Here is a 55,926-nt window from a genome sequence, read left to right on the forward strand (position 1 = left end):
CCCCGGCCCTGGCGAACCTCAACCTCCCGCAGATGCGCGATAATCTCCTCGGCCTTGTAAGTCTTGCGGCCCATTTCTGAACTCCTCAGTTGGAGCCAGGACCTAACTCAAAGACCGGGCCACTTTGCGGGGAGCAGTCCAAGTCCTTGTTGGATGGCGTTCGCAGTCGGAAGCGCTTCCTGCAGCGCAGCTTCAAGCCCTTCATGCTCCATGCGATGGTAGAAACGGCGCCAGTGCCATCCGACCTTTTCGGACAATTCGTAGTTTCGTGCATAAGCCTGTCCGCCTTGCCGGATTTTGGTCTCGAACTGCTGCTTGCTACGGACGGGGAAGTGATAAACCACGATCTCGTTTTGCTCCGGCTTTACGGGCTGTTCGAAACGGGCAGAGTGGTTGCCCTGCTCAATCCCAAGTAATCCCTTACTGCGGACGATTGCCTTGCCTGGCAGGTTCAGATTGAAATAGAGGTCGGGCAAAGGGTCGTGCAGCGGGTCCTCCAGCGGAACACGCTCTGTCAGGCTGGCAGTCCTGTAGCGAAGCCGTTCGACCCAATGTGCTCCTGTTTCAGGAGTGTCGAAAGGAAAAACCATGTTTCGCCGCGCACAAAGCTGGACCGGACTCGTTGTGACTTCGAGCGCTTCTTTCAGAGACTTTTCCGGGTGAATCCAGAATTCGTCGGCATCGTTGTTGATTATCCAGTCCGCGCCATGTCTCTCGCCTGCCAAGAGTGCCATGCGCGTTACCCACTTATACTGTGAATAGTCATCCCCGGGTTCGTCGATGACGGTGATTTCATTCAACTGATCGTACTCGCTCAAGATATCCCGCGTGCCATCATCCGACTTGTTGTCGGTTATGATGAGGTGATCGATTCCGGACGCCAAATGGAAGTTGATATTTTCCCGGATGATATCGATCTCGTTCTTTACGAGGAGCGTCATTATCAACTTCATACTGAACTCTCAGTGTCTATGGCATCCGTAGGTGGAGCGGCTGTGCTCATCGTGTGCTGCGATCATATCTTTCCGGTGGCATGGTCCCACCGGGTCCAAAAAGTTTGACCTGATTTGGCGTAACTGTGAGGAGTAAGGATGCGGGTGCTTGTGACTGGGGGGCGGCTATATCGGATCACATGTGTGAGGGTGTACTCTTCGGATCATTCCTATCGATGGTTCCCGCGCCGAATGGTTATTTTGAAAAACCGTCGACGAGCGCCCGCGCATCGGCGCCGAGTTCCGGATCGCCGAGGGCGAAGGCGATTGTGGCGCGCAGATAGCCCAGCTTGCTGCCGCAATCATAGGACTGGCCTTCATATTCCACCGCGTGGAAGGCCTGGTCAGTCATCAGGCGGGCCATCGCATCGGTCAGCTGGATCTCGCCGCCTGCCCCGGCAGCCTGGTCGGCCAGATAGCCGAAGATCGAGCCCTGCAGGATATAGCGGCCGGTAATGGCGAGATTGGACGGTGCGCTGTCTACCGGCGGCTTCTCCACCATGCCGCGCATGAGGATACGGTTGCCGTCGCGCGTTTCCGGATCGATGACGCCGTATTTGTCGACTTCGCCCTGGGGAACCTGTTCGACCGCGATCACATTGCCGCCGGTTTCGTTATAGACCTCGGTCATCTGGGCGAGGCAGCTCGGCTCGGCCTTCACCAGCACATCCGGCAGCAGCACCGCGAACGGGTCGTCGCCGATAATGTCGCGGGCACACCAGATCGCGTGACCCAGTCCGAGGGGCGCCTGCTGGCGTACGAAACTCATCGAGCCGGGCAGGGGACGCGTACGCTCGACTTCGTCGAGAATGGCGGTCTTGCCCTTCTCCTTGAGAGTGGCTTCGAGTTCGTAGGCCGTATCGAAATAATCCTCGATCGCGGCCTTGTTTCGTCCGGTGACGAAGACGAAGTGCTCGATACCGGCCGCTATGGCCTCGTCGACCACATACTGGATCGCAGGACGGTCGAAGACCGGCAGCATTTCCTTGGGGATCGACTTCGTGGCGGGCAGGACCCGCGTCCCCAGACCGGCGACAGGCAATACAGCCTTGCGAATCTTCTTCATGTAACCCTCGTTTGGCGTGCGCGATCACGCCTAGCTGATCCGCCCGTCACCGTCCAGCGCAGGCATTCACTTCGCGTAAGCTCATCCGTCCTATATACCGGGGACCAAACAGTGATTGGGAAACCAGATGGGCAAGAAATACTTCGGAACGGACGGCGTTCGCGGGCTCACGAATTCCTTTCCGATGACGGCCGAGACAGCGCTGCGGCTCGGCATGGCGGCAGGCAAGCATTTCGTGCGGCATTCCGGGCGTCATTCCGTGGTGATCGGCAAGGATACGCGCCTGTCCGGTTACATGATCGAGTCAGCCCTTGTCGCCGGTTTCACCTCGGTCGGCATGGATGTCTTCCAGTTCGGACCCCTGCCGACGCCAGCCGTCGCCCTGATGACCCGCTCGCTCCGGGCCGATCTCGGCGTCATGATCACGGCCTCCCACAATCCCTATCACGACAATGGCATCAAGCTCTTCGGCCCCGATGGCCGCAAGCTGGACGACAAGACAGAGCTGAAAATCGAGGCTCGCATGGACGGCAGCCTCTCTGACAATCTCGCGGCTCCTGCCGATCTGGGCCGTGCCAAACGGATCGACGATGCCCAGGCGCGTTATGTCGAGATCGTGAAATCGACCTTTCCGCGCACTCAGCGTCTATCCAATCTTCGCATCGTCATCGATTGCGCCAATGGCGCCGCCTACAAGGTCGCGCCGACCGTCCTGTGGGAGCTGGGCGCCGACGTGATCCCCATCGGCGTCGAGCCGAACGGCTTCAACGTCAATGAGGAATGCGGCTCTACCGCACCGGCCCGGCTCAGCAAGGAAGTTGTGAAATATCGCGCCGATATCGGCATTGCGCTGGATGGCGACGGCGACCGCCTCGTCCTGTGCGACGAAAAGGGTCGCGTCATCGACGGCGACCAGATCCTCGGCCTGCTGGCGCGACACTGGCACGAGACCGGCGAACTCAAACAACCCGCTATCGTCGCCACCGTGATGTCCAATCTCGGTCTGGAAACCTATCTCAACGGACTCGGAATCGGACTGGAGCGAACCAAGGTTGGTGATCGTTATGTGTCGGAACGCATGAACGAAACCGGCATCAATCTTGGCGGCGAGGCGTCCGGTCATATCGTGACTCCGGATTTCGCGCCGACGGGTGATGGCCTGATCGCCGCGCTCCAGGTGCTGCGGGTTCTCGGTGAGAGCGGAAAGAGGGCAAGCCAGCTTCTCAAGGTCTTCGATCCGGCACCGCAATTGCTCGAGAATGTGCGCGTGAAGGGCGGGGCCAAGCCGCTCGAGACCGATCGCGTCAAGGATGCCATTGCGGATGGCGAGGAACGTCTGGGCACTGCCGGCCGCCTGGTCGTGCGCGCCTCAGGCACTGAGCCGCTAATCCGGGTCATGGCCGAGGGCGAGCAGGCGCTGATCCGCGGTGTAGTGAAGGATATCCGGACCGCGATTGAAGCGGCAGTGGCCTGACCCGTCATGGCGTCGTCGCGCGATACGCTGCACGAAATCCAGCATTTGCGGGCGATTGCGGTCCTGCTGGTCATCATCGCCCACCTGCATCAGGCGAATGTCCGCTTCTTCCAGGAGTCGATCCTGGGCGACTTCGCCTTCATCGGGTTTGCCGGGGTCGATATCTTCTTTGTGGTGTCCGGCTTCATCATCCACCATTTGTACGGTGAACGCTCTGGGCTGGATGTTCGCTTCCTGCTGAGCCGCGTAAACCGGATATTTCCGCTCTACTGGGTGTTCACAGCGATCGCCCTGCTGGGCTATCTCGTCATGGGTGACAGTCTTGAATCTGATGCGAGCGACCGGAACATTGTGGGATCTCTGGCGCTGATCCCTCTGGGTCACCCGCCTCTTCTATCCGTTGGCTGGACGCTGACGCACGAGCTCTATTTCTATCTGATCTACGGGCTGGTTCTCACCCTGCCGCCCCGCTTCCGGGCAATCGCGGCCGTTGCCTGGGCCGTTATGACTATCGCTGTCATGGCGATGCCGGAGGCTCCGGCCAATCCCTGGATCGCGCTGGCTGCCAGCCCGTTCAATCTCCTGTTCCTGGCGGGCGTCCTTCTGGCACAGTTCTCCAACAGACTGAGACAGATGAGGTGGGCCTCCTTCTTAGCGGTGGTGATTGCGACCGGATTCGCTGTCTTCACCGCGGCACAGGGCGGTTTCGACTCATTCGTGCCCGTATCTAGCCGGGTCTTGGCCTATGGCCCGTTCGCGATTGCCATCGTGTGGGTTTTCATCACTTGGAAGCCGGCCTTGCCGCGCCTGATGGAAGAGATCGGCGACGCGTCATACTCGATCTATCTCAGCCATATATTGGTGATCAGCGTCATGGCGCGGGCCGGGGCCGCGTTACTTGGAGGTGGGGTGGTATCAGGGGCAATGTTCTATCTGGGAACATTACTCGCCTGCCTTGTATTCGGAATGCTGTCCTTCCGCTTCTTGGAACGAAGGTTGTTATCCGGTGGGAAGCATCTCATAGGGCGCCTGCTGGCGGCCCGCCAGGAAGATGCACCCAACTAGAATCCAACCTTGCGCTTGCCTCCTGCCTCGGCGATACCGGCTCTGTCCAGCTTGGGAGTGAGAGACTATGCGCGTCGCAATGATCGGAACCGGCTATGTCGGATTGGTGTCTGGAGCCTGTTTTGCTGATTTCGGCCATGAGGTCGTCTGCGTCGACAAAGATGCCAGCAAGGTCGAAACGCTGAATTCGGGCGGTATTCCGATATACGAGCCGGGTCTCGATATGCTTGTTGAGCGAAATGTGGCTGAAGGCCGTCTCAGCTTCACCCAGGATTTGTCCGACGCCGTTCGCAGCGCCGATGCCGTCTTCATCGCGGTCGGAACGCCCTCGCGCCGAGGCGACGGTTTTGCTGATCTGAGCTATGTATATGCTGCGGCAAAGGAAATTGCCGAAGTCATGGAGGGCTATACGGTCGTCGTGACCAAGTCGACAGTGCCGGTCGGCACGGGCGACGAAGTCGAGCGCATCATCAGCGAAACGCGACCGGATGCGGACTTCGCCGTGGTCTCCAATCCGGAATTCCTGCGCGAAGGCGCGGCAATCGAGGACTTCAAGCGCCCCGACCGCGTCGTGGTTGGAACGGATGACGAGCGTGCCCGCACCCTCATGCACGACCTTTATCGTCCGCTCTTCCTCAACGAGACTCCGATCGTCTTCACCTCGCGCCGGACGTCCGAACTCATCAAATACGCCGCCAACGCTTTCCTCGCGATGAAGATCACCTTTATCAACGAGATGGCGGATCTGTGCGAGAAGGTCGGCGCGAACGTGCAGGAAGTCGCGCGCGGCGTCGGTCTGGACAATCGTATCGGCGGCAAATTCCTGCATGCCGGTCCCGGCTATGGCGGTTCCTGCTTCCCGAAGGACACGCTCGCCCTGACCCGCACCGCCCATGACGCGGGTGCTCCGCTGCAGCTGATCGAGACGGTGGTAGCAGTCAATGACAAGCGCAAGCGGGCCATGGCGGACAAGGTCGTCGAGGCTTGCGGCGGTGATGTGTCCGGCAAGACGATTGCCATCCTGGGCGTCACCTTCAAGCCGAACACCGACGACATGCGCGATGCGCCCAGCCTGGAGATCATCCCGGCCCTGCAGCAAGCGGGCGCCAAGGTACGCGCCTTCGATCCGGCCGGAACGGTCGAGGCGGAAAAACTGCTCTCCAACGTCGAATTCGTCTCCGGCCCGTATTTTTGCGCCGAAGGGGCGGACGCGCTGGTGATCATCACCGAGTGGAACGAATTCCGTGCGCTCGATCTGGAGCGTTTGAAGATGGCCATGAAGATGCCGAATCTGATCGACCTGCGCAATATCTACACCTTGGAAGAAGCCAGCGCGGCCGGCTTCGAATACACCAGCGTCGGTCGCCCGAACGGCTAGTACGTACGGCGGTAGCGAACAGTTCTGTCGTTTGCGTCTGAGGGGTTGCAACGCCTTGGCGATGCAATAAGACAGGCTTGGTAACAAGCAGGTGCCCCCCAATGACGACCAAACCCCACGCAGACCTCAAAGCCAATTCCTGGGAGTTCGAGAACGAACCGCTGATCAAGCCGACCGGTTTCCGTGAATATGATGCGCGCTGGTGGTTCGGGCATTCCGGATCGGACACGCCGTCCGAGCTGAATCTGTATGGCGTACAGACGCTGGGCATGGGGCTGGGGACCTTGATCCACGAACTCGGCGTCGCCCCGAAGATCGTGGTCGGCCATGATTTCCGCAGTTATTCGTTGAGCGTGAAACAGGCGCTCGAAGTCGGCCTCATGGCGGCCGGCGTCGAGGTACACGATATAGGTCTCGCCCTGTCCCCGGTGGCCTATTTCGCCCAGTTCGATCTCGATATTCCCTGCGTCGCCATGGTCACCGCCAGCCATAACTCCAATGGCTGGACGGGCGTGAAAATGGGGGCGCAGCGTCCGCTCACCTTCGGTCCGGACGAGATGAGCCGCCTCAAGGAAATCGTGCTTGGCGGCAAGGCCGTTGCCCGGTCCGGTGGAGGCTATGTTCGAGCCGGAGGCGTGGCAGAGCGCTATATCGCCGATGTCGCGAAAGGCGTATCTCTGGACCGGAAGCTGAAGGTCGTTGCCGCGTGCGGCAATGGTACTGCTGGCGCATTTGCGCCGCAGGCCCTGCGGGACATGGGTGCCGAGGTGATCGAGATGGACTGTACGCTCGATCACACTTTCCCGCGCTACAACCCCAACCCGGAAGACATGAAAATGCTGCACGCCATGCGCGACGCCGTGCTGGAGCATGGCGCCGATGTCGGCCTCGGTTTTGATGGCGATGGCGACCGCTGCGGCGTGATCGACAATGAGGGCGAGGAAATCTTCGCCGACAAGATCGGCCTTATGCTGGCGCGCGATCTGGCACCGCTCCACCCGGGGTCGACCTTCGTGGTGGATGTGAAGTCGACCGGCCTCTTCGCCATCGACCCGGTTCTCGCCGAGCATGGCTGCAAGACCGATTACTTCAAGACGGGGCACTCCTATATCAAGCGCCGCTCGAAGGAACTGGGTGCCCTCGCCGGGTTCGAGAAGTCCGGCCATTTCTTCCTGCAACCGCCGATCGGGCGCGGCTATGACGACGGTCTGGTCGCCGCGCGGGCCGTACTGCAGATGCTTGAGCGCAATCCCGACAAGTCGATGGCTGACCTGCGGCGCGACCTGCCGCTCTCCTTCCAGTCTCCGACCATGTCGCCGGCCTGTGCCGACGAGGAGAAATACGGTGTCGTCGATCGCATCGTCGCCGAATTCCAGGGCCTTGCCGATGCCGGCACCGATATCGCCGGCCGCAAGATCACCGATGTGAATACCGTCAATGGCGTGCGCTTCACGCTCGACGGTGGGGCCTGGGGTCTCGTCCGTGCGAGCTCGAACACGCCGAACCTCGTCGTCGTGGTCGAAAGCCCGACCTCGAATGACGATGTCGTGGCTATCTTCCGAGCAATTGAAGCCGTGCTGGACACATATCCCGAAGTGGGTGCATTCGATCAGAAATTGTGATGTCGTCGTATCGACGGAATCTCCCGTACTCTGATCGATATGCTAACCGGACAGCATTCTTGCGTCTCCTAGAGTTCAACGCGATATTCGGGCATGCCTTAAATGTCCTGCGTCTCTTGAACGATGTGCATGTCGAGGCTGGAATACTGCACTTTCGACAATTGATCCTGTTGAATGATCGCTGCAGCGTTTTAGGGCCGGGCTGAAACGAAAGAGCATAGACGCCGATAAAGTACGAACGGCTCGCGCTGCTCGTCTATGCTGAGGTTCCAAATTGAGGCGGTGTTCGTGTTCGACGCGCGGCGGCATGTCAGTGCTAAACAATGTCTGCGGGATCGCCGCGAACTAGGGGCGAGCCTGCTCGGCTCTGGGAAGGTCCGGCCTATGGTGGAGAGGTGAATGCGGGTACTTGTTGTCGGTGGCGCAGGGTATATCGGTTCGCATGTATGCAAGGCGCTGGCCGCTCGCGGTGATGAGCCCATCGTGTTCGATAACTTGTCCAGTGGACATGAGCGCGCTGTTCGGTGGGGACCACTCGAGCATGGCGACGTGAGGTGTGAGGCGGATATCGATGCGGCCTTAGCCAAGCATCGTCCGGCTGCCGTTGTGCATTTTGCTGCCAATATCGAAGTCGGCGAAGGCGAGCGTGATCCGCTCACGTTCTGGAACAACAATGTTGGAGGCGCGATTTCGCTCCTTGGAGCGATGGAGCGGGCGAGCTGCGAGCGCCTAGTTTTTTCCTCTACCTGTGCGGTTTATGGGCACCCAACCAGCTTGCCACTGGCGGAGGATGAACCGCAGAATCCGGTCAATGTCTACGGCAGATCCAAGCTCGTGGTAGAACGCATGTTGCGCGACATCTCGGCTGCTAAGGGATTACGATATGCTGCTTTGCGCTATTTCAACGCGGCGGGTGCCAGCCCGGATGGGGAAATCGGCGAAGAACACGATCCGGAGACGCATCTCATTCCGAATGCGCTCATGGCCGCCGCCGGTGTGGGCGGGCGTCTGAAAGTCTTCGGCGACGATTACGATACGCCTGATGGAACATGCATTCGCGATTATATTCACGTCATGGATCTAGCTCAGGCGCATTTGGCGGCGCTTGATCGAATAACTACTCACGAAGGCAGTTTTGCCTGCAATGTCGGAACGGGGCGCGGATATTCCGTTCGTGAGGTAATCGATGCGGTTGAGCAGGTGACCGGGCAGGTGGTGCCTCACGACATTTGTGCTCGTCGCCCTGGTGATCCGCCACGTCTTTATGCGGATGTGTCTAGAGCGAGAGATCTGCTTCAACTGCAGCCGGAATTTTCGGAATTAGATCGGATGGTGGGCGATGCGTGGGGCTTCTACAGGGCGAAGTGGACGAAGGCGTTCCGGCTGCCCGGAGGTTAATAGATCAGGCGGACGATCGACCGCCCGGCGACTAACGCTAATCGCGGAGCGGCCCTGCAATCATCACTCCGTTATGTGAGACACTCGATCCCGGTCGCCGAATTGGCGGACCTCGCCACGCAGAGCAGCATCCAGCTCGCTTTGGGGGTGCTTCGCGGCGAGTTGAAAGTGGGTGACGAGGCTCTCCAGATAGGTTCGCGCCTTGCGGGAGTCAGCTTCGGAGGGAGAAAATTCCCGCGAAACATAAGCTTGCATGCGAGCAATCTCGGAAAGCTCGGCCAGATCGAATTTGCTAATGGTTACGCTTCCCGTGTGCCGACGATGGAAGTTGAGTGATTCAGGAGAAAATGAGATTTGGCCTTGTCGCAGCACATTGACGTACACGCACCAGTCACCAGCGACCCGATACGATGAGATTTCTGCCATGCAGGTCTGCAGCGCGTGGGCGAGTGCGTCGCGCCGGAACAGGGCAGCACTGACATTCGGTATGGTGTTCTTGACGGACAGCCCTTCGCGAACTTCGTCGAGCCCGTCATTAGTATAATTTCGAGTCCATTTTTCCGACGATATATCAGATAGGTAGTCTTGGTAGCTCGTGGCAGTCACTGTTCCGTCAGGTGCGACTTGGTTCGATTGGGTATAGGATAGCACCACATCTTTGCTGGCTAGGCTCGCCGCTGCGGTCTCTAGGAAACGCGAATCCGCCCAATCGTCCGCCTCAGCAATCCATACAAACTCACCGCGAGCGAGTTCCACTCCCTTGCGCCATTGGGAAAAAACGCTTCCGGAGTTGATTTCGTTTCGCACGAGGCGCCAGTTAACCGGGGAGTCGCGCAAGACACGTTCGACGACAGCGACACTGTCATCGGTAGACGCATCATCCAGGACGATTATCTCCCGGGGACACAGAGTCTGATTGAGAATACTCGTCAGACGTTGCTCAAGGTGGTGGGCATAATTGTAATTGGGCACGACGACAGAAATGTCGGGCACTTCGGCATCGAGCATGTCCGTGAGAGCTCCGACATAACTCGCGAAGCCGAATGACTCCCGCATCTTGTCTCGACCCTTCAGGCCATCCTTTGTTCGGGTCTCGGGCGCGTCGATCCAGGTTGCAGCTGCTTCGATGAAGCACTCGGGAGACGCGGAGTCGATGGCTTTGACAAAGCCATGAGTCGCAAGGTCTTCTATACCGCCGGTTCCACGCACCATGATGGCCGGCGTCGCCGTGTTGAGGGCTTCCAGGACAGTCGATGGGAAGGGATCTTCCCGAGACGGCAACGCGTATAGGCTCGCCGCGCGGAAGAAATCACCCGTGTCGTCGATAAAGCCGGTAAAATGAACATTAGCGCGCTGCGCGCCCGCCTGCGAAAGGAGTGTATCGCAGGCGGACTCCATCGCCGGATCGATCTTACCGAGCCAGACGAAATGTAGATGCGGCCACCGGTTCCCTGCTGCGGCAGCCCACTGTACGAAGATGTCCACGCCTTTCCGGTGATCGCCGAACCCTACGCCGAGAACGATTTCCGAATTTGAGTCTAGGCCGAGGCGAGAGCAAATTTTCGCCTTCGCCCTATCTTTTTCCTCAATGTGCGCGATTGAGTCTGTCTTGTATAAGCCTTGCGGGCGAACGTCTGCGTTGCGCCAGTTTTCGATCCCGATGGCCTCAGCGGCCTTATCCCGCACTGTCGCGGCTGGAAAAACGACGCGGCGGGCACATCTGTCCAATTCGCGGAGATTGCTAGAAAGCTCCATCCTTTCAATCATCGACGGCATTTCATGGACGAGGCTGATCATCTCGATGCCGCACCGCGAGAGCGCCGGCGCTATCCAGCCCGATGCTGCGGAATTAACAATCGCACGACGGAAACCACTGGCCGCTAGCCGTTCGATCGCCTCATCTATTTCGGTCGCTGAAGAGGTGCGTGAGTCGAGCACATCAAGCCGCCCCTCCCGTTCGTACGCTGCTGCAAGTTCACCGTCTCCACCGCTGATGGCGCCGACTTCGATCCCGAAGCGAGTCCGTAGTGTCTTTAGCAGGTTGAGAGCGAGAAACTGTGCGCCATGCGGGTGCAGATCATGCGTAACGACTAAGATTTTTTTTTTGTTCGTCATCGACGAAGCAACCAATGCGCGCCGAGATGCTTCCAGCCAAGCATATCCGAACTTCCGATCGGGTTCGAGGTGCGCACCTTCCGCCCACTCGTTCCATGCGTTGATGAAAATCAGGCGTTCGTCGGGCGACGAAATCCTATCAATGGTGTCGCGCACAGCGTTGTCCAGCCAAGCCTTGTAGGCCGAAGGTGAGGAGTTCAAGAACACCGCCCCGTCTTTCGGCCGTCTCGGCGAATTGTCCCACGCCGGCGTAACACCGCGAAAAATTTTGTACCCGGGATCACTATAATCATTGCTTCTCGCTGCGAGCTTTCGCCAGTCATATATCGAGAGATTGGTGTCCGCAGAAGCATTCTGAACAAGTCCCAAGTCACTGACTTGGCCCGAGTTATTTGGTGGAAATTCGATCGCAGCATCGAAGCCGTATGACGATGGCGCTGCCGCCTCGAACGATTGGGTGTAAGCTAGATAAATTTCGCCGATACCGTTCTGACGCGCCCAGGTGCGCCAACGTTCAGCAGTGTCCCGTGGTGAAGGAAGGAGTGCCGGCCTATAGACGATGATGAGCGGCCGACCTTCGATTTTTACGTAGCGTGGGTCGCGCAGATACTGCGACAGGTACTCAATAAAAGCGATGTCGTCATCCGGAGAGTGCTTCTGTGAGATGAGCACATCATCCTCTCGACCATCCCAGCGCCGACTCCAGTTTTCATTCGCCCAACAAAGACAGAAGGGGAAATCGATCTCGAAATTTTCGAGATACTTTTGTAGGGGGCCTTCGAGAAGACGTTTTCCGCCGAACCAGTAGAAGTAGAAACAAAAGGCCTCGATGCCATGAAGCGCAGCGAGTTCAGCCTGGCGCGCCATAACAGTGTCGTCTGTCATGAGGTTGTAGTAACCCAGCTCACCGGGTTCGTGTGGTTGGTAGTGATTATCGAACAGAGGTGCAGCCGCCCTGACTTTCGTCCATTCGGTAAACCCTTTTCCCCACCACTCGTCGTTTTCCGGAATAGGGTGAAACTGCGGAAGGTAGAAGGCGATGGCACGGGCGAGACGGGAGTTCGAGGGCGCCGTCGCCGTCAGCGGGACGGTACCTTCAAGCGCCGGGTCTGAGGGGGGGGCAAAAGGTTTTTCCTCGTCCGATCCGGCGTCGGGCATGCGTGCTTGAGCTTCCCGGTTCGCTTTCCAAGCCTTGAATGCGCCACTCCAAGAGAACAGCAGCGGTGCTGACGCGAAAAGCGAGTTCGCAAGCTGCTCCCGAGAATCCGGCCCCATTGGTAGGCTATGCCAGGCAAGGCGTGCCGTTTTGCGCGAGACTTCCCGCACTCCACTGATCGGGTTCCGAACAATAGACACTGCGGCGCGCAGGGGCGCTGTCAGGCGCCAGGATATACTGCGGCGCAACGCATTGATCTCGGCACGAGCCAGAAGGAATGACCGATTTTGTTCATTTCTGGCTTGTTCCAGCGTCGTAATGTCGGCCTGGAGACACTTAATCTTCTGCGCACGATCGTCTGCGACGCTGACGGCTTTTTCGTATTCGCTTTTCGTGACTTCAAGCTGGTTCGCCAGCGCTTCTGTTTCCGATTGAGCGGTGTCTCGCTCTCGTTTCAACGCTTCAGTGGTCGCCCTGGCCGCCTCGGTTACGTGTGCGATACGCTGCCGTATTGTGGAGAGCTCATCAGAGATTTGGACGTTCGCCTGATCTCGATCAGCCTGCAGGTCGTCTCCGAGTTGGGCTATCTTGTCCAGCAATGCATCGCGTTTGGACGCAGTTTCTTCAATTTCCTTTTTAAATTTCTCAATATCTTCGTTTCGCTTCTCATTTGCGGACCGTAGCTCTGAGTTCGCGATGCGAAGTGCTTCCTCCAAGTTTGATTTTTCATCTACTAAGGTGCCGATTTCGGCACCGTTTCTACGTTGCAGGTCTTCAAGTTCAAGCTTGTACTTGGCGAGCGCTTCCCGTGCATTCTTCTCCAGATGAACTGCCGCGGTCTTCTCAGACTCTGACGTCCTGAGCGCATCGCGAACCTCATCAAGTTTCTCCGATACAGACTTGATCTCTTCCCTGGAGGTCTGCCATTGGCATTCCAGTTGATCAGAATAATCGAGTAATGGCGCAATCTGAGAATACTGACTTTCAAGCGCGTCCCAGGAATCAGCGTCGACTGAAATTACCGAATTGGCATTAAGTTGCGCCCACTCTGATACGAGACGATTTAGTTCGAGAACTAAATCGGAGGCGATGCCAGAGCATTCGAGTTCCTTCCGTCCAACAATGTTGTGGCGCAGGCTCTGCGAAAGGAATTTATCGCGGTATTCGACAATTGATCTGCTATTCTCATCCGGTAGTGGCAGATTTAATCCCTCCGCCATCCGGTGCAACTCCCTGACTGGATCCTCCAAAACCCTGTCGAAGCTGACGAATACCCTCTTCCTATCGTTCGTATGGCGCAGCGCATCTATTACATGCTTCGCCCACAACATTACCCCTTTGGTCATAGGGAAACCATCTCGAGCGTTAAGCGATGCGGCGGCAGCTAGCGGATTTCGAACCGTGATCAAATAGCGGTCATCCAGATCGAGATCCTCAAATATGCAGCGCCAAATAGGAAGGATGATCGCAGTGCGGGGGTCTTTAAAACCGAAAACGGTTCCGTCGCTGGCGTTGCAGTCCGCAAGCTTGCTGGACAGCAGATTTACCCCCTCGCTGCGTTCGGCCGAGAATGCTGGGCCGCGGAACGCGTCAGCGTCGAGCGGAGCTAATCTGTGCCAGGCGCTCCCTGCTTTCGCTAGGACTCGTTCGTTGAATTCGTAGATGTCGAGGTCTTCCCAGAACCCCTTGTTATTCGCATTTTCCACCGGCGGCATAAGATTGTCGCCTAAGTCAACGCCAAGTGCCTTCAGGCCACGCGTGATCGCGCTCGTACCAGTGCGATGCATACCGAGAACGACAACGATAGATCTACGATCAGTGGCCGTGTTCGCTTCTCGGCTTTTCGACACTTTCTTCTCTTTACTCATAGGCAGACAGGCAACTTTTTGAAATCGAGAAAGGGTGATCAGGTCCGGCAATCTCATGACCCATGGACGTCCGCGACGCAACCATCGCTTTAGTCAAGGTTTAAGAAGGGTTTTTTACCCAATGTCGGAGCCTCCGCATTATCCTCTGAACCGGTCTCGGTAGACAGCCGAAGATCGCTCTTAGGGTGCTCTCACCTGAGCCCACTCCGCTAGCTCGCGCTGGCGCGCGAAGCAATACGGATGCGCGGTGCTCTTGTTCGGCGTTTGAAAGGAACCAGCGATGGAAGGATTTCCTCCCTTTTGTGCTAGAGAGCGGAAAGGCGGACTGTAGGTCGGGACGTCCTCTCCAGACTTCTTCCATGAATGCTGTGATCGGAATTCCCGGGTCTTGGTCGACAAGAGGCGATCGCGCGTTGAGGCGTTCGTAGTCCGCGCGGAAAGGGACGGGCGTCCGCCCCGATGCTTTGTCGCGCATGTAAACGCGCCGTGCTTCGGTGGGAATGAGTGTGCCGTCTGAGAATTGATCATAGCCGTAGGATACGTCGCTCCAAGCGGCGGCCCGATTATGAGCAAGTCGATCCAAATACTCCTGCAGAAGCAGGTTTGCTGCACCGATCGAGTTTATCGTGAACCGCTCCTGGTGTTTGGAGAACACGGATCGGTCTTCGGGAACAACGCCGGAGAAATGGAAAAAGTGCAGAGGGGCGCCTGCCGCATGCCAGCCATTGTCCTCACGCGTGATCTCGCGCTCCGTCAGATTCCAATAGGCTGCGTTATAGCCGGGATGCCGCAATATGATGGTCCGTTCGACGAAGGATGGGACGAATTCGGCAAATTTCTGATCAACAAATAGGCCTTGCGCCAGATCGGAGACACACTTAGTTTCGCATTTCCGTGCCCACCACCGAATGAACCTGCGGGTTTCGGGCCGATTGGCGAAGGCCGCGAAGCCTAGATTGTAGGTTCCACTCCGCAGCAGATCTAGATCGCTCGGCGTCTTCCCGTCTTCAGGGGGCGGGGCCGTTATATGCGGCGTCAGAACCGCATCCGCACCATTAGCAAGTGCCTCGGTGACATGCTCGAGTGGGCGCAGGACGAGGATATCTGGGTCTAGATAGACGACATGCTCAGCACCCTCGCGATCGAAAAGGTATTCGAAGCAGAACGGTTTGATAGCCGTGTTGAATTCCATGACCGTGTAGCGGAAGGTCATGTCGGAGTAATCCGGCAGATTGAGGTCAGCTGCTTGTATGATCCCTTCGCAGGGAGGGGTGCCTTCAATCGGTTCGTCGGCGAGGAAAATTCGGAACTTAGCACCTGGTTTTGCCGCGAGCAGGGAGTCACGGAGCGTCAGCGCGTGGGCGAGATAATTTCGCGAACAGATTGTGAAGTAGGCTGTGTTCATTTCCTGGTGTTTGATCTCGTGCGCGCCGTCGGCAATACGGGGTGAGTGGACAGCCTACATATCGAGATTGCTAGTGCTTGGCGAGGGCGAAGGGCGAAATGCTGCATGCACGCACGGCGCGGGTCCGACCGCGCGTTCGAAGCCGGAGGTGTGGCTGGTGATGTGATGGTTTCAAGCCAGGATAAAAAATTCCCACTATGCGCAGGTATAATAAATGTCGCACGAATCGCGTCGGCTCCATAATTATATGTCACGGAACGGTAGTGGCTGAAGCTTATAGCAGCGTCCTCCCGCACGGGTGTTGACTGAAGCAGCGCGGGCGTGCAGACCGCTCCACCTATCTATAAGGGGCATTGCGTGCAGTGAGTGAGGCGTTATGAATTCTATTGCCGCTGTGATTAGGCGCTTCTCGGGATGCAAGGTAAAACGGGTGGTCCCGGAGGTCGAGGCCGTATTCGATGTCGATTTTTATCTTCGCCGAAATCCCGACATCGCCGCGTCTGGTAAAGATCCGCTTACGCACTATTTGAACACCGGATGGGCCGAGGGGCGCGATCCGTCGCCCTTGTTCGACAATGATGCTTACCTTCGTGCCAATGTCGATGTCGCGCAGGCGGGGCTTAATCCGCTCCTGCATTTTATTGGGGCCGGCGCTAGAGAAAATCGCAATCCCCATCCGCTGTTTTTTGTGGATTGGTATTTGGCGCGGAACCCCGATGTGGCTGGGAGTAGAGTGAATCCATTGGTGCATTATCTAACGACAGGGTCGTTGGAGCGCCGCTGGCCAAACCCGCTGTTTGATCCTGAATGGTACAGAGCGAGAGCGCATCTCTCTGGAGAGGTTAACCCTCTCGCGCATTACATTGAAACGGGAGCAGCGGCGGGGATCGCACCGCATCCCCTTTTCGACAGCAGATGGTATCTCGAAAGAAACCCGGATGTTGCTGAGGCGGGGGGCAACCCGCTCGCGCACTATCTCATGCAGGGAGGTGTCGAAAAACGTCAGCCGCACCCGCTTTTTGATGCTTTCTGGTATATCGAGCAGAATCCGGATGTCGCGGCAGCTGGGGTGAACCCGCTTGTGCACTACGCAACGCAGGGGTGGCGAGAGGGACGTGATCCGAACCCGCTATTCGGAACGGCATGGTATCTGAAGCAAAACCCGGACGTCGCGGCCGCCGGAGTGAATCCGCTTGTGCACTATGCGACGCAGGGGTGGCGTGAGAGACGTGATCCGAACCCGCTATTCGAAATCGCATGGTATCTCACTGAAAATCCCGACGTCGCTAGCGCAGGCATCGATCCGCTGACGCATTTCTCTACGCAAGGATGGCGAGAGCGGCGAAGGCCGTCGGCACGGTTCGACGCGCGGTGCGATCTGGAAACTCTCCGAGAGTTTGTACACAAGGGCGCTCGGCCGCCTGAACGGTCCCTCAGGATGTCTCACCTTGAGAGGGGCGACCGAAACAATTCGGCCCCTGGTAACGAAGGCTCTGCCAGCACTGCGGCCTCCGCGAAAGATGGGAGCGCCCTGAAAAGCCAGACTTCACAGTACGCGACACTGCGCCAAGAGGTTTTGAGCTCAGGTCTGTGGGACGAGAATTGGTACCTAGCCAATTATTATGAGAGTTATCGTGAATATAAAAAGGGTAAGGTTAACGGCGAGCTTCTTTTTCCACTCGATTACTACCTTCAGGAAGGATGGAAGCGCGGGCACGAGCCTTCTAATCGGTTGCCTGTTCAGATCGATCAAAAACAGGTTGGATGCAGCAAAATCGAATATTTCCTCAACGTGGTAAGATTTGACGGATATCAATTTGACGAAAATATTTGGAAGCCCTCCGATAAACGAATTGCTGAGTATCGCGCGCGTAGAAGGCGTAAGTCGAAAAAGAGTGTGATGTACACCTGTATAGTCAAGGGATATGACGAGCTTATACAGCCTTATTACATATCTGATGACTGGGAGTACGTGTGCTTCACTGACGATCAGGATCTTCTCGCAAAGGGGCGCGTTGGCGTTTGGAGCATTTCGCCAATGTCGAACGTGCTATCGAATGCCACGCGAACAAATCGCTGGTATAAGATGCATCCTCACATTCTTTTTCCGGAATATCGGGAAAGTATATATATTGATGGAAACATAAACGTACTGAGTGATTATATTTTCAAACAAATATCAATTAGGAATAGCAATATTTTAATCCCGAAACATTTCGTGCGAGATTGCATATATCAAGAAATAATTGCGCTCCTTCATAGTTCGCGAATTTCGCAGGAAGATAAGGCTTTTTTGGTCGAGCAGAGAAAGTTTCTTGAGAAAGAAAATTTTCCAGAGAAATTTGGCCTTTGCGAAAATAATCTAATTTACCGCAAGCACAATGAGCCTGAAATTATCCAAATTATGGATGATTGGTGGGAGATCTACGGAAATTACTCATCACGCGACCAAGCGTCGCTAGCATATGTGTTTTGGAAGCACGGCTTGTCGTTGCGTGACCGCACGTTTGCCAATTGTCGAGTGAACTACAGAGATTTCGCGGTCGTAAAGCATTTGCCGGATCGACCGCTAAACCGCGTTAGGCTGCAGGCGCTGACGCCAGCTTTTGCCGAAAAAAATATCGCCGTCGTATTCTCTACAAATGAGCAGTTTATTCCATATCTAGGTGTAGCGATCTTCTCACTGCTCGAAAATGCGGACCAGAGCTACAACTACGACATCGTTATTCTGGCTCGAGGGCTTAATGGTCCGCTGGCGAAGCTATGTGAATTAGCGAACGGCCGGTCGAATGTGTCTATTCGAATTTACGATACAACAGCGCTCATCGAGTCACTCCCGGCGGGCATATTCCATGTGGAAGGGTATGTGCCGGTCGAGACCTATAACAAGTGCTTCATTACCGAGATTTTGTCGGGGTATGACCGATGTGCCTATTTGGACTCCGATATACTGGTTGTAGGCAATGTGCAGGAGCTGCATGACGTTGAGCTGGGGGGGCGTTCCGTCGGCGCGAGTGTTAACGTCGCTAATGTAAATGCCGCATTCTGCAAAAAAGATATCAAAGGAAAGCGCTTTGACGAGTATCTCGTCAATGAACTCGGTGTAATGGACCCCAATGAGTACTTTCAAGCTGGTGTACTTGTTCTTGATATGAACAAACTATACCAGAGAGATATGCGCCAACTCACGATTGATGCGTTGAAGGAAGTAGAAAAGCCAATATTCTTCGATCAATGTATTTTTAATCGTATATTTTATGGAGACGTGGCGTTCTTCTCCACTGCTTGGAATCATGTTTGGTATATGCAGCAATATTCCTATTTGAGGGGATCGGTGCCTGACGATGTGTTTTTCGACTACGCACACGGTCGGGTCGAGCCCAAGATCATCCACTATGCGGGCAAGGCAAAGCCCCAGAACCACCTCGGCTGGAAGCTCGCTGATAGGTTCTGGGACTATACGTACAGGTCGCCTTTTATTGAAGAAATTCGGAACGATGTCCTGAAGAAGGGTAGTGAGGTTACGCCCTATCTATCGAACGAGCCGGATTGGGAGTGGTCGCGGGTGAAACCACGAGTGCTCGTTCACATGCATTTGTACTACGTGGATCAGATCGAGGCGATGCTCGATGCGCTGGGTTCGATCGTTGACTGCGACTTTGATCTGTTTGTGACAATGGTCGAGAAGGACGAGGTTGTAGAAGGGCGTGTCCGTGAAGTATCCGGCGGCGCACGCTTTATAATCCTCCCGAACGCCGGGTACGATGTCTATCCTTTCCTCCATGTCCTCAAGGAGGTCCGGCTTGCGAACTACGAGTTTGTGCTGAAGTTCCACACGAAGAACGCGCGTCGTCCAGGCCAGGACGAAGTTTACGGCATCAAGGTGCCTGGATACCAGTGGAGGGATGAGCTGTTGAACGCAATCGTCGGCTCCAAGGATATTTTCCGCAAGAACCTTAATCGCTTACTCGACGATAGTACCCTTGGCTGCATCGGCGCCGAAAAGTTCATATTCTCGACGCGCGAGAACAACGAGGAGAAGACCTATTCACTCCCCGAATGGCGTGAGAAATGCGGCGTATCCAAGGGTAAACATTACGTTGGCGGTTCAATGTTCTTTGCTCGGGCTTACCCGTTCGAGCGATTGAAGGGCCTAAATATGCGGCCAGACGATTTCATGTCGCCGAATATGGGGACGAAGGATTACAAAAATAAGGCCCATGTTTTCGAGCGTCTATTTGGTATAGTTTTTGAGAACGAAGGATTCAGAATCGAGGGTTCTTGAGCATGCCGAGGTGCGAAGCGCATCACGCAAGGCGTGTCGACGTTGGTTCATCCGTCGACCATAACGGTGGCATATAGCAATGTAAGGATTGGCACGAAATGCTTGTAACCGACATAAAGGCACCGGCGAGTTTTGATTGCGATTTCTATAGAAATGATAAGCCATATCTCAGATCTGATGATGACGCGCGAGACCATTTTCTTGCGGTTGGTAGGAGGAGTGGGCTAAAGGGATCCCCCGCTTGTGATCTTGGGTATTTGCTTAATTTTATCCGAAACCTTAACCCGGGGAAGATGCTTGAGATCGGTCCCGGATGTTCTCCAAAATTGAAAGGCGAAAATGTATATTATTTTGACGTGAAATCAAAAGAAGAACTGGATGATCGATATCATAGTGAGCCGGGGGGCAATGGTGTTCCGGAAAAGATCCATTATGTCGATGGATCCGGTAACCTTGGTATTATCTCCGACAAGTTTGACGTCGTGTTTTCGTCGCATGCCATCGAACATGTGCTCGATCTCGTGAACCACCTGACCGATGTGGAAAATATACTGGAGCCAGGAGGTGTTTATGTAGTGGTGGCTCCGAACAAGAATTTTACGTTTGACTATTTTAAGCCAATATCTGTCGTTGAGGATGTCATCGCTAATCATTTCGACGGAAGACGCGCGTCTCCAAACGCGTTGCGGTCCGTATTGCTTGAAGAGCTTCGGCGCGCTCATAATGATCCTGCGCGCCATTGGGCGGGCGATCATGGAGAGCCGAGCTTTGAAAAGCTGCGCGCGCTGAGCAGTATCGGAAGATTCGAGGATATCGCAAGCAACGACGTTCAAATAAGTGGGTACCACAAATGGATTTTTACGGACGAGTCATTTGTAGAGCTTGTGAACGCATTAAATGAGCTTGATTTGATCTCTTTGAAAGTTCACGAATATTACAATACTCCATTTGGAGGCATGTCATTTTCTGCGGTTCTCGGGCGATAAATTTGGGGAAAGCGGACGTCGACTTATGCGTAGCTCGATAGACCCGGTTTTTCAGCGAGCAGGTGGTAGGACTCCATTGTGGCCTCAACAGCCGTTCGCCACTCCATCGGCACCAACGGATGGCCACGTCGAATAATGGAGGCGGATGACCGATGCCGACAAGTTTGTGTCTGCAACGGCCGCTGCCACGCCAGCCGATCTAGATGTCGTTTCTCAAGACGTTGTTCCGCTGGCTGAGCCTTTTGGCTGGCGGCTGTCTTGAGAGAGCATAGCGCGGCCGGGCGGTGTTGTAGAAATCCAAGTATCGGGCGAGGTCTTCGTTTCCGCTTTCGGAAGAGCGGTCGGTTTTGACCTGAGCCCCATTTGGTCCCGCATTTGAATTGAGAGTCTGTCGATACGGAGACAGACGATGCGCAAGAGCAAGTTTTCCGAGGAACAGATCATAGCGATCCTGGCCGAACAGGAACGCGGTATGGCGACGGCGGAGGTGTGCCGGCGTCACGGGGTCAGCTCGGCGACGTTTTACAAGTGGAAGGCCAAGTTCGGAGGGATGGACGTGTCCGATGCCCGTCGGCTGAAAGTGCTGGAGAAAGAGAACGCCCGGCTCAAGAAGCTGCTGGCCGACAGCCTGCTGGACAACTCGATCCTGAAAGACCTCTTGGGAAAGCCCTGACGACGCCCCGGATGAAGCGGGACGCGGCGCGACAAGTGATCGAGACCTACGAGATCTCCCAGCGCCGGGCCTGCCGTCTGGTCAGCGTCGATCCGAAGACGGTGCGGCGTGAAGCCGTGCCTGACAATCCGGATATCCGGGCTCGCATGCGTGAGATCGCGGCGGTGCGCCGCCGCTTCGGCTACCGGCGGATCGGGCTGATGCTGGCGCGGGAGGGCATCACCATGAACCAGAAGAAGCTGCGGCGGCTTTACAAGGAAGAAGGCTTGGCGGTGAAGCGCAGACGCGGCCGCAAGCGGGCCACAGGCACGCGCGAACCGATGCCTGTGCCGGATGGGCCGACCAAGCGCTGGAGCCTGGACTTCGTAGCGGACGTGTTCGGTCCGGCGCGGCGCTTCCGCATGCTCAATGTGATCGACGACTATACGCGCGAATGCCTGGCCCTGGTGGCAGATACATCGCTGTCGGGCGCACGTGTGACCCGTGAGTTGGACCGCTGCATCCGGCTCTATGGCAAGCCGGAGACCATCGTGTCCGACAACGGCACGGAGCTGACCAGCCGGGCGATCCTGGAATGGCAGAACCAGGTCGGCATCGCCTGGCACTACATCGCGCCGGGCAAGCCGCAGCAGAACGGCTTCGTGGAGTCGTTCAATGGAAAGCTGCGCGATGAATGCCTCAACGAGGAGGTGTTAGACAGCCTCGCTCATGCCCGCAAGGTGCTGGCGCGCTGGCGGCATGACTATAACCACCACCGGCCCCACTCATCCTTGGGCGGGCTGACGCCCTCAGCGTGCCGGTCGCTCGAGCTACGCGGGGGCTCCGCTCCCGGCACGCTCGCCAGACCTCAAACCATGGACTATGAAAGGATCAGACTCTCGAAATAAACGAGGGACCCGTGGGGCTCAGGTCAGTCGCAATCGCCGGCCGAGGTTGCTCACTTGATGATGGTTCTTGGGTCGCTGGTCACTACGCTATTCTCACGTAGAAAATCCTCATAAGCCGCCCGGTTCTCTTCCCGGCGCCGGTAGTACTTGCCGAGGTTGAGCTTCTCGTAGGCACGACGGATACCCCGCGGCGAGATGTCCGCACGGTTTGCGTCAATATGCGGGATCGCGGCGAATTCGGCCATCTCCCTCGTGCGGCTATCGTGATGCAGCAGGACGGCCGGAACGCCAGAATTGAGCGCCATGATAGTACCGTGTAGGCGCGTCCCGTAGACGAATTGATAAGATGTCATAGCCGCTGACCACTCGTCGACGTCGACATAGGTGCGGCCCGCTTCTCGTATGTAGGTGGCGAGGCTCGCCCAATCTGTTGCGCCGTAGACCTCTTGAATGAGCATCAGTGTTCGGTCGTTGAAGATGTCATGCTCATCGAAACCGAAGAGCAATGCTAGTTCTTCGAGTTCGGACTGATATAGAAGGTCGATACCTTCAGCATATGCGAAGCGGAACAGCGCCCGATTGGGAGTTTCCTCGCGCGCATACGGAGCATGGCTCGCAGAGTATCGCGTCGCGTGGATAAGGCTGCGCTTGAGATCGAAAGCCTCGAGCTTCGGCTCCCTGAAAGAGCGAAAGTCGCAATACAAGGACGGGCAGCCCGTTACCTGGGTATTGCGGTAGCCTAGGCGGGCGAGCACGTCTTTCGTGAATTCGCCGCGTACTGACACGCTTGCCGCTCGGTCAAAAACAGCGCGCAAGAAACGCTTCATACCCTCATGAAGGGGGATGTCGACATCATAACCGGCATTTTGGGCACCGAGACCGATGACAACGACCGGGATCTTTAGCTTTTCGATTCCATCCGCTACGTGACCGAAATCCACCCCGGGGTTCACCCAGTTCGCAGCGGGAATGACCACCGCATCAAACTCGGCATTCGCGCGGTCCGGATCGAAAACGAAGTTCAGACGCTCCTTGTCACCGCCAACCTGACGCCAGGCCGCATTTGTGAACAGAAGGTTTCCGGTGTTGCGACCGATCGCGTCGTAGAATGACGAGAAACGCGGAAACTGCGTAGGTGCGGGACGAGGGAGGAGGGATACAATTCCGTATCGGGGCATCGTTTAAACTAACTAACTTGAGTATTCGAAAAAAGAGGGTTGCAAATCGTGTCCGGGCGGTCCCCGGCTAAACTCAATAGCAGCGCGGGTATGGCGGGAAAACCCAGATTGGCTACACGCACTGCATGTGGGGAGGGGGTTTGCATATGGGCAGGCAAGATTCGTATAACGCGTTGGGAGAGGACCTGCTGTGACCAAAGCCATTTTTTCCCATGACGGCCAGTGCCCGATTTGCGAGGCGCCTGCGACGTTTTCGTCACGCTATTCGTGGTTTCGGGATCATCTTCTGTGCTCCGAATGTGGCTCAATTCCGCGGGAGCGCGCGTTGATGCGGGTTATCCGTGATTTCTACCCGAACTATAGTGACCTGGCTGTACACGAATCCTCGCCTGGAGGGCGAGGTGTCTCTCTCAAGTTGGTTCGGGAATGTGCAGCCTACTCCTACTCCCACTACTTCGAGGATGTTGAGCCGGGACAGCTTCACAGCGAGCGTGGAGAGCGATGCGAAAATATTGAAAATCTTACATTTCCCGACAATTCATTCGACCTATTCATTACGCAGGACGTAATGGAGCACATCTTCGACCCTGCAGCGGCCTTCCGAGAAATCGCCCGTGTGCTGAAGCCGGGAGGTGCTCATATTTTTACGGCGCCACTGGTGAACAGGGCCCGACCCAGCGAACGACGTGCGGATTTATTACCGGATCGGACTATCCGTCATTACAAGAAACCCGAATACCACGGTAATCCGGTTGATCCAGGGGGCTCGCTCGTCACGATGGACTGGGGTTATGATATTGCAGCACGCATCATGAGCGAAGCAGGCATGCCATCACTCGTGATCCAGATCGATGATGTTAATTCCGGAATACGAGCTGAATTTATTGAAGTTATCGTTAGTATGAAGCACTGACATGTCCACACTCGACCTCGACCATCTGCTCGATACGGCGATGCTTTTCGACCGGCCGGAGTTCGATCTCTCCGCTTATTTGACGCAAGTTGCACAACCTGAGGACTATGACCTTCGCGAAAAGATCGAGATGTGGCGGGAGACGGGTATTGTCAGGTTTGAGGGCGTCGTCTGTCCTGCGGAGATTGATCGATTGCTCCTGGATATCGAACGTCTTTGCGAGCGACGCGCGGAATTCGATGTTGAAGTTGAATTGCGTGGTTCACAGCATCGGTTGGCTGACATTGATTTCGATCCCCTCTCGGATACAGGGGTGAAATTCAACTGCCTAGAAAACATTTCGCTGGCAGCCCGGGAGCTGAGTCTCAACCAGTTTGTTTGCTCCTTCCTAGAGCATGTGTTTCAAGACGCTCCGGCAGTTTTGCAGTCGCTGACGTTATGGCGGGGTAGCAATCAACCCGCTCATACCGATTATCCTTACGTCAGAACGCAAACTAAACTGTCACACCTAGCCGCTAGCTGGATACCATTGGAGGACATACATCCCGACGCAGGGCCGCTCGCCTACTACCCGGGATCTCACAAGCCGGAATTGGTCCCCCCTTTCGACTGGGGCAAGGGGAGCGTCGTGTTGGAGCCAGATAGCTCGAAGAGCGCGGCCGATTTAGCCCCCTATCTTCATGGAGAGCTCAGCCGCACTGGCTTGTCGCAACAGGTATTCTTACCGAAAAAGGGCGATGTTTTGATTTGGCATGGCTGGTTGGTTCATGAAGGTACAGTGACAAGAAATCCGATTTTGACGCGAAAATCCTATGTCACGCACTACACGTCCCTCGGTGCTTACCCTGAGGCGCATATGTATCCTGAGGCTTTTTCGAAGGGACGCTTGACGGAACGCAATGGCGGGTATGTTTTCGATCACCCTTGGGTCAGAGATTCGCGGGCATTGCCCAGCTGGCGATGAGTTTCGGACGCCGCGTAGCCTTTTAATATTGAAATGCAGAATTATTGTGATCCTCACCGACCGAAACGCATTGACCGGATGAAATCCCAGCCATCGATGACGACAGCGAATAACAAACTTGAGATCTATTCGGCGCGAGCCAATAGCGGCCCCGTGGCCGTTATTGGCGATCTATTGGATGGGTGGCGCCGGGGCCCGATCTGGCGTGCTTTCGCCTGGGATGAAATCCAGCAACGCTATCGGCGTAGCATCCTGGGGCTGGCTTGGATAGTCATCTCCTACGTAATTTTTGTGTTGTCGATTGCGCTGTTTTTTGGCGGCTTTACAGCGATGGGATCGAACAGTTTCACCCCGTATGTCGCCGTCGGCTACGCTGCTTTTGGGTTTTTGATCGGGAACATCACCGACGGGTGTGAAGTTTTTCGCGGGTCGTCTACCTGGATCAAAAGTTCGTCTTTACCCTACTCTATATATATCTACAAAAGTATCGCGAGATCCTTTTTCCCATTTGTGGTGCAGCTTCTGACCGCACTTGTCCTTATGATCGGGTTCGGTTGGAGGCCACATTGGGGGATATTTCTCGCGGTGCCGGCGCTCCTGATTTTTCTTGTCAATGCGATTTGGCTACAATTGTTTTTTGGGCTTATCGCGGCGCGCTGGAGGGACATTGCCCATCTTGTCTCAGCGGTCACCAGAATTCTCTTCTTCATGACGCCGATCCTATGGGTTTATGAGGAACGGTCCGGGATTGTTCGAAAAATCGCTGGTATCAATCCTCTCACGCACTTCCTTCAGATATTCCGAGCACCGATTCTGGGCGAAAGCGTTGCATTGGAGAGCTGGTTGATCGTGCTTGGATGGACGGGGGCGGGCTGGATTGTCGCCGTGGCTACAGCCTCCGTCATGCGCCGCCGGCTTCCGTTTTGGGTGTAGGCATGGCCCGTATCACCGTCGATAAAGTATCACTCGTCTTTCCGCTCTATGCGCGAGCCCAATCCCAAGGAATGGGGGAAGCGGTCATCCATGATGACCGGATTATCATGTCGCCTGGCGGTAGAATTCTTGGCGTCAAAGCGCTCGAGGACATCTCGTTTGAACTCAACAGCGGCGATCGCCTTGCGGTGATTGGGCGAAACGGTTCCGGTAAGACAACGCTTCTGCAAGTGCTCTCAGGAATTATCCCGCCCGATATCGGTCAGGTGATTGTCGACGGGCGGTCGACCAACCTCATAAATATCAACCTCGGTATGCAAATGGAAGCGTCCGGCCATCGAAACATTACACTTCGCGGGCTTGCAGCGGGACATTCTCGTCACGAGATCGAGCGTCGCCGGAGCGATATCGCTGAGTTCTCCGAACTCGGCGAGTTCCTCGATATGCCAATTGAGACTTATTCTGCCGGGATGCGTATGCGCCTCAACTTCGCGATTGCAACGGCCTTTGAGCCTGAGATACTGCTGTTGGACGAGTGGATCAGCGCCGGCGACGCGGCCTTCCGGGCCAAGGCATCGCAGAGAATGACCAGTTTTGTCGGCAAGGCCGGCATTCTCGTTTTGGCATCGCACAGCCGAAAATTGATCCTGGACAATTGCAATCGGGCTATCTGGCTGGAAAATGGGACGATCCGCGCTGCGGGAGGAGTGGAAGAGTTGCTGAGCGAATATGACGCTGAGTTGCCGGCCCGACACGCGTGAACATATCCGCCAGCGCCGTCTCGAGACTCTGCCTGTCGCGGTCGTCGGACCGAATTTCCCAAAATTAGGAAAATCGCGACGACAATACGCATTGATCATTAGTGGCAAATGTCGTGGGCGTTGACCCAGCCCCCTGAATTCCGGCCACGGGATGGTAGAGTCCATCGAGAAGAGGATGGACGATGCGCAAGAGCCGTTATTCGGAAGAACAGATTATCGGGATGCTCCGCGAGCACGAGGCGGGAGTTCCTACCAAGGAGCTATGCCGCAAGTACGGCATCTCGGACGCGACATTTTACAAGTACAAGTCCAAGTTCGGCGGCATGACAGTGTCGGACGCCCAGCGGCTGCGTACGCTGGAGGCCGAGAATTCCGGCTGAAACGTCTTCTGGCCGAACAGATGCTGGACAATGCGGCGCTGAAGGACCTGGCCTCAAAAAACTTCTGACGCCCGATGTGAAGCGGCGGGCCGCGTGTCACCTGATGCAGGCGCACGGGCTGAGCGAACGTCGGGCGTGCCGGTTGGCCCGGCTGGACCGGTCGACCTTCCAGTATCGCAAGCGCGATCCGGGCGATGAACGCCTGCGCGACCGCCTGCGTGATCTGGCCGGGGAACGGCGAGGCTTCGGCTATCGCCGCCTGGGCATCCTTCTGGCCCGGGAGGGGCTGAATGCTAACCACAAGAAGCTGTACCGTAACTATCGCGAGGAAGGCCTGGCGGTGCGGCGGGGGCGAGGAAGCAAGCGGGCCATGGGCACGCGGCATCGAGTGGCATTACATCGCGCCGGGCAAGCCCCAGCAGAACGGGTTCGTGGAGAGCTTCAACGGACGCCTTCGGGACGAGTGCCTCAACGAGCACCTGTTAACATCGCTGAGCGAGGCACGCAGCCTGATCGAGGTCTGGCGGGTCGACTACAACACCTACCGGCCTCACACATCGATAGGCGGACTGGCGCCGGCGATCTACGCCCAGCAAACCCGCAACCGCCGGCCCGGATCGCCTGAGCTACGCATGGGCTCCGCTCACCGGGCCTTGAACCCAGAACCCAAACAGGAAAGAAGGCGAACAGACTCTCCTAACGAACAACCCGAATCAGGGGGCTGGGTCAACCTGAGCCAAGTTGCGGTCAGCGTTTAAGGAGCGCACCTGACTCTAGTTGGTCACAAAGTCGGAGGATATATTGACCGTATATGGATTTGCTCAGGTGTTCACCACGTGCCCGCAAATGTTGTGAGTCGATCCAACAATTAGTGTAGGCGATTTCTTCGAGGCACGATATCAGCAAGCCTTGGCGCTGTTCCAAGGTCCGAACAAACTCTGCGGCCTCGATCAATGAGGCAGGTGTTCCGGTATCGAGCCAAGCATAGCCACGCCCAAGCACCTCGACTTTTAAATCGCCTTGTTCGAGATAGACCTGATTGACGCTGGTAATCTCGAGTTCACCACGTGCCGACGGCTTCACAGATTTAGCAATATCGACGACATTCTTGTCGTAGAAATACAGACCTGTAACCGCGAAATTCGACTTCGGTTGAGCCGGTTTTTCTTCCAAAGATTTGACAACGCCGTTCGCGTCGAACTCGACTACGCCGTAGCGGTGAGGATCGTGAACTTGATATCCGAAGACCGTCGCGCCCGCTTCGACCTTCGCTGCGCGCTCCAGAGTCTGATTCAGACCATGGCCGTAGAATATGTTGTCTCCGAGCACGAGACACACGGAATTGTCACCGATGAATTCCTCACCGATGATAAAAGCTTGGGCCAATCCGTCTGGGTTGGGTTGGACTTGATAGTCCAACCGGATACCCCATTGCGAACCGTCCCCGAGCAGGTGTTTGAAGGCCGCTTGGTCGTCAGGGGTCGTGATGATCAGGATGTCCCGAATTCCAGCCATCATGAGGACCGAAAGCGGGTAGTAGATCATTGGCTTGTCGTAAATTGGAAGCAACTGCTTTGATACCGACAATGTGATCGGGTGGAGTCGCGTGCCGCTTCCTCCGGCCAGAATGATGCCCCGCATAATACGCTCCACTTAGTGTGATTTGGCGGACAGTTAGACCACGTCTCGCCGAGAGTCGAGGGAGGTGCTCATGATTATTTTCGCAGGTTTCGCCTAACATCCGCTTCGTGTATCCCGGACCAGTAATCATGGAGTTGAGGATGCAAATCGAGCAATTGGGCATTCCGGGCGTCATCGTCGTCACACCGCGGCGATTTGGAGATGATCGTGGCTATTTCTCGGAGAGCTACAACCAGAGGGCGTTCGTTGAAGCCGGAATCGATGCGACGTTCGTCCAGGATAACCAATCCTACTCCGCGCAGGCTGGAACTGTCCGGGGGCTTCATTTCCAGCGACCACCGCACGGACAGGGTAAGCTTGTGCGCGTCGTGACGGGCGCAATCCTCGACGTAGTGGTCGACGCCCGCCGTGGAAGTCCGACTTATGGGCAGCATGTGAAGGTCGAGCTTTCAGCAAAAAATGGCCGTCAGTTGTGGGTTCCTGTCGGGTTCCTTCATGGCTTTGTAACGCTCGAACCGCATACACAGGTTGTCTATAAGGTGACGGATTTCTACGATGCTGCGAGCGACGGCGGCGTGTATTGGGCAGATCCGGCGCTCGCAATCGATTGGGGTATAAGCGAATCTGCGGGCGTACTTTCTCGCAAAGACGCGGAAGCGAGTTCTTGGAGTGAGTTTGACTCTCCGTTCGAATATTCCGCTTGAATCGGTTCGGTGTGTAAGAGGATGAAATGAAAATTCTAGTGACTGGGGGTGCGGGCTTTATCGGCTCGGAGGTGGTTCGCCACGCGATTTCCAATCGCGGATACGGCATCGTCAATGTCGATGCTTTGACCTATGCGGCCAACCCAGCCAATCTCGATTCTGTGGTGGACGATCCGCGCTATGCTTTCGTGCAGGCGGATATTCGTGATGCTGATGCTATCGCGCGAGTGTTTGCGGAGCACGACCCAGATGCGGTGATGCATTTGGCTGCGGAATCACATGTGGACCGTTCTATCGAGGGACCGCTGGCCTTTGTCGAGACGAATGTGGTGGGAACAGCCATTCTCCTCCAGGCGGCGCGCGACCATTGGCAACACCTCAATGACCAGAGAAAAGCGCGCTTCCGATTCCATCACGTATCGACAGACGAGGTGTATGGGAGTCTTGGGGAGGCCGGTTACTTTACCGAAGAGAGCCGATATCAGCCAAACTCACCCTATGCTTCAAGCAAGGCGTCGTCTGACCTTCTAGTCCGAGCCTGGGGTCGGACTTATGGCATGCCGGTTGTGATCTCCAATTGTTCTAACAATTACGGTCCGTACCAGTTCCCGGAAAAACTCATTCCAGTTGTTATCTTAAAGGCGCTAGCTGGCGAGCCTATTCCGGTCTATGGCGATGGGTCCAATGTGCGAGACTGGCTCTACGTCGCCGATCACGCGGAAGCTTTGCTGACCATTCTTGAGAAGGGACGCGTTGGCGAAATCTACAATGTAGGCGGCGATGCCGAAGTGAGTAACATTGACCTCGTCCGCCGCATTTGCGCGCACATCGACCGCGAGCTGGGCCGTGATACGCCTTCCGCTGAGCTGATCACCTACGTGACAGATCGACCGGGCCATGACTTCCGCTATGCGATCGACGCTTCAAAGATCAAGGATGAACTCGGCTGGTCGCCGTCGGTCTCGGTTGATGAGGGGCTCGCCCAAACAGTAAGATGGTATCTGCACAATCAGGACTGGTGGCAAGCTATCCTTGGCCGTGGGTTCAAGCAGGAGCGGATCGGACTTAAAAGGGCGCACGTGGCTGAATAATGACGAGGTTATTCATTTTCGGCGCGACCGGTCAGGTTGCGCGTTGCATCATCGCTAAAGCGTCTGAAGCTGGTGTCAGCTCGACGGCCCTATCCCGTCGCGACGTGGATTTAACCGATCCGGCTGCAGTGCGCGCGGCAATTCAGCATGCGCCGAATGGTTCTGTGGTAGTAAATGCTGCCGCGTATACGGCGGTAGATCGGGCCGAAAGCGAGCCGGAGCTGGCAGACATCATAAACGCGCAGGCGCCTGGCGCGATGGCCATTGCCTGTGCCGAGCGGCGTCTCCCTTTCATCCACATCTCGACCGATTATGTGTTCGACGGTAAGAAGTCAACGCCCTATGTCGAATCCGACTCCACGAACCCGCAGGGCGTTTACGGACGGTCGAAGCGAGATGGCGAGTGCCGTGTGCTGGAGGCGCACTCCAGCAGTCTGGTCCTGCGAACGTCTTGGGTGTATTCGGCCCATGCGAATAATTTCGTCAAGACGATGCTACGTGTCGGTGCAGAGCGCGAGGAGTTGTCAGTGGTCGACGATCAAGTCGGTTGTCCGACAAGCGCCGTCGATATTGCGACAGCTATCCTGACGGCGGCACGGTCATTCTCGATCAACGGGCGGCAAGGTGGCATCTACCATTTCAGCGGAACCGGTGAGACCAGCTGGGCTGGGTTTGCTGAAGAAATTTTCGCGAAATCTAAGCGCTTGGGCGGACCGGTTGCGCGGGTACGACGGATTCCCTCAAAGGACTATCCTGTGCCGGCGAAACGTCCTGCAAATTCTCGCCTATCGTCGGATCTGTTCGCATCTCACTTTGAGTGCCGGGCTCCGGCGTGGCAGGAAAGCCTTAGCGTGGTACTTGAGGAGTTATTAGCGGCCTGATTTTCAGAGCGATTGTCATTGACGGATATTTATCGTGCTTGGAGACATTGTCGCGGTGTCGCGACATGAATCAAACTCTGCACGCATGTGTGATTTTTGAGCTTTGACTTTGTATGGCACTGCCGCCCGGCTTCTCAGGCAGAACGGATTATCGGTATGATCGCCGCCTTTTTCGAGGCCACCATTCGTTCGGCCGCACAGCTGATTAACATCGTGAGGCTCAGTGGGCTGCGTGGCGGTGAGGTTTACGGCGCTGGTCGGCCAACTGTGGTGGGAGTGTTCCGCGCGGCGTCCGGAATCGGCAGTGGGGCGCGGCTGTTATATCAGACTCTTGCGGATGCCGGTCTGGAGCCGAGCCTGGTCGATCTTACGGACCTGTTGGCACGGGGACAGGCGTTAGTTGATTGGTCGCCGTCTGTTGATCCGGCGCCGGACGATGGACGCGGGCCGATCATCGTTCACCTCAATGCTCCAGAAGTCGCTTATGCTCTTAAGGCACTAGGGCCGCAGAATTTGAAAGGACGACTGCGCATCGCCTACTGGGCGTGGGAGCTGGAACGGTTGCCGCGCAGCTGGGTCTACAGCAAAGGCTATTTCCACGAGATTTGGGCCCCTAGCGATTACACCGCGGCGGCAATTCGAGGTGAGGATGTGACCTGCCAGGTTCGCTCCGTTGGATATGCGCTCCCTGCTTCGGCACAGACTTTTACAGACCCGCAAGTCTGGCGCGACAGGTTGGCCCCAAACGGGGAGCTGATCGTGTTCAACGCGTTCGATTTTCGTTCATCTATGGAGCGGAAGAATCCGGTTGCCGCGATTGAAATTTTTCGTCGCGCCATGCGAGGTCGTACCGACGCGATTCTGGTTCTCAAGCAGGGTAGCCTCGAAAGCAGCCTGACCGAGGTCAGGCGCTTAGAGGAGATTATCAATGGGGATCCGCGAATTCGGCTGATCGATCAGGTTCTCGATAGCGGTAGTATGCAATCTCTTATCGCAGCCGCAGACATATATCTCTCACCGCATCGGTGCGAGGGGTTCGGTCTGATGTTGGCGCAATCCCTGCTTGCCGGAAAAGAGGTCATCATGACCAAGTGGTCCGGAAATATGGATTTCGGTGACCTACCTGGAGTGCATTCAATTGAGTTCAAGCTGGTGCCGGTCAACGATCCGTCGGGTATCTACTCGGCCAGGCACGGCCGATGGGCAGAACCGGACCCGGAACATGGTGCCAGCCTTTTACGCTCCGTCCTCGACTTCTCTGTGTCGAAACGGGCGGATCGGAGTGAAGCAATTGCTGCGGCGGCCACGCGGCACTTTAGCGTCACAAATTGGGTCGATAGACTTGGCGATCGTTTTCGGGCGTGCGCGGAAAATCCGTTCCGGGCCAGTTCGTAAGGTAGATGATCCTTGGGCATTGTGCGGCGAGGTTAGGAGGACCGAATGTGCGGCATTGTTGGCGTAACTGGATTGGACGGCGCGCAGCATATTCTTATCGAGGGGCTCAAGCGCCTCGAATACCGGGGGTATGACTCCGCCGGTATCGCGGTTCATGACGCGAGCGGTCATACGCTGCGGGCCCGCGCCCCGGGAAAGGTCGCCTCGCTCGAGGCTGTGATGCCGGAGGGTTTCGCCGGTTCCACCGGTATCGCGCACACCCGTTGGGCGACGCACGGTGTTCCAAATCAAGAGAACGCGCATCCGCATCAGGCGGGGCGTGTCAGTCTCGTCCACAACGGAATCATCGAGAACTTCAAAACTCTGCGCGACGAGCTGATTGCCGACGGACGCAACTTCTCCAGCGAGACCGATACCGAAGTCGTCGCCCATCTGCTCGACCGCGAACTGGCGGGCGGTGCCGATCCCAGAGCCGCACTCGTCGCCGTTCTGGCACGCTTGGAGGGCGCCTTCGCTCTCGCGGCCATTATCGAAGGCCAGCCGGACCTCGTGCTCGGCGCACGACGCGGGGCTCCGCTGATCGCTGCGGTGGGCGAGGGGGCGGGCTTTCTCGCCTCGGACATCATGGCGATCGCAGGCGAAGCGCATTCTCTGGCTTATCTGGAAGAGGGCGACGCCGTCATCGTGCGCCCGTCCGGCATCGAGGTCTTCGATGCGGACGGGGCGGATGTGAGCCGGCCCCTGGTCGCGGCGCCGACCTCGATCGCGCTTGCCGAGAAGGGCAATCATCGCCACTTCATGCAAAAGGAAATCTACGAGCAGCCTGAAGTCGTCGGCCGCACGCTCAGCGCCTATCTCGATGCCGTCTCCGGTACGGTGCGGGAACGCGACGGCATTGATTTCTCCTCGGTGTCCCGTCTGATCATCGTCGGATGCGGCACCGCCTCCTATGCCGGCCAGGTGGCTAAATACTGGTTCGAGGCCATGGCAGGCCTTCCGGTCGAAGTCGATATCGCCTCGGAATTCCGCTACCGCAATCCGGCCTTCATGGACGGCGATGCGGCGCTCTTCATCTCGCAATCCGGAGAGACGGCGGACACGCTGGAGGCGATGCGCATGTGCAAGGCGGCGGGTCTCAAGACCATCGCGCTGATCAACTCGCCGCATTCCTCGATGGCCCGTGAGGCGGATATCGTCGCGCCGACGCTTGCCGGTCCGGAAGTCGGCGTCGCCTCGACCAAGGCTTTCACCTGCCAGCTTTCCGCTCTCGCATCGCTCGCCGTGCTTGCAGGCGCCCAACGCGGCCGCCTCGACCGGGCGGGTCAGGAAGCGCGCGTAGCGAGCCTGATGTCCATTCCGGGACTGATGAATGCGGCGCTGTCGATCGAGCAGAAGATCGACCACCTCGCCTCCGAACTCGCCCATGCGCCGATCGTGCTCTATCTGGGCCGGAACGAGTTTTTTCCGCTGGCCCTGGAAGGTGCGCTCAAGCTCAAGGAGATCAGCTATATCCATGCCGAGGGTTATGCCGCTGGCGAGCTCAAGCACGGACCGATCGCCCTGATCGAGGATGATGTCGCCGTCGTCGTCATCGCGCCGCATGATGCTCTGTTCGCGAAGACGCGCTCGTCTATCCAGGAAGTCCGCGCACGCGGGGCCCGCGTCATCGCCATTACCGACGCCAGCGGGGCAGCGGAGCTCGAGGGGGAAGCGAATTCGCTCCTCATTCTGCCCGAAGTGGAAGGCCTGGCAGCGCCGATAGTCTCCGCGATATCGGTCCAGTTGCTCGCTTATTACGTCGCGGTCCACAAGGGTACGGATGTCGACCAGCCCCGCAATCTCGCAAAGTCCGTCACTGTCGAGTGAGGCGTGAAAAGCGAAATGTTTCGTGACTTTGTGGCGCTGAAGCATGCCGCTATAGCCGCTCAATGACGACCATCGGTCCGGGTCAAGACCGGACCTCGAATAGAGGCACGACGCCCATGTCCGACATGATTCCCTTCATCGACCTCAAGGCTCAGCGAGCGCGAATCAAGGACCGTATCGACACGGCGGTGATGAAAGTCCTCGACGAGGGGCGTTACATCCTCGGACCGGAAGTTACCGAGCTGGAAGAGAAGCTCGCGGAGTTTGCCGGAATGGGTCGGGCGCTGAGCTGCGCCAACGGGACCGATGCCATCCTCATTCCGCTCATGGCCTGGGGGATCGGGCCGGGCGATGCGGTTTTCGTGCCCAGCTTCACCTTCGCCTCGACGGCGGAAGTGGTGGTGCTCGCCGGTGCGTCGCCGGTCTTCGTCGATATAGACCCGGAGACCTATAATCTCGATCCGAAGAGCCTCTCCGAGGCGATCGAGGTGGTGAAGGCGAAGGGCGAACTGACGCCGAAAGCGGTCATCGCCGTCGACCTGTTCGGCCAGCCGGCCGATTATCCGGCGCTTGCGCCGATCGCACACGAGCACGGGCTCAAGCTGATCGCCGATTGCGCGCAGGGTTTCGGATGCACGCTGGACGGCAAGGCCTCGTTGCACTGGGCGGATGCTCTGACCGTGAGTTTCTACCCGGCCAAACCGCTGGGCGCCTATGGTGATGGTGGTGCCGTGCTGTGCAAGGAGGACGATCTCTACGCCACCATGAAATCCGTTCGCGTGCACGGCGAGGGGACCTCGCGCTATGAATATGCGCGGATCGGCTTGAATTCTCGCCTCGACACGATCCAGGCCGCCATCCTGCTGGCCAAGCTCGAGGTCTTCGGCGAGGAGATCGCGCTGCGCCAGAAAGTAGCGGACGCTTACGCGGCCGGTTTCGGCAATGCCGTGAAAACGCCCAAAGTGATCGACGGCGCACAGTCGACCTGGGCCCAGTACACGATCGAGGTCGAGGATCGCGATGCGTTCCGGGAGCATCTTGCTGCTCAAGGCGTGCCCTCCGCGATCTACTATCCGATCCCGCTGCACCTGCACGAGCCCTATGCGAGCTATCCGGTCGCTCCGGGCGGGCTGCCGGCGACGGAAGCAGCGGCGAAGCACGTGCTCTCTCTGCCCATGCACCCGGATATGCCGGAGGCCGATATCCGCCAGGTCGTCGAGGCGGTGACCGGCTATCGCGGATAGCGGCATCGTCCTGCGAGATATTCGCGAAAAGCTGTCCAGATCGGCGGGCTATGGGTGGTAATCTGCACCCGCCTGTCCTAAATCGCCCCGAGCGATGATGACGGGCGCGCAGCACCGATTGCCGCGGCTGCGATGATTTGAGGGCGAAATGAGTGGTATCACGGAGACGGTTCAGGCTTATGCCGAGCGCTTCAAGTCGACAAAGACGCGGAAGCGGCCACTTTCGGCGCACCTGAAGGCGCTGGAATCGGAGAGTATCCACATCATGCGCGAAGTGGCGGCCGAGTTCGAACGGCCCGTCATGCTCTATTCAATCGGCAAGGACTCGGCGGTGATGCTTCACCTGGCGCTCAAGGCCTTCTATCCGTCGCGACCGCCCTTCCCGCTCCAGCACGTCGACTCGACGTTCAAGTTCAAGGACATGATCGCCTTCCGCGACGCCATCGCGAAGGAACTCGGGCTGGAAATCCGGGTCGAGATCAATGAGGAGGGCCGCGCGCGGGGGATCAACCCGTTCGATCACGGCTCCCAGGTCCATACCCAGGTGATGAAGACCGAGGCCCTGCGCAATGCCATGACCCGGCATCAGTACGACGCGGCCTTCGGTGGAGCCCGGCGCGACGAGGAAAAGTCGCGTGCGAAGGAGCGCATCTTCTCCTTCCGCGACGCCAATCACGGCTGGGATCCGAAAAACCAGCGTCCCGAACTCTGGCGCAACTACAACACCAAGATCCGGCAGAGCGAGTCGATCCGAGTCTTCCCGCTGTCCAACTGGACCGAGCTGGATATCTGGCAATACATCCTGGAAGAGGACATTCCGATCGTTCCGCTCTATTTCGCCGGCCATCGACCGGTGGTGGAGCGCGACGGCCAGCTCATCATGGTCGACGACGAGCGTCTGCCCCTGAATGAGGGCGAGACGCCGGAGCTGAAAATGGTCCGTTTCCGCACACTCGGCTGTTACCCGCTCACCGGCGCCATCGAATCTTCGGCTCAAACGCTCGAGGAAATCGTCCTGGAAATGCTCACCGCACGGACTTCCGAACGCTCGGGCCGCCTGATCGATCATGATGAAGCCGGCTCGATGGAGAAGAAGAAGCGCGAGGGTTACTTCTGATGAATATGCAAGATACCCCCGCTACCGGCGTGCGTGCCGAGGTTATCGACCGCCTGACCCATTCGGGCGGGCAGGGCGTGCTGCGCTTTTTGACCTGCGGGTCCGTGGATGACGGCAAGTCGACGCTGATCGGTCGCCTGCTCTATGACAGCAAGCTGCTCTTCGAGGACCAGATCAATGTCCTCGAGAAGGACAGCCGCAAGCACGGTACCGCCGGTGACGAGATGGATTTCGCGCTGCTCCTCGATGGCCTGGAAGCCGAGCGCGAGCAGGGCATCACCATTGATGTCGCCTATCGCTTTTTCTCGACCGAGAAGCGCAAATTCGTCGTAGCCGACACGCCGGGGCATGAGCAGTACACCCGCAATATGGCAACCGGAGCCTCGACTGCCGACGCTGCGGTGATGATGATCGACGCGCGCAAGGGCGTGCTCGTCCAGACCCTTCGCCATACCTATATCGCGCGCATGATGGGCATCCGCCACATCGTGCTCGCGGTGAACAAGATGGATCTCGCCGAACACTCGCGCGCGCGTTTCCACGAGATCGTCGCCGATTATCTCAAGAGCGCGGACGATCTCGGCTTCGAGACCATCACGCCGATCCCGATGTCGGCGCGTTATGGCGACAATGTCACTCATCGCAGCGAAGGCATGGACTGGTATGAGGGCCCCACGCTGCTGGAGCATCTGGAAGGGCTGGATATCGACGCCGAGCTTCAGAACGAACCCTTCCGCATGCCGGTCCAGTGGGTGAATCGTCCCAATCTCAATTTCCGCGGCTATTCCGGCACGATCGTGTCGGGTGCGGTGCGTCCGGGCGATGCGGTTGTCGTCGCCAATTCGGGTGTCGCGGCCAATATCGCGCGTATCGTGACCGCTGACGGCGATCTCGACCAAGCTTTTGCCGGCGATGCGGTGACGCTGGTGCTCGACCGCGAGATCGATATTTCGCGCGGCGATATCCTGGCCACGGCCGAGGCGCGCCCGGAAGTCACGGACCAGTTCGCTGCCGAGCTGCTCTGGATGAGCGAGGACGATCTTCTGCCGGGCCGTTCCTATCTCCTCAAGATCGGGACGGCGACCACGCCGGCGACGATTTCCTCGCTGAAATACCGCGTTGACGTGAACACCTACGAGAAACAGCCCAGCAAGAAGCTGGAGATGAACGGGATCGGCCAGTGCAATGTGTCGACCGCCCGCCCCATCGCCTTCGATCCCTATCAGCAGATCCGGGATATGGGCGCCTTCATCCTGATCGACCGCTTCACCAATCAGACGGTCGGTGCTGGCATGATCGAGTTCGGTCTGCGACGCGCCTCCAACATCCATCACCATGCCATGGATGTGAGCAAGTCCGACCGGGCGCAGCTGAAGGGCCAGAAGCCGGCCATTCTTTGGTTTACGGGTCTTTCCGGTGCGGGCAAGTCGACCGTCGCCAATATCGTCGAACGCAAGCTGGCGGCCGCCGGGCACCACACCTACTCGCTGGACGGCGACAATGTGCGTCACGGGCTGAACCGCGATCTGGGCTTCACCGACGAAGATCGGGTGGAAAATATCCGCCGGATTGGCGAGGTCGGTAAGCTCTTTGTGGATGCCGGTCTGATCGTGACCTGCTCCTTCATCTCGCCCTTCCGCTCCGAGCGCCGCATGGTGCGTGATCTGGTGGAAGACGGCGAGTTCATCGAGGTCTTCGTCGATACGCCGCTAGAGGAATGCATCAAGCGGGACCCGAAGGGCCTCTACAAGAAGGCCCAGGCTGGCGAGATCAAGAATTTCACCGGCTTCGACAGCCCCTATGAGGCGCCCGAACAGGCGGAAATCCGGATCGACACGTCGGAAATTTCTGCGGAAGAGGCTGCCGACCAGGTCATCGCGCGCCTGCGTGAGACGGGTCGGCTGGGCTGACCGCGCGGACAATCCAAAATCGCGGAAGGCCGGGCGATAGCCCGGCCTTTTTCATTTATCCGAAAACGCGCACCTGGTTGCCGTACAACTCCCAATTCGTGGTCTCGCCCCGTGAGAGCTGCTCATCTTGCCCTGCACGCATTTTACGTAATTGGCGGAGGCCGCTATGGGGCGCCGGAGTCGGTTTCGCGTTTTCGATGGCCGTAGCAAACGTCTGCCGCCTGGCGGTCAAAGGCAGCGTTTCCGACATCCCTTGAAGGCTTGGCGCACCGTCGTTCTTTTTGGGAGCATGATGATCGTCGCGATCTATGTCGGGTGGTTCGGGGGCGATGGCAGCGTCAAGGCATCGGGATTGAAATTGACCGGTCTGTTCGGATCGCGCGTCGAACAGGCCGCCGACGGGATACGGGTCATCGACGGTGACACGATCAATATTCGCGGGGAACGCATCCGCATTTCCGGCCTGGATACGCCGGAGACCGGGAGCCGCGCGGAATGCAATTATGAGAGAAACCTCGCCGCCCGGGCGACCGAGCGCGCCCGTGAGCTGTTCGCGGCTGCGCGGAATGTCGAAATCCAGCGGCACGGCACTGACCGCTACGGCCGGACACTGGCCCGCGTCCGGATAGACGGGCAATCCTATACGAACATCATGGTGCGCGAACGGCTCGCCGTGCGTTGGGCCGGCCGGCAGCACGACTGGTGCAACCGCCCGCTCTGAACCAGGCGATGCCTCAGAGCGTCTGTCCCCAGGCCACGAAAGCGCCGTTCAGATACTCGGCCTCTTCCTTGGCGTAGAGGAAGGGCTCGCCGTCCGGGGTCAGGACGGCGCCGCCGGCGGCATTGAGTACGGCATGCCCGGCACCGGTATCCCATTCCTTGGTCGGCCCGAAGCGCGGATAGACGTCAGCGCTTCCTTCGGCGACGAGGCAGAATTTCAGCGAGGAGCCGGCGGACACCTTTTCCTCGACGCCCTGCGCATCTGCGAAGTCGAGCGTCTTCTGGTCGGCATGGGACCGGCTCATGACGGCTGTCATGCCACTGTCGGGACGGGGGCGGGTCGTGATCGGCGCGAGAGCGCCAGGCGAGACGGTTTCGCCAGCTTTCAGGGAGCCGGCCCAGGCCCGGGTGCCGCCCACGAAAATGCGCTCGCGCGCCGGTGCGAACACGCAGCCGGCCGTTGGAGCCCGGTTCTCGACGAGGGCGATGTTCACGGTGAACTCGCCGTTCTTGTTGATGAATTCCTTCGTGCCGTCGACCGGGTCTACGAGAATGAAAGCGGAGCTGGTGTCCGGTCGGAAGCCGGCTGCAAAGCTTTCCTCGGCCAGAACCGGCACGTCCGGGAAGGCCGTCTTCAGCTCGGCGAGAATGATCTCTTCCGCCGCTTCGTCCGCATCGGTGACCGGCGATTTGTCGTCCTTGCCGCGTGTCTCGAAATCGGTCTCGTAGATCTCCATGATCTTCACGCCGGCGAGGCTGCAGATGCGGGCGAATTCGAACGCGATCGCGTTCTTGTCGGCAAGAGAGGTCATGGGGGAACTCACGCTTTAGAGATAGAGGAGTGACAGGACTGTCAGCGCAGCGACTGCATAGGCGATAAAGACGATGCCGCCAAGCCTGAGGAAGTCGTGCAGGCGGTACTGTCCGGGCGTCATCACCATGAGGTGCGTCTGATAGCCGAAGGGCATGAAAAAGCTGGCGCTCGCACCGAAGGCGGTGGCCAGTGCGAAGGCCTCCGGGGGCAGGCCGAGCTGGCTCGCGGTAGCGATGGCGATGGGCAGGGCCGTCAGAGCGGCGCTCGCATTGGAAAACAGCTCCGTCATCATCCAGGCGAAGAAGAAAATGACAGCAAGGGCGACAAGGGGCGGGAAATCGCCGGTATGGCTGGCGATCAGCGAGCCGGCCAGGTCCGCAGCGCCGGAGCGCTGCAGAAGCAGGCTCAATAGAACCGCGCCCCAGAGCACGATGATCAGCTCGAAGGGGAAGTTGCGGCGGACATCGCGCGCCGAAACCCAGTTCATCATGACCGTCACCGCGGCGAAGCCGAGCGCGGCCATGTGAAAGGGGATGATCTGGCTGAGGGCGAGCCCCAGAAAGACGATGAAGCCGATGCCGAGCCCGACGAGGTCGCGGCCGCGAAGCGGGGCGCTGCCCGGCGTGTCGACATCGAGGATGTGCAGATTGGGTCGAACATTCTCACGGCTGGCGAAGTCGGGGCCGGCAGCCAGGACGAGGACGTCCCCGGTGCGCAGACGGATATCGCCCAGCTTGCCGGACAGGCGTTCGTCGCCGCGCCTTATGGCCATGACCGAGGCGTCGAAACGGGCGCGGAAATCGGCTTCGCGCAGTGTCCTCCCCTTGAGCAGGCTCTGGCTGGAAATCACGGCGTGGAACAGCTCGCCGGGTGCTTCAGCCCCAGCGGTCTGCTGGATGCTCAGGCCAGGCAGGCCTTGCAGTTCGTCGATCTGCCGGACATCGCCGACGAAGATCAGGCGGTCGCCTTCCTGCAGGATAAGCGCCGGATGTACCGGTGTGATGACCCGTTCGCCGCGCACGATTTCCGCGAGGAAAAAGCTCTGCAATTGGCGAAGCCGGTTGGATGCGACGCTTCGCCCGGCCAGAGGAGAGCCGGGTTCGAGCCGGGCTTCGACATGATAGTCGGCCGGGGCTTCGGACGTGTCTCCCTGCCGAGTCCGCAGGAGGACAGGGGCAGCGGTCAGCAGGACGGCGAATACCGCACCGGCAACGGCAAGTCCCGGCAGCAAAAAATCCGCGACCGTCAGCGAGATGCCCGCGGATCGCGCCTCGCCGGCGACCATGAGGCTGGCCGAGGTCCCGAAGGGCGTCAGCATGCCGCCGGCGAGTGCCATGTAGGAGAGCGGAAGAAGCAGGGTGTGGGGGGCGATATCCGGCCGCCGGGAGGCCGGGCCGAGCAGGGTCGCCACGACGGCCGTGTTGGGAATGACGGCCGATGCGAGCGCTGCACTTCCGAGGAGCCGACCGAGGACGAGGCGCGGCGGACGGGCGCCCCGGCCGAAGAAGGCGCGGGTCAGGCCCGGGACGCGCGTCAGGGCGCCGGCGATGATGACGAGACTGGTCACGGCGATGATGGCGGGCGAGACGAGGCGTGCGGCCGCCTCGTCGAAACCGACCCTCCACGTCAGTATGGTTGCGGCCACGAAGAGTGCGAAGGCCCGAGCGGCCGAAATCCGGCCCGACAGCAGGGAGGTCGCGAGGCCGGCGACTAGCAGGACGTCGATCGCCATGGTCAGGGTCATGCCCATTGTGCGTCCCGCCTGCTCACCGTGTGACACGAGCCGGAAAAAAGCTCCCGTCGTGGCTGAATTCACTACAGATTTAGTGATTTTACTGTCGTATGCGCAGGGAATAAGCCATAGGTTGCGATGCAGCAATCCCTGTCCGAACCCACGGAGCCACCCCTGTCCAGCACCGCCGACATCTCGGTCCTGATCGTCGCCTTCAAGAGTCGTGACACGATCCGTCGATGCCTGGACGCGCTAGCGGCGCAGAGCGTCGTGCCCCGCGAGGTGCTGTTGCTGGAAAACGGCTCGCCGGAGGGCGCGCGCATCGGCGCCGACGAGGTGCCCGACTGGGTGGGTTTCGTGGATGGCGAGGCCAATCTCGGATTTACCGGCGGCAATAATCTCCTCGCGGCCCGGGCGTCTGGGCGCTGGCTCGCCCTGCTCAATCCGGACGCCTATCCGCATGACGATTGGATCGAGAAGCTGGAACGCGCCACGCAGACTTATCCGGATATCGCTCTGTTCGGCTCAACCCAGTACGCCGCCGGAAAGCCGGGCCAGCTCGACGGTGCGGGCGATGTCTATCATGCAGCGGGGCTCGCCTACCGGGCCGGATATCTCCGGCCCGTCTCGCTGTTGCCGGAGGAGGGCGAGGTGTTCGGGCCGTGCGGCGCTGCGACACTGATCCGGCGCGATGTCTTCGAGTCGCTGGGCGGATATGACGAGCGCCTTTTCTGCTATGGCGAAGATGTCGATCTGGCCTTCCGTGCACGCCTGGCGGGACACCGCGCGATCCAGTTGCGCGATGCGGCTGTCGGTCATGAAGGCTATGCATCCTCCGGGCGCCGCTCCGAATTCGCGACCTATTACGGCGTGAGAAACCGCCTCTGGGTCTTCCTCAAAAACATGCCCGGCTGGCTCTTCTGGCTGCTCGCGCCTGTTCATGCCGCTGCGACGCTGGCGCTCTGGCTGGCAGCCTTCCGCGCGGGCCAGTCCGGTGTTTTCGGCAAGGCGATTTTTGACGGCCTGCGCGGATGGCCGGATATCATGCGAGCGCGCCGCACCGTCCAGAAGACGAGGACGGTTCCGGTCGTAGCCCTGGCGCGGATGCTGTGCTGGGATTCGCGCAAGCTTCTGACGCGCTCGCCGGATATCCGGCCCTACAGTCCGGACAGCGTCAGCAGCTGAGCGGTTCTAGGACTGTCAGCGTCGCGCGGGACAGGTCGATCGTATTCGCGTTGGCCGTCCAGTCCGGCCATAGGCCAATATAGGCGTAATCCCAGTTGCAGCTCGGCGGCTCGATTTCGATCTCGATGGTTTCGAAGGTGTTCGCGAGGTTGTGCCGCTGCCATGAATTCTGCCCGATGCCCGGTACGAAGAAGGATAGGCGCGCGCCCTCGGAACCAGCCTCTGGCGCGCTTCTGATGTCAAAGCTGAGCCGAACTCGGTGCCCTTCCAGAGCGCCCAGTTCCGAAGGCGAGAGCGCGAAAAAGGCGCCTGCAGACGGGGTGCCGTCGAGGGGCGCGCGGATGGCCGCTATGCGAAGGAAGGCGGCGCCGTTCTCGATCAGATACTCGGCCTCAAGACCGTTGCCGGTCGTCACCTCGCTCAGCCGGTCGCCCTCATAAAGCAATCCGTTGGCGAAAATCTCCTCCGGAGTCCGTCGCTGGGAGTCGCCGAAGCTGAGCGCTCCTGCGATCATGGCGGCGATGGCCGCCGCAGACAGTGGCAGGAAAGCCCAATCGGGAAGGCTGAACATGCTGAAACCGGTCCGTTAATCGTGAACTGCCAGAGCGGCCCTGTTTGGACCGGCTGGACCCGGGGGTCAATCATCGCCCGCGTCGTGCCTGTTTGCTCTGCCAAACAGGAAAGAGGTGACGGGATTCAGCGTCCGGGCATAAATTTGCCGTTTTCCGGCTCGTATATTGACGGGGCGAGTCAATGTGCCCGGCGGCACTGTTGAGACTCTACTTGAACTTTTTGCCGACACAGTTGATTCTACGCGTATGAACGTGCGTTCCGATGTACCGCCAGATCCGCTCAAGACTGCCGTCGCCAGGCTCGATGGAGCGATGACGCGCGTCGAGAGCGTGGCGCGCCGTATGCGCCAGCGCGTCGAACAGGCCGAGTCCTCCGCCGAGGAGGCCCGCAACGCCGATGTCGACCGCGCCCGTCTCGCCGAAGCGCTCGATGCCGCGCGCGGACGAGAAGCCGCCCTTCAGGAGGCCGCGGAAGCGGCGTCGGATGCGCTGGACAGGGCCATTACCGATTTGCGCGATATGGCAGGGGAGGCCTGACGTCATGTCGAAGGTGTCCGTCACACTCAATGGCCGCGAATTCACCATCGGCTGCGAGGACGGTCAGGAGGCCTATCTGCGAGAGCTGGCCACCGTTCTCGACAAGCGCGTCAGCGCGATCGCGGGACAGGTGGGCCAGATCGGCGACTTGCGTCTGCTCCTGATGGCCGCTCTGATGCTGGTCGACGACCAGAAGGATTCCGAGCGCCGCATCGAGGCGCTCGAGGCTCATGTCGAACGCCTGCGGGCCGAAACGACCGGCTCCGCCAGTTTGCGGCTGGAGGAGCGGACCCGTATCGCAGAGCAGCTGACCCGCGTCGCCGAACGGCTGGAAGCCTTTGCCGACGAGCTGGATGCGCCGGCTCCCGATGCTGACGGAACTGAACAAGACTCCCGAATTGCCGAAGCCCACGCTTGAGCCCGTGCCGGATAGGCGCCACATAGGGAAGTGGCGGTCATCTGCTGCGTGCGACAGGGGCGTATATCCCGCTGACCGTACATCTCCACGAGGGAGCTGCCTCTGCCCGGGACCGTGGTCCCGGATATGCGGCGCCCACCTGAACTGTCGGGTCCGTGGGGATAATCACGCGCCAACGGCGCAAGTGGAGCCGCCACATGACTTCTTCCGCATCCAAGGCCGAATTGCGCGCTGAGGCGCTGGCGCGGCGCCTCCGGGCTGCGCAGGATCTTCCGGATGCGGGTGCGCGCCTCGTGGAAATTTTCACAAGCCATGAACGCGCTCACGGAGCTGAACCGGTTGGCGGGTATTGGCCGCTGGACGGTGAAATCAATCCCCGGCCATTGATGGAATACCTCGCTGCTCAGGGATGCGCGCTGTCGCTGCCAGCGGTGGCCGCGCCCGACGCGCCGCTCGTCTTCCGGGCCTGGCGACCCGGCGACCGCCTCGTTCCGGGCGGGCACGGGGTGCAGGAGCCGGACGCGGCTGCTTCGGTGGTCGAGCCGCGCACGCTCCTTCTCCCCCTCGTCGCGGCGGACGTGCACGGCGGGCGTCTGGGGTTCGGCAAGGGGTATTACGACCGGACGCTGGCACGCCTGCGTGCGACGGGGCCGGTAAAGGCGATCGGTCTGGCCTTCGACGAACAGGTTTTTGACCTCATCCCAACTCATGCGCATGATGAGCATCTGGATATGCTGGTCACACCGACGCGTCTGCTGCGGTTTTCGAGCTCGTCCGCCAGCGTTCGCGTAGAGGATTCGCATGACCTTTGATGTCGAGCACAATGCGGGCAGCAATGCCGCGGTTCTCAGTCATACAGGTTCGGTTGATCTCGAGGAAATACAGGCCAGCCGCGTCCGCCTGAAGGACATTGCAAACACGCATCAGGTTCGCGGGGCCATCATCGACATCGTCGATGCGGAGATTACGGCACGCCCGGTGGATATCATCGGCCATGTCGAAGATCTTGTGGACGATCTGCGCCCGGGCACACGCTTGGCTTTCGTCGCGCGCGGCGACGAACAGCAGGCCGTCGTCGCCATGATCGTCACCACGGTCGCGCACAAATCGGGCACGCGGGTACAGGGTTTTACCTCACGGGAGGATGCGCTGGACTGGATCAGGACCGGGCGCGCGCAGGTCGAATAGGCTTTCGATTGCGGACAAGGAAAAACGCCCTGCCGGCCGGCAGGGCGTTTTCCGTTGATCCGTCCGGACCTAGTAGCGGTAATGCTCGGCCTTGTACGGGCCGGCCTGCGGCACGCCGATATAGTCTGCCTGGTCTTCCGACAGCACGGTGAGCTTGGCGCCCAGCTTGTCGAGGTGCAGCGCCGCGACTTTCTCGTCGAGGTGCTTGGGAAGGATGTAGACCTCGTTCTTGTACTGCTCGCCCTTCGTCCAGAGTTCGATCTGGGCCAGGGTCTGGTTGGTGAAGCTGGAGGACATCACGAAGCTCGGGTGGCCGGTGGCGTTGCCGAGATTCACGAGGCGGCCTTCCGACAGCAGGATGATGCGGTTGCCGTCCGGGAATTCGACCAGGTCGACCTGCGGCTTCACATTCGTCCACTGGAAGTTCTTCAGGCTCTCGACCTGAATCTCGTTGTCGAAGTGACCGATATTGCAGACGATCGCCATGTCCTTCATGGCGCGCATGTGGTCGACCGTGATGATGTCCTTATTGCCCGTCGCGGTGACGAAGATGTCCATGTCGTCGATCACGTCGTCCAGGCGCACGACCTCGAAACCGTCCATGCAGGCCTGCAGGGCGCAGATCGGGTCGATCTCCGTCACGTAGACGCGGGCGCCGGCGCCGGCGAGGGACTCGGCGGAGCCTTTGCCGACATCGCCATAGCCGCAGACGACGGCCTTCTTGCCCGCCATCATCACGTCGGTACCGCGGCGGATCGCGTCGACGAGGCTTTCGCGGCAACCATAGCGATTGTCGAACTTCGACTTGGTCACGCTGTCATTGACGTTGATGGCCGGGAAGGGCAGCTCGCCGCGCTTCTGCATCTGGTAGAGACGCATGACGCCGGTGGTGGTTTCCTCGGACACGCCCTTGATCGCGGCGCGGGCCTTGGCGAACCAGCCCGGGGTGGCGGTGAAACGCTTCTTGATCTGCGCGAAGAGAGCGGTCTCTTCTTCCGACTTCGGATGGTCGAGAATGGACGGATCCTGCTCGGCCTTCTCGCCCAGGATGAGGTAGAGCGTCGCATCGCCGCCGTCATCGAGGATCATGTTGGCGGTCTCGCCGTTCGGCCAATGGAAGATGGCGTCGGCATAGTCCCAGTATTCCTCGAGCGTCTCGCCCTTGGTCGCGAAAACCGGCACGCCCGTCTCGGCGATGGCGGCAGCGGCGTGGTCCTGCGTGGAGAAGATGTTGCAGGAGGCCCAGCGCACTTCCGCGCCGAGCGCGGTGAGGGTCTCGATCAGCACGGCCGTCTGGATCGTCATGTGCAGGGAGCCGGCAATGCGCGCGCCCTTGAGCGGCTGGGAGTCCTTGAACTCCTCGCGCAGCGCCATCAGGCCCGGCATTTCGATCTCGGCCATGTCGAGCTCGGTGCGGCCCCATTTGGCCAGCGACATGTCCTTCACAACATTCGGCTTGTCCGCAGCAAATTGCGTCATAACCCAAAGGTCCTTCTTGGTTGGTCTCGTGTAATGAAAGGGGCCGGACGAGCCGGCCCCTCAGAATTGGGATCAGGCGAGCGAGCGAAGCTCGTCGGCCAGGTCGGTACGCTCCCAGGAGAAGCCGCCATCGGCGTCCGGGGTGCGGCCGAAATGTCCGTAGGCCGCGGTGCGGGCATAGATCGGACGGTTCAGCTGAAGACGGGTCCGGATACCGCGCGGCGAGAGGTCGGCGACCTGGCGCAGGGTATCCTCGAGTTTCGCTTCATCGACCTTGCCGGTACCGTGCAGGTCGACATAGAGCGAGAGCGGCTTGGAGACGCCGATCGCGTAGGACACCTGGATGGTGCAGCGCTTGGCAAGGCCTGCGGCGACCACGTTCTTGGCCAGCCAGCGGCTGGCATAGGCGGCAGAGCGGTCGACCTTCGTCGGATCCTTGCCCGAGAAGGCGCCGCCGCCGTGCGGCGCGGCGCCGCCATAGGTGTCGACGATGATCTTGCGGCCGGTGAGACCGGCATCGCCGTCCGGGCCGCCGATCACGAAAGTGCCGGTCGGGTTCACGTAGAATTCGTCTTCCGGCGGGAACCAGCCGTCCGGCAGGACGTCCTGGACGACCGGGCGGACCAGTTCGCGGATCTCGTCCTGGCTGACGCCGTCACGGTGCTGGGTCGAGACGACCACCGAGGTCACGCCGGCCGGCACGCCGTTTTCATAGCGCAGGGTCACCTGGGACTTGGCATCGGGCTCGAATTCCGGGCGCTCGCCGGACTTGCGAAGCTCGGCCATGCGCTTGAGGATCTTGTGCGAGTAGACGATCGGGGCCGGCATGAGTTCCGGCGTCTCGTCGGAGGCGTAGCCGAACATGATGCCCTGGTCGCCGGCTCCTTCATCCTTGTTCCCGCTCGCATCGACGCCTTGGGCGATGTGGGCGGACTGCTCGTGGAGGAAGTTCTGGAAATTGGAGTTTTTCCAGTGGAAACCATCCTGCTCGTAACCGATGTCGCGTACGGCTTCCCGGGCGGCGGCCTCGATCTCGTCGTCGGAAATCTCCGCGGCGCAGCGAATCTCGCCGGCCAGGACGATCTGATTGGTCGTGGTCAGGGTCTCGCAGGCGACGCGCGCCTCCGGGTCCTTGCCGATGAAGAGATCGACGATGGTGTCGGAGATGCGATCGCAGACCTTGTCGGGATGGCCTTCGGAAACGCTTTCGGAGGTGAAGATGTACGACGAACGGCTCACTGCGGATATCCTCATATAAAGATCGCTTTATATCGCTGGGCATAGACCAGATGTGAGCGCCGGATGCAAGCCTCTTGGTAAGCGAGGTGGAAAATCGGCGCTCATGTTCAGCAGGCGGCTAGCCAATCCCGGGATATAAAGATATGTTTATGTCTCGATGTTATGGGTATGGTCGTGCCGTGGGGCAGCGGCCGGCAATAGAGGACAGGGCATGAGCGCGGACGGAAGTGTGGGCAGTCGCGGCAGCGGACTGAAAGTCTCGTTCGAATTTTTCCCCCCGAAAACGGAAGCCATGGAGGCGACGCTCTGGGATTCTATCGCCCGGCTGGCGCCCCTGGCCCCGGATTTCGTGTCGGTGACCTATGGGGCTGGCGGGTCCACCCGAGACCGGACGCACCGCACCGTTCACCGCATCGTCGAGGAGACCGATATCCGTCCGGCGGCGCACCTGACCTGCGTCTCCGCGACGAAGGAAGAGGTCGATGGCGTGATCCGGGATTACCGGGATTGCGGCGTCCGACACATCGTGGCGCTGCGCGGCGATCCGCCGGAAGGCATCGGCGAGGCCTACGAGCCGCACCCCGGCGGCTATGCCAATGCGGCGGAGCTCGCAGCAGGCATCCGCGAGATCGGCGATTTCGAGATTTCCGTCGGCTGCTATCCGGAAAAGCATCCCGAAAGCCCGGACTTCGACTTCGACCTCGATCTGCTCAAGGCCAAGATCGACAATGGCGCAACGCGGGCGATCACCCAGTTCTTCTTCGATCCGGACATCTATTTCCGCTTTCGCGACCGTGCTGTCGCGGCCGGGATCGATGTTCCGATCGTGCCGGGCATCATGCTGCAGCCGAACTTCAAGGGCCTGAAGCGGATCGCCGGACTTTGCGGCGCGACCCTGCCGGGCTGGCTGCACGAAAGCTATGAAGGCCTGGACGACGACGCCAATACGCGCCAGCTCGTGACCGCGCACGTGGCGGCCCGCCTGTGCGGTCAGCTGGAAGCAGGCGGTGTCGATACCTTCCATTTCTACACGCTGAACCGGGCCGAACTGGCCCTGTCGACCTGCCAGTTGCTCGGCGTCAAGGCGCCGGTCGCGGCCGAGGAGTGCCCCGCCTGATGGACAGAGAACAACGCCTGAAAGCGCTGGCCGAACTGGCCCGGGAGCGCGTGCTCATTCTCGACGGTGCGATGGGAACGCAGATCCAGGATCTCAAACTGGACGAGGCAGGCTATCGCGGCGCGCGCTTTGCCGACTGGAACAGTCCGATTACCGGAAACAATGACATCCTGAACCTGACGGCGCCGGACTCCGTCAAGGCGATCCATGCGGCCTATTTCGAGGCCGGGTCCGATATCGTCGAGACGAATACCTTCTCTGCGACCTCGATCGCCCAGGCCGATTACGGCATGGAAGATATCGCGGCGGAAATTGCGCGCGAGGGCGCGCGGCTGGCGCGGCTTGCAGGCGACGAGGCCGAGACCGCAGGCGGAACTCCCAAGGGCGTGGCCGGGGCGATCGGCCCGACCAACAAGACCCTGTCCATCTCGCCGGACGTCAATGATCCCGGGTTTCGCGAAGTCGATTTCGATACGGTTCATGCGGCCTATCTTAGCCAGGCGGAAGCCATGGCGGATTACGTCGACTTCTTCCTCGTCGAGACGATCTTCGACACGCTCAACGCAAAGGCCGCGATCAAGGCCCTGCTCGACCTGCGTGAGGCCGGGACCGACCGGCCGATCATGATTTCCGGCACGATCACGGACCGCTCGGGACGCACGCTGTCCGGCCAGACGGCCGAGGCCTTCTGGTATTCGGTCCGGCATGCCCGGCCCTGGGCTGTGGGGCTGAATTGCGCCCTCGGCGCCGAGGACATGCGGCCCTATCTCGCCAATCTTTCCCGGATCGCGGATACGCGCATCATCGCCTATCCCAATGCCGGACTGCCCAATGATATGGGCGAATACGACGAGACGCCGGAGGAAACCGCCGGTTTCGTGGGCGAGTGGGCTCAGTCCGGCCTGGTCAATATTCTGGGCGGTTGCTGCGGCACCACGCCCGAACATATCCGCCGGATCGCGGAGGCCGCGAAAGGCGCCACGCCGCGCCAGCCGGCCCGACGCGAGCGCGCCATGCGTCTGTCCGGTCTCGAGCCCTTCGAACTTTCCGCCTAAGGCCCACCGATGTCTCTTTCCGTGCCCACATTCGTCAATGTCGGCGAACGTACGAATGTTACCGGTTCCGCGAAGTTCCGGAAGCTGATCACCAATGGCGACTACGCCGAAGCCGTCTCCGTCGCACGCCAGCAGGTGGAAAACGGCGCGCAGGTGATCGATGTGAACATGGACGAGGGTCTCCTCGACAGTGTCGAGGCCATGTCGACCTTCCTGCGTCTGATTGCCGGCGAGCCCGATGTGGCGCGCGTTCCGGTGATGATCGACAGCTCTAAATGGGAGGTGATCGAAGCCGGGCTGAAAAACGTCCAGGGCAAGGCGATCGTCAATTCGATCAGCCTCAAGGAAGGCGAGGACATCTTCCGCGAGCAGGCCCGCAAATGCCTGGCCTACGGCGCGGCCGTCATCGTCATGGCGTTCGACGAGACGGGCCAGGCCGACACGGCGGATCGGAAATTCGAAATCTGCGAGCGGGCCTACAAGATTCTGGTCGACGAGATCGGCTTTCCGCCCGAGGACATCATCTTCGACCCCAATATCTTCGCCGTGGCGACCGGGATCGAGGAGCACAACAATTACGCCGTCGACTTCATCCAGGCGACGCGCCGTATCCGCGAAAATCTGCCCGGCTGCCACGTCTCGGGCGGGCTATCGAACATCTCCTTCTCTTTCCGCGGAAACGAGCCCGTGCGCCGGGCGATGCACTCGGTCTTTCTCTATCACGCCATCAAGGCGGGGATGGATATGGGCATCGTCAATGCCGGCCAGCTGGACATCTACGACGATATCGAGCCGGAGCTGCGCGAGCTGGTCGAGGACGTCATCCTCAATCGCCGCGACGATGCGACGGACCGGCTGCTCGAAGTGGCCGAACAATATCGTGGACAGGCGGGCGGCCCGGCCAAGGAGCGCGATCTGAAATGGCGCGAGGCGCCGGTCGCCGACCGCATCCGCCATGCGCTCGTGCACGGCATCAACGAATTCATCATCGATGACACCGAGGAGGCGCGCCAGTCCTTCGAGCGCCCGCTTCATGTCATTGAGGGTCCGCTCATGGACGGGATGAACGTCGTCGGCGATCTGTTCGGCGACGGGAAGATGTTCCTCCCGCAGGTCGTGAAATCCGCCCGGGTCATGAAGCAGGCCGTTGCCCATCTCATTCCCTTCATGGAGGAGGAGAAAGAGGCGTCGGGCGATGCCGGCAAGTCGAACGGCAAGATCGTGATGGCGACCGTAAAGGGCGACGTCCACGATATCGGCAAGAATATCGTCGGCGTGGTGCTGCAGTGTAACGGCTATGACGTCATCGATCTGGGCGTGATGGTGCCCAGCGAGAAAATTCTCGAGACCGCCCGCGAGGAAGGCGCCGATGTGATCGGCCTGTCCGGCCTGATCACGCCCTCGCTCGACGAGATGGTCTTCGTGGCCTCCGAGATGGAACGCCAGAATATCGAACTGCCGCTGCTGATCGGTGGCGCCACCACCAGTCCGGCGCACACGGCGGTGAAGATCGATCCGGCCATTTCCGTGGCCCCGGTCATCCATGTGCTCGATGCCAGCCGGGCCGTGGGCGTGGTGTCGAAACTTCTCTCGGACAAGCGTGACGACTATGCCCGCGAGGTTCGCGAGGATCTGGCCCGTATCCGCGAGCGCCGGCTGGCGGCGCGTTCTGCCAAGGCCCGCCTGCCGATCGGCAAGGCACGCGAGAATGGCTGGGATTGCGACTGGGACGCCTATACGCCGCCGCGTCCGGTTTTCACCGGCACGAAGGCCGTGAAACCCGATCTGAAGACGCTTGTCGACTATATCGACTGGACGCCCTTCTTCTTCACCTGGGAGCTCAAGGGCAGCTATCCGGCCATTTTCGATGACCCCAGGCGCGGCGAGGCGGCGAAGAATCTGTTCGCCGACGCCCAGGCCATGCTCAAGCGCATCGTCGAGGAAAACCTGCTCGAGCCAAAAGCCGTGTGCGGCTTCTGGCCCGCCAATCGCGTCGGTGACGATGCGGTGCTCTACACCGATGACAGCCGCTCCGAGACGCTCGCGACCTTCCACGGTCTGCGCCAGCAGGCGGCCAAGACGAACGACCGGGCGCATCTCAGCCAGTTCGACTTTCTCGCGCCGGAAGGTCATGCCGATTATGTCGGCGGTTTCGTCGTGACGGCGGGCGACAATCCGGAGCTGATCGCACGGTTCGAAGCCGAGAAGGACGATTACGCCTCGATCATGTTCAAGGCGCTCTCCGACCGTCTCGCCGAAGCCTGCGCGGAATGGCTGCACGAACGCGTCCGCAAGGAATACTGGGGCTATGCCCCCGATGAGGCCCTCACCGGAAAGGCTCTGATCGAGGAGGCCTATGACGGCATCCGCCCGGCGCCGGGTTATCCCTCCCAGCCGGATCACACCGAGAAGCGGACCCTGTTCAGCCTGCTCGACGCGCCGAATGCGGCCGGTGTCGGTCTGACCAATTCCTTCGCCATGACGCCGGCTTCCTCGGTGTCCGGCCTCTATCTCTCGCACCCGGACAGCCATTACTTCGCGGTCGGCCGGATATTGCGGGACCAGGTCGAGGATTATGCCCGCCGCAAGGGCTGGTCGCTGGAAGATGCCGAACGGGCGCTGGCGCCGATCCTGGACTACCAGCCCGGCGCCGTGGAGGTCGCCTGACCGTCGCGTCTGCAGCGCGGATTTGGACTTTCTTCGTCACTTGCCCCATATCCAGCGCCTTGTTGCAGCCGGAGCCCTGATCCATGCGCCTCGCCTTTTTCGGAGATATCGTCGGCAAGACCGGCCGGCGTGCGGTGGAAGACCATCTGCCCGGACTGCGTGAGCGGCTTTCTCTGGACTTCGTTGTCATCAATGCGGAAAACGCGGCGGCCGGTTTCGGCGTCACCCAGAAGATCTGCAACCAGCTTTTCGACGTCGGCGCCGATGTGCTCACCCTCGGCAATCATGCCTGGGACCAGCGCGAGACCCTGACCTTCATCGACCGCGAACCGCGCCTGCTGCGGCCGGCGAACTACCCGGTCGGCTCGACGCCGGGCGCGGGCGCCAATCTCTACGACCTGCCCGACGGTCGCCGCGTCTTCGTCATGAACGCCATGGGCAATCTCTTCATGGAAACGCTCGACGACCCCTTCGCGGCGGTCGAACGCGAGCTCTCGGCGGCGCCGCTGGGCATGGTCGCCGATGCCGCGATCATCGATTTCCACGGCGAGGCGACCAGCGAGAAAATGGCGATGGGCGTGTTCTGCGACGGCCGCGCTAGCCTGGTCGTCGGCACGCATACGCATGTGCCGACCGCCGATACCCGCATCCTGCCCGGCGGCACCGGTTACCAGACCGATGCGGGCATGTGCGGAGACTATGACAGCGTGATCGGCATGGACAAGGAAGAGCCCCTCCAGCGTTTCACCACCCGCATGCGCTCGGGCCGCTTCGAGCCGGCCACGGGCGAGGCGACCCTGTGCGGAGTCTTCGTCGAGACCCATGACGCGACCGGTCTCGCCACGCGTTGCGAACCGATCCGCGTGGGCGGCCAGCTCTCCGAAACCATCCCCTCCTGATGTGGCAAAATTGCTGCGCCTGGTGGAAGCGGGTGCTTCAACAGCGTCTGGCGCTTGATCGCGCCTGCGCTTCAACTAGCCTTTTCAAGAGACCGGCGGGGAGATCGCATGCGCGTGTGAGGCCGGTCACGCGAAACGGGGAATGACCTGGCACAGACTGGGCGCCTGACGGTTGGATCAGGGTTTGCGCGCACGGGAGTGAGCGGAAGCCGGAAGGGGGTGTCCATGTTCAAGCAGACGATCCGGTTCGAGCGGGCCCAGGACGCGTATATCTTCGACCAGCATATGGCCGATTTCCTGCGTGCCTGCGACGAGACCAATGGGGCCGGTGAGGCCTGTCTTTTCACGACTAGCCTGCAGGATGCCGAGGCCTATATCCGTGTCGTCCAGACCGACAGTGCCGACATGCTCGGTCAATTGCTCGGCTTCCTCTCCCGCCGCAATTTCCCGCCCGCCACCCGGCCCGAACCGCCCCATGGCAGCCTGACGAACTAGCCGGAGCAGGCTTTCGTCTTCCCCCAGGGGAAAGTGTCTGATCTCACGGCAGTCCGCTTCGCGGACGCCTCCGATGGGGCGGCCCATAAGGGCCGGCGCGCGGTCGCGCTTGCGGGACCGGTGGTCCCGGTTCGGCACCTCATCCTGCACCAGCCCCCTCCGTCCCTGCGGGACACCTCCCCCGGCGGGGGAGGACGAAACACCGATAGCGCCACGACCTTCCGGCCTGGCGGTATGAGGGGTGCAGGATGCCGGCTGATGCCGGAGTGTTGCTATAAGTGTGAGTGACATCAGGGGCATCCTGCACACGGAGATTTACCGGAGCCCTCACGGGCTCCCTCTCGAAACCGGTCTGGACAGACAGTCAGCGCTTTTGCTGCCTCTCCTTACCGATGGCCACCACCGGGCCCTGCTTTGGTCAGTCAGCAGGGACGGGCAGGCTCCGTACTCCCCACACCCCC

The 55,926-nt window shown here is 59.3% G+C and carries 42 protein-coding genes, 1 other RNA gene and 1 pseudogene; 33 read left to right on the forward strand and 11 right to left on the reverse strand.

Annotation, left to right across the window (positions count from 1 at the left end):
* Positions 1-107: 107 nt before the first annotated feature.
* Together AC13HB_RS00895 and galU are read right to left on the reverse strand one after the other, a co-directional pair.
* The gene (locus tag AC13HB_RS00895; protein ID WP_482947832.1) at positions 108-941 is read right to left on the reverse strand and encodes a glycosyltransferase family 2 protein; all 834 of its coding nucleotides are present in this window, start codon (positions 939-941) and stop codon (positions 108-110) included.
* A 247-nt stretch (positions 942-1,188) separates the two neighbouring features.
* The gene (galU, locus tag AC13HB_RS00900; RefSeq protein WP_482947833.1) at positions 1,189-2,058 is read right to left on the reverse strand and encodes a UTP--glucose-1-phosphate uridylyltransferase GalU; all 870 of its coding nucleotides are present in this window, start codon (positions 2,056-2,058) and stop codon (positions 1,189-1,191) included.
* 127 nt (positions 2,059-2,185) lie between these two features.
* On the opposite strand from galU, the gene glmM reads away from it, so the two are divergent.
* From glmM to galE, 5 genes are all read left to right on the forward strand, one after another.
* Positions 2,186-3,532 (forward strand): phosphoglucosamine mutase, encoded by a 1,347-nt coding sequence (gene glmM, locus AC13HB_RS00905; protein ID WP_482947834.1) that lies wholly within the window; start codon positions 2,186-2,188, stop codon positions 3,530-3,532.
* 6 nt (positions 3,533-3,538) lie between these two features.
* Positions 3,539-4,597 (forward strand): acyltransferase family protein, encoded by a 1,059-nt coding sequence (locus AC13HB_RS00910; RefSeq protein ID WP_482947835.1) that lies wholly within the window; start codon positions 3,539-3,541, stop codon positions 4,595-4,597.
* A 67-nt stretch (positions 4,598-4,664) separates the two neighbouring features.
* Positions 4,665-5,975, forward strand: coding sequence for a UDP-glucose dehydrogenase family protein (locus AC13HB_RS00915; protein WP_482947836.1), 1,311 nt, complete (start codon positions 4,665-4,667; stop codon positions 5,973-5,975).
* 101 nt (positions 5,976-6,076) lie between these two features.
* Positions 6,077-7,597: a phosphomannomutase/phosphoglucomutase gene (locus tag AC13HB_RS00920; protein ID WP_482947837.1), complete on the forward strand. Its 1,521-nt coding sequence runs from the start codon at positions 6,077-6,079 to the stop codon at positions 7,595-7,597.
* A 399-nt stretch (positions 7,598-7,996) separates the two neighbouring features.
* Positions 7,997-8,995 carry a UDP-glucose 4-epimerase GalE gene (galE, locus tag AC13HB_RS00925; RefSeq protein ID WP_482947838.1) on the forward strand — a complete coding sequence of 333 codons (999 nt, stop codon included), beginning with the start codon at positions 7,997-7,999 and terminating at the stop codon, positions 8,993-8,995.
* 63 nt (positions 8,996-9,058) lie between these two features.
* Here galE and AC13HB_RS00930 read toward each other — a convergent pair whose 3' ends face one another.
* Entirely contained in the window at positions 9,059-14,191 is a 5,133-nt protein-coding gene (locus AC13HB_RS00930; protein ID WP_482947839.1) for a glycoside hydrolase family 99-like domain-containing protein, read from the reverse strand.
* A gap of 43 nt (positions 14,192-14,234) precedes the next feature.
* Positions 14,235-15,539, reverse strand: a complete 1,305-nt coding sequence (locus tag AC13HB_RS00935; protein ID WP_482947840.1) for a group 1 glycosyl transferase — start codon at positions 15,537-15,539, stop codon at positions 14,235-14,237.
* Between the two features lie 376 nt (positions 15,540-15,915).
* Here AC13HB_RS00935 and AC13HB_RS00940 point away from each other — a divergent pair, with 376 nt between their 5' ends.
* The 3 genes from AC13HB_RS00940 (at position 15,916) to AC13HB_RS00950 (ending at position 22,370) form a co-directional block, all read left to right on the forward strand.
* Positions 15,916-19,824: a glycosyltransferase gene (locus tag AC13HB_RS00940; RefSeq protein WP_482947841.1), complete on the forward strand. Its 3,909-nt coding sequence runs from the start codon at positions 15,916-15,918 to the stop codon at positions 19,822-19,824.
* 98 nt (positions 19,825-19,922) lie between these two features.
* Positions 19,923-20,810: a class I SAM-dependent methyltransferase gene (locus tag AC13HB_RS00945; protein WP_482947842.1), complete on the forward strand. Its 888-nt coding sequence runs from the start codon at positions 19,923-19,925 to the stop codon at positions 20,808-20,810.
* A 409-nt stretch (positions 20,811-21,219) separates the two neighbouring features.
* Positions 21,220-22,370, forward strand: a protein-coding gene (locus AC13HB_RS00950; RefSeq protein WP_482947843.1) for an IS3 family transposase whose coding sequence is annotated in 2 segments (ribosomal slippage) — positions 21,220-21,466 and positions 21,466-22,370 — 1,152 coding nt in all. Because the reading frame shifts where the segments join, the coding sequence is not laid out codon by codon here.
* A 50-nt stretch (positions 22,371-22,420) separates the two neighbouring features.
* Here AC13HB_RS00950 and AC13HB_RS00955 read toward each other — a convergent pair.
* Positions 22,421-23,548: a polysaccharide pyruvyl transferase family protein gene (locus tag AC13HB_RS00955; protein ID WP_482947844.1), complete on the reverse strand. Its 1,128-nt coding sequence runs from the start codon at positions 23,546-23,548 to the stop codon at positions 22,421-22,423.
* A gap of 190 nt (positions 23,549-23,738) precedes the next feature.
* Between AC13HB_RS00955 and AC13HB_RS00960 the strand changes: the two genes are divergently transcribed.
* The 5 genes and pseudogenes from AC13HB_RS00960 to AC13HB_RS00980 all read left to right on the forward strand — a co-directional run bounded on the left by AC13HB_RS00960 (position 23,739) and on the right by AC13HB_RS00980 (position 28,257).
* Positions 23,739-24,461 (forward strand): class I SAM-dependent methyltransferase, encoded by a 723-nt coding sequence (locus tag AC13HB_RS00960; RefSeq protein WP_482947845.1) that lies wholly within the window; start codon positions 23,739-23,741, stop codon positions 24,459-24,461.
* Between the two features lies 1 nt (position 24,462).
* On the forward strand, positions 24,463-25,425 hold the full coding sequence (locus tag AC13HB_RS00965) for a phytanoyl-CoA dioxygenase family protein (RefSeq protein WP_482947846.1): 963 nt from the start codon (positions 24,463-24,465) through the stop codon (positions 25,423-25,425).
* 96 nt (positions 25,426-25,521) lie between these two features.
* Positions 25,522-26,358, forward strand: coding sequence for an ABC transporter permease (locus AC13HB_RS00970; RefSeq protein ID WP_482947847.1), 837 nt, complete (start codon positions 25,522-25,524; stop codon positions 26,356-26,358).
* Between the two features lie 2 nt (positions 26,359-26,360).
* Positions 26,361-27,119, forward strand: coding sequence for an ABC transporter ATP-binding protein (locus tag AC13HB_RS00975; protein ID WP_482947848.1), 759 nt, complete (start codon positions 26,361-26,363; stop codon positions 27,117-27,119).
* A 182-nt stretch (positions 27,120-27,301) separates the two neighbouring features.
* Positions 27,302-28,257, forward strand: a pseudogene (locus AC13HB_RS00980) (integrase core domain-containing protein).
* On the opposite strand, the gene rfbA reads toward AC13HB_RS00980, so the two are convergent.
* The gene (gene rfbA, locus AC13HB_RS00985; protein WP_482947849.1) at positions 28,247-29,140 is read right to left on the reverse strand and encodes a glucose-1-phosphate thymidylyltransferase RfbA; all 894 of its coding nucleotides are present in this window, start codon (positions 29,138-29,140) and stop codon (positions 28,247-28,249) included. The pseudogene AC13HB_RS00980 and the gene rfbA overlap by 11 nt on opposite strands.
* Positions 29,141-29,280: 140 nt before the next feature.
* Between rfbA and rfbC the strand changes: the two genes are divergently transcribed.
* From rfbC to AC13HB_RS01030, 9 genes are all read left to right on the forward strand, one after another.
* The gene (rfbC, locus tag AC13HB_RS00990) at positions 29,281-29,844 is read left to right on the forward strand and encodes a dTDP-4-dehydrorhamnose 3,5-epimerase (protein ID WP_482947850.1); all 564 of its coding nucleotides are present in this window, start codon (positions 29,281-29,283) and stop codon (positions 29,842-29,844) included.
* Between the two features lie 26 nt (positions 29,845-29,870).
* A complete protein-coding gene (gene rfbB / locus AC13HB_RS00995; protein WP_482947851.1) occupies positions 29,871-30,935 on the forward strand; it encodes a dTDP-glucose 4,6-dehydratase in 1,065 nt (354 codons plus the stop codon).
* Positions 30,935-31,816, forward strand: coding sequence for a dTDP-4-dehydrorhamnose reductase (gene rfbD, locus AC13HB_RS01000; RefSeq protein WP_482947852.1), 882 nt, complete (start codon positions 30,935-30,937; stop codon positions 31,814-31,816). The genes rfbB and rfbD overlap by 1 nt, the downstream gene beginning before the upstream one ends.
* A 156-nt stretch (positions 31,817-31,972) precedes the next feature.
* Positions 31,973-33,211 (forward strand): glycosyltransferase, encoded by a 1,239-nt coding sequence (locus AC13HB_RS01005; protein WP_482947853.1) that lies wholly within the window; start codon positions 31,973-31,975, stop codon positions 33,209-33,211.
* A gap of 45 nt (positions 33,212-33,256) precedes the next feature.
* The gene (glmS, locus tag AC13HB_RS01010; protein ID WP_482947854.1) at positions 33,257-35,077 is read left to right on the forward strand and encodes a glutamine--fructose-6-phosphate transaminase (isomerizing); all 1,821 of its coding nucleotides are present in this window, start codon (positions 33,257-33,259) and stop codon (positions 35,075-35,077) included.
* Between the two features lie 116 nt (positions 35,078-35,193).
* Entirely contained in the window at positions 35,194-36,321 is a 1,128-nt protein-coding gene (locus AC13HB_RS01015; RefSeq protein ID WP_482947855.1) for a DegT/DnrJ/EryC1/StrS family aminotransferase, read from the forward strand.
* 148 nt (positions 36,322-36,469) lie between these two features.
* Positions 36,470-37,438 carry a sulfate adenylyltransferase subunit CysD gene (gene cysD / locus AC13HB_RS01020; protein ID WP_482947856.1) on the forward strand — a complete coding sequence of 323 codons (969 nt, stop codon included), beginning with the start codon at positions 36,470-36,472 and terminating at the stop codon, positions 37,436-37,438.
* Complete coding sequence (cysN, locus tag AC13HB_RS01025; protein ID WP_482947857.1) at positions 37,438-39,348, forward strand: sulfate adenylyltransferase subunit CysN; 1,911 nt, start codon at positions 37,438-37,440, stop codon at positions 39,346-39,348. Before cysD ends, cysN begins: the two co-directional genes overlap by 1 nt.
* A gap of 289 nt (positions 39,349-39,637) precedes the next feature.
* Entirely contained in the window at positions 39,638-40,069 is a 432-nt protein-coding gene (locus AC13HB_RS01030) for a thermonuclease family protein (protein WP_482947858.1), read from the forward strand.
* 13 nt (positions 40,070-40,082) lie between these two features.
* Here AC13HB_RS01030 and cysQ read toward each other — a convergent pair whose 3' ends face one another.
* Together cysQ and AC13HB_RS01040 are read right to left on the reverse strand one after the other, a co-directional pair.
* Positions 40,083-40,880 (reverse strand): 3'(2'),5'-bisphosphate nucleotidase CysQ, encoded by a 798-nt coding sequence (gene cysQ, locus AC13HB_RS01035; protein ID WP_482947859.1) that lies wholly within the window; start codon positions 40,878-40,880, stop codon positions 40,083-40,085.
* A gap of 15 nt (positions 40,881-40,895) precedes the next feature.
* The gene (locus tag AC13HB_RS01040; protein WP_482947860.1) at positions 40,896-42,626 is read right to left on the reverse strand and encodes an SLC13 family permease; all 1,731 of its coding nucleotides are present in this window, start codon (positions 42,624-42,626) and stop codon (positions 40,896-40,898) included.
* Positions 42,627-42,752: 126 nt separating this feature from the next.
* Between AC13HB_RS01040 and AC13HB_RS01045 the strand changes: the two genes are divergently transcribed.
* Positions 42,753-43,799, forward strand: a complete 1,047-nt coding sequence (locus AC13HB_RS01045) for a glycosyltransferase family 2 protein (RefSeq protein ID WP_482947861.1) — start codon at positions 42,753-42,755, stop codon at positions 43,797-43,799.
* Here the strand turns inward: AC13HB_RS01045 and AC13HB_RS01050 are convergent.
* On the reverse strand, positions 43,789-44,313 hold the full coding sequence (locus tag AC13HB_RS01050; protein WP_482947862.1) for a hypothetical protein: 525 nt from the start codon (positions 44,311-44,313) through the stop codon (positions 43,789-43,791). The two genes, AC13HB_RS01045 and AC13HB_RS01050, sit on opposite strands and share 11 nt — an antisense overlap.
* Positions 44,314-44,617: 304 nt before the next feature.
* Here AC13HB_RS01050 and AC13HB_RS01055 point away from each other — a divergent pair, with 304 nt between their 5' ends.
* From AC13HB_RS01055 to AC13HB_RS01075, 5 genes are all read left to right on the forward strand, one after another.
* Positions 44,618-44,908 carry a DUF4164 family protein gene (locus AC13HB_RS01055; RefSeq protein ID WP_482947863.1) on the forward strand — a complete coding sequence of 97 codons (291 nt, stop codon included), beginning with the start codon at positions 44,618-44,620 and terminating at the stop codon, positions 44,906-44,908.
* Positions 44,909-44,912: 4 nt separating this feature from the next.
* Positions 44,913-45,326, forward strand: a complete 414-nt coding sequence (locus AC13HB_RS01060) for a cell division protein ZapA (RefSeq protein WP_482947864.1) — start codon at positions 44,913-44,915, stop codon at positions 45,324-45,326.
* Positions 45,327-45,361: 35 nt separating this feature from the next.
* Positions 45,362-45,521, forward strand: a non-coding RNA gene (gene ssrS / locus AC13HB_RS01065) — 6S RNA.
* Between the two features lie 2 nt (positions 45,522-45,523).
* A complete protein-coding gene (locus AC13HB_RS01070; RefSeq protein ID WP_482947865.1) occupies positions 45,524-46,138 on the forward strand; it encodes a 5-formyltetrahydrofolate cyclo-ligase in 615 nt (204 codons plus the stop codon).
* Positions 46,128-46,514 (forward strand): hypothetical protein, encoded by a 387-nt coding sequence (locus tag AC13HB_RS01075; protein ID WP_482947866.1) that lies wholly within the window; start codon positions 46,128-46,130, stop codon positions 46,512-46,514. The genes AC13HB_RS01070 and AC13HB_RS01075 overlap by 11 nt, the downstream gene beginning before the upstream one ends.
* A 69-nt stretch (positions 46,515-46,583) precedes the next feature.
* Here AC13HB_RS01075 and ahcY read toward each other — a convergent pair whose 3' ends face one another.
* Together ahcY and metK are read right to left on the reverse strand one after the other, a co-directional pair.
* A complete protein-coding gene (ahcY, locus tag AC13HB_RS01080) occupies positions 46,584-47,993 on the reverse strand; it encodes an adenosylhomocysteinase (RefSeq protein WP_482947867.1) in 1,410 nt (469 codons plus the stop codon).
* Positions 47,994-48,065: 72 nt separating this feature from the next.
* The gene (gene metK / locus AC13HB_RS01085) at positions 48,066-49,232 is read right to left on the reverse strand and encodes a methionine adenosyltransferase (protein WP_482947868.1); all 1,167 of its coding nucleotides are present in this window, start codon (positions 49,230-49,232) and stop codon (positions 48,066-48,068) included.
* A 211-nt stretch (positions 49,233-49,443) separates the two neighbouring features.
* Between metK and metF the strand changes: the two genes are divergently transcribed.
* The 5 genes from metF (at position 49,444) to AC13HB_RS01110 (ending at position 55,465) form a co-directional block, all read left to right on the forward strand.
* Positions 49,444-50,349 (forward strand): methylenetetrahydrofolate reductase [NAD(P)H], encoded by a 906-nt coding sequence (gene metF / locus AC13HB_RS01090; RefSeq protein ID WP_482947869.1) that lies wholly within the window; start codon positions 49,444-49,446, stop codon positions 50,347-50,349.
* Positions 50,349-51,404 carry a homocysteine S-methyltransferase family protein gene (locus tag AC13HB_RS01095; RefSeq protein ID WP_482947870.1) on the forward strand — a complete coding sequence of 352 codons (1,056 nt, stop codon included), beginning with the start codon at positions 50,349-50,351 and terminating at the stop codon, positions 51,402-51,404. Before metF ends, AC13HB_RS01095 begins: the two co-directional genes overlap by 1 nt.
* Before the next feature lie 9 nt (positions 51,405-51,413).
* Positions 51,414-54,071: a methionine synthase gene (metH, locus tag AC13HB_RS01100; protein WP_482947871.1), complete on the forward strand. Its 2,658-nt coding sequence runs from the start codon at positions 51,414-51,416 to the stop codon at positions 54,069-54,071.
* 83 nt (positions 54,072-54,154) lie between these two features.
* Positions 54,155-54,970 carry a TIGR00282 family metallophosphoesterase gene (locus AC13HB_RS01105; protein ID WP_482947872.1) on the forward strand — a complete coding sequence of 272 codons (816 nt, stop codon included), beginning with the start codon at positions 54,155-54,157 and terminating at the stop codon, positions 54,968-54,970.
* Between the two features lie 225 nt (positions 54,971-55,195).
* On the forward strand, positions 55,196-55,465 hold the full coding sequence (locus AC13HB_RS01110) for a hypothetical protein (protein WP_482947873.1): 270 nt from the start codon (positions 55,196-55,198) through the stop codon (positions 55,463-55,465).
* Positions 55,466-55,926: the final 461 nt, after the last annotated feature.

Source organism: Maricaulis sp. B-26 (genome assembly GCF_056857855.1).

Coding starts and splice junctions, on each gene's coding strand:
- AC13HB_RS00910 (WP_482947835.1), top strand. CDS start 3,539: ATGGCGTCGTCGCGCGATACGCTGCACGAAATCCAGCATTTGCGGGCG.
- AC13HB_RS00935 (WP_482947840.1), bottom strand. CDS start 15,539: ATGAACACAGCCTACTTCACAATCTGTTCGCGAAATTATCTCGCCCAC.
- AC13HB_RS01110 (WP_482947873.1), top strand. CDS start 55,196: ATGTTCAAGCAGACGATCCGGTTCGAGCGGGCCCAGGACGCGTATATC.
- AC13HB_RS01070 (WP_482947865.1), top strand. CDS start 45,524: ATGACTTCTTCCGCATCCAAGGCCGAATTGCGCGCTGAGGCGCTGGCG.
- AC13HB_RS01015 (WP_482947855.1), top strand. CDS start 35,194: ATGTCCGACATGATTCCCTTCATCGACCTCAAGGCTCAGCGAGCGCGA.
- AC13HB_RS00945 (WP_482947842.1), top strand. CDS start 19,923: ATGCTTGTAACCGACATAAAGGCACCGGCGAGTTTTGATTGCGATTTC.
- glmS (WP_482947854.1), top strand. CDS start 33,257: ATGTGCGGCATTGTTGGCGTAACTGGATTGGACGGCGCGCAGCATATT.
- AC13HB_RS01055 (WP_482947863.1), top strand. CDS start 44,618: ATGAACGTGCGTTCCGATGTACCGCCAGATCCGCTCAAGACTGCCGTC.
- AC13HB_RS00955 (WP_482947844.1), bottom strand. CDS start 23,548: ATGCCCCGATACGGAATTGTATCCCTCCTCCCTCGTCCCGCACCTACG.
- AC13HB_RS01030 (WP_482947858.1), top strand. CDS start 39,638: ATGATGATCGTCGCGATCTATGTCGGGTGGTTCGGGGGCGATGGCAGC.
- rfbA (WP_482947849.1), bottom strand. CDS start 29,140: ATGCGGGGCATCATTCTGGCCGGAGGAAGCGGCACGCGACTCCACCCG.
- metF (WP_482947869.1), top strand. CDS start 49,444: ATGAGCGCGGACGGAAGTGTGGGCAGTCGCGGCAGCGGACTGAAAGTC.
- cysN (WP_482947857.1), top strand. CDS start 37,438: ATGAATATGCAAGATACCCCCGCTACCGGCGTGCGTGCCGAGGTTATC.
- AC13HB_RS01095 (WP_482947870.1), top strand. CDS start 50,349: ATGGACAGAGAACAACGCCTGAAAGCGCTGGCCGAACTGGCCCGGGAG.
- rfbC (WP_482947850.1), top strand. CDS start 29,281: ATGCAAATCGAGCAATTGGGCATTCCGGGCGTCATCGTCGTCACACCG.
- AC13HB_RS01005 (WP_482947853.1), top strand. CDS start 31,973: ATGATCGCCGCCTTTTTCGAGGCCACCATTCGTTCGGCCGCACAGCTG.
- AC13HB_RS00930 (WP_482947839.1), bottom strand. CDS start 14,191: ATGAGATTGCCGGACCTGATCACCCTTTCTCGATTTCAAAAAGTTGCC.
- AC13HB_RS00940 (WP_482947841.1), top strand. CDS start 15,916: ATGAATTCTATTGCCGCTGTGATTAGGCGCTTCTCGGGATGCAAGGTA.
- AC13HB_RS01075 (WP_482947866.1), top strand. CDS start 46,128: ATGACCTTTGATGTCGAGCACAATGCGGGCAGCAATGCCGCGGTTCTC.
- AC13HB_RS01045 (WP_482947861.1), top strand. CDS start 42,753: ATGCAGCAATCCCTGTCCGAACCCACGGAGCCACCCCTGTCCAGCACC.
- metH (WP_482947871.1), top strand. CDS start 51,414: ATGTCTCTTTCCGTGCCCACATTCGTCAATGTCGGCGAACGTACGAAT.
- AC13HB_RS00965 (WP_482947846.1), top strand. CDS start 24,463: ATGTCCACACTCGACCTCGACCATCTGCTCGATACGGCGATGCTTTTC.
- AC13HB_RS01105 (WP_482947872.1), top strand. CDS start 54,155: ATGCGCCTCGCCTTTTTCGGAGATATCGTCGGCAAGACCGGCCGGCGT.
- AC13HB_RS00895 (WP_482947832.1), bottom strand. CDS start 941: ATGACGCTCCTCGTAAAGAACGAGATCGATATCATCCGGGAAAATATC.
- ahcY (WP_482947867.1), bottom strand. CDS start 47,993: ATGACGCAATTTGCTGCGGACAAGCCGAATGTTGTGAAGGACATGTCG.
- cysQ (WP_482947859.1), bottom strand. CDS start 40,880: ATGACCTCTCTTGCCGACAAGAACGCGATCGCGTTCGAATTCGCCCGC.
- AC13HB_RS00975 (WP_482947848.1), top strand. CDS start 26,361: ATGGCCCGTATCACCGTCGATAAAGTATCACTCGTCTTTCCGCTCTAT.
- AC13HB_RS01050 (WP_482947862.1), bottom strand. CDS start 44,313: ATGATCGCAGGAGCGCTCAGCTTCGGCGACTCCCAGCGACGGACTCCG.
- AC13HB_RS01040 (WP_482947860.1), bottom strand. CDS start 42,626: ATGACCCTGACCATGGCGATCGACGTCCTGCTAGTCGCCGGCCTCGCG.
- AC13HB_RS00970 (WP_482947847.1), top strand. CDS start 25,522: ATGACGACAGCGAATAACAAACTTGAGATCTATTCGGCGCGAGCCAAT.
- rfbB (WP_482947851.1), top strand. CDS start 29,871: ATGAAAATTCTAGTGACTGGGGGTGCGGGCTTTATCGGCTCGGAGGTG.
- AC13HB_RS00915 (WP_482947836.1), top strand. CDS start 4,665: ATGCGCGTCGCAATGATCGGAACCGGCTATGTCGGATTGGTGTCTGGA.
- rfbD (WP_482947852.1), top strand. CDS start 30,935: ATGACGAGGTTATTCATTTTCGGCGCGACCGGTCAGGTTGCGCGTTGC.
- AC13HB_RS01060 (WP_482947864.1), top strand. CDS start 44,913: ATGTCGAAGGTGTCCGTCACACTCAATGGCCGCGAATTCACCATCGGC.
- galU (WP_482947833.1), bottom strand. CDS start 2,058: ATGAAGAAGATTCGCAAGGCTGTATTGCCTGTCGCCGGTCTGGGGACG.
- cysD (WP_482947856.1), top strand. CDS start 36,470: ATGAGTGGTATCACGGAGACGGTTCAGGCTTATGCCGAGCGCTTCAAG.
- galE (WP_482947838.1), top strand. CDS start 7,997: ATGCGGGTACTTGTTGTCGGTGGCGCAGGGTATATCGGTTCGCATGTA.
- glmM (WP_482947834.1), top strand. CDS start 2,186: ATGGGCAAGAAATACTTCGGAACGGACGGCGTTCGCGGGCTCACGAAT.
- AC13HB_RS00920 (WP_482947837.1), top strand. CDS start 6,077: ATGACGACCAAACCCCACGCAGACCTCAAAGCCAATTCCTGGGAGTTC.